The 56,926-nt window shown below is 59.8% G+C and carries 52 protein-coding genes (1 of these 52 cut by a window edge); 23 read left to right on the forward strand and 29 right to left on the reverse strand.

The genetic code is table 11. The annotated features are described in order from the left end of the window. Window positions 1-49 precede the first annotated feature (49 nt). Window positions 50-652, reverse strand: a complete 603-nt coding sequence (locus tag ACM6IT_RS25880; RefSeq protein WP_414918972.1) for a peroxiredoxin — start codon at window positions 650-652, stop codon at window positions 50-52. Between the two features lie 310 nt (window positions 653-962). Here ACM6IT_RS25880 and ACM6IT_RS25885 point away from each other — a divergent pair, with 310 nt between their 5' ends. Together ACM6IT_RS25885 and bfr are read left to right on the forward strand one after the other, a co-directional pair. Continuing rightward, on the forward strand, window positions 963-1,181 hold the full coding sequence (locus ACM6IT_RS25885; protein WP_008053520.1) for a bacterioferritin-associated ferredoxin: 219 nt from the start codon (window positions 963-965) through the stop codon (window positions 1,179-1,181). Window positions 1,182-1,379: 198 nt separating this feature from the next. After that, window positions 1,380-1,853, forward strand: coding sequence for a bacterioferritin (gene bfr, locus ACM6IT_RS25890; RefSeq protein ID WP_056726144.1), 474 nt, complete (start codon window positions 1,380-1,382; stop codon window positions 1,851-1,853). A gap of 161 nt (window positions 1,854-2,014) precedes the next feature. Here bfr and grxD read toward each other — a convergent pair whose 3' ends face one another. Both grxD and ACM6IT_RS25900 read right to left on the reverse strand, forming a co-directional pair. Further along, window positions 2,015-2,356: a Grx4 family monothiol glutaredoxin gene (gene grxD, locus ACM6IT_RS25895; protein ID WP_046042012.1), complete on the reverse strand. Its 342-nt coding sequence runs from the start codon at window positions 2,354-2,356 to the stop codon at window positions 2,015-2,017. Between the two features lie 97 nt (window positions 2,357-2,453). Then, window positions 2,454-4,562 carry a molybdopterin oxidoreductase family protein gene (locus ACM6IT_RS25900; protein ID WP_414918973.1) on the reverse strand — a complete coding sequence of 703 codons (2,109 nt, stop codon included), beginning with the start codon at window positions 4,560-4,562 and terminating at the stop codon, window positions 2,454-2,456. 574 nt (window positions 4,563-5,136) lie between these two features. On the opposite strand from ACM6IT_RS25900, the gene argF reads away from it, so the two are divergent. Both argF and ACM6IT_RS25910 read left to right on the forward strand, forming a co-directional pair. Next, window positions 5,137-6,057, forward strand: a complete 921-nt coding sequence (argF, locus tag ACM6IT_RS25905) for an ornithine carbamoyltransferase (protein WP_032829900.1) — start codon at window positions 5,137-5,139, stop codon at window positions 6,055-6,057. Then, window positions 6,054-7,163, forward strand: coding sequence for an ABC transporter ATP-binding protein (locus ACM6IT_RS25910; RefSeq protein WP_056726146.1), 1,110 nt, complete (start codon window positions 6,054-6,056; stop codon window positions 7,161-7,163). The genes argF and ACM6IT_RS25910 overlap by 4 nt, the downstream gene beginning before the upstream one ends. A 116-nt stretch (window positions 7,164-7,279) precedes the next feature. Here ACM6IT_RS25910 and ACM6IT_RS25915 read toward each other — a convergent pair whose 3' ends face one another. Together ACM6IT_RS25915 and ybaK are read right to left on the reverse strand one after the other, a co-directional pair. Then, a complete protein-coding gene (locus ACM6IT_RS25915) occupies window positions 7,280-8,062 on the reverse strand; it encodes a PhzF family phenazine biosynthesis protein (RefSeq protein ID WP_056726147.1) in 783 nt (260 codons plus the stop codon). Window positions 8,063-8,168: 106 nt separating this feature from the next. Then, window positions 8,169-8,639, reverse strand: a complete 471-nt coding sequence (gene ybaK / locus ACM6IT_RS25920; RefSeq protein ID WP_007971306.1) for a Cys-tRNA(Pro) deacylase — start codon at window positions 8,637-8,639, stop codon at window positions 8,169-8,171. 347 nt (window positions 8,640-8,986) lie between these two features. Here ybaK and ACM6IT_RS25925 point away from each other — a divergent pair, with 347 nt between their 5' ends. From ACM6IT_RS25925 to glpD, 4 genes are all read left to right on the forward strand, one after another. Further along, on the forward strand, window positions 8,987-9,838 hold the full coding sequence (locus ACM6IT_RS25925) for an MIP/aquaporin family protein (RefSeq protein WP_056726148.1): 852 nt from the start codon (window positions 8,987-8,989) through the stop codon (window positions 9,836-9,838). Window positions 9,839-9,912: 74 nt separating this feature from the next. Next, complete coding sequence (glpK, locus tag ACM6IT_RS25930) at window positions 9,913-11,418, forward strand: glycerol kinase GlpK (RefSeq protein WP_414918974.1); 1,506 nt, start codon at window positions 9,913-9,915, stop codon at window positions 11,416-11,418. Between the two features lie 95 nt (window positions 11,419-11,513). Beyond that, entirely contained in the window at window positions 11,514-12,269 is a 756-nt protein-coding gene (locus ACM6IT_RS25935) for a DeoR/GlpR family transcriptional regulator (RefSeq protein ID WP_007971301.1), read from the forward strand. A gap of 204 nt (window positions 12,270-12,473) precedes the next feature. Next, the gene (glpD, locus tag ACM6IT_RS25940) at window positions 12,474-14,012 is read left to right on the forward strand and encodes a glycerol-3-phosphate dehydrogenase (RefSeq protein ID WP_414914604.1); all 1,539 of its coding nucleotides are present in this window, start codon (window positions 12,474-12,476) and stop codon (window positions 14,010-14,012) included. 67 nt (window positions 14,013-14,079) lie between these two features. On the opposite strand, the gene ACM6IT_RS25945 is transcribed toward glpD, so the two are convergent. The 3 genes from ACM6IT_RS25945 to ACM6IT_RS25955 form a co-directional block, all read right to left on the reverse strand. Next, a complete protein-coding gene (locus ACM6IT_RS25945; RefSeq protein WP_056726151.1) occupies window positions 14,080-15,186 on the reverse strand; it encodes an NADH:flavin oxidoreductase/NADH oxidase in 1,107 nt (368 codons plus the stop codon). Window positions 15,187-15,452: 266 nt separating this feature from the next. After that, entirely contained in the window at window positions 15,453-17,162 is a 1,710-nt protein-coding gene (recJ, locus tag ACM6IT_RS25950; protein ID WP_409078398.1) for a single-stranded-DNA-specific exonuclease RecJ, read from the reverse strand. 66 nt (window positions 17,163-17,228) lie between these two features. Further along, on the reverse strand, window positions 17,229-17,771 hold the full coding sequence (locus tag ACM6IT_RS25955) for a YaeQ family protein (RefSeq protein WP_007971297.1): 543 nt from the start codon (window positions 17,769-17,771) through the stop codon (window positions 17,229-17,231). A 147-nt stretch (window positions 17,772-17,918) separates the two neighbouring features. On the opposite strand from ACM6IT_RS25955, the gene ACM6IT_RS25960 reads away from it, so the two are divergent. After that, a complete protein-coding gene (locus tag ACM6IT_RS25960) occupies window positions 17,919-19,118 on the forward strand; it encodes a CaiB/BaiF CoA transferase family protein (protein WP_056726153.1) in 1,200 nt (399 codons plus the stop codon). Then, window positions 19,072-20,040, forward strand: a complete 969-nt coding sequence (locus tag ACM6IT_RS25965) for a TIGR02285 family protein (RefSeq protein WP_414914602.1) — start codon at window positions 19,072-19,074, stop codon at window positions 20,038-20,040. The genes ACM6IT_RS25960 and ACM6IT_RS25965 overlap by 47 nt, the downstream gene beginning before the upstream one ends. Before the next feature lie 169 nt (window positions 20,041-20,209). On the opposite strand, the gene ACM6IT_RS25970 is transcribed toward ACM6IT_RS25965, so the two are convergent. The 6 genes from ACM6IT_RS25970 to xerD form a co-directional block, all read right to left on the reverse strand. Beyond that, complete coding sequence (locus ACM6IT_RS25970) at window positions 20,210-20,497, reverse strand: DUF3509 domain-containing protein (RefSeq protein WP_056726155.1); 288 nt, start codon at window positions 20,495-20,497, stop codon at window positions 20,210-20,212. Between the two features lie 160 nt (window positions 20,498-20,657). Beyond that, the gene (locus ACM6IT_RS25975) at window positions 20,658-22,013 is read right to left on the reverse strand and encodes a transporter substrate-binding domain-containing protein (protein ID WP_056726156.1); all 1,356 of its coding nucleotides are present in this window, start codon (window positions 22,011-22,013) and stop codon (window positions 20,658-20,660) included. A 119-nt stretch (window positions 22,014-22,132) separates the two neighbouring features. Further along, window positions 22,133-23,542, reverse strand: coding sequence for a threonine synthase (thrC, locus tag ACM6IT_RS25980; protein ID WP_056726157.1), 1,410 nt, complete (start codon window positions 23,540-23,542; stop codon window positions 22,133-22,135). Window positions 23,543-23,608: 66 nt separating this feature from the next. Next, a complete protein-coding gene (locus tag ACM6IT_RS25985; protein WP_007998527.1) occupies window positions 23,609-24,913 on the reverse strand; it encodes a homoserine dehydrogenase in 1,305 nt (434 codons plus the stop codon). A 133-nt stretch (window positions 24,914-25,046) separates the two neighbouring features. After that, window positions 25,047-25,778: a bifunctional protein-disulfide isomerase/oxidoreductase DsbC gene (gene dsbC, locus ACM6IT_RS25990; RefSeq protein WP_056726158.1), complete on the reverse strand. Its 732-nt coding sequence runs from the start codon at window positions 25,776-25,778 to the stop codon at window positions 25,047-25,049. Window positions 25,779-25,945: 167 nt separating this feature from the next. Next, window positions 25,946-26,842 carry a site-specific tyrosine recombinase XerD gene (gene xerD / locus ACM6IT_RS25995; protein ID WP_056726159.1) on the reverse strand — a complete coding sequence of 299 codons (897 nt, stop codon included), beginning with the start codon at window positions 26,840-26,842 and terminating at the stop codon, window positions 25,946-25,948. 107 nt (window positions 26,843-26,949) lie between these two features. On the opposite strand from xerD, the gene ACM6IT_RS26000 reads away from it, so the two are divergent. Continuing rightward, the gene (locus tag ACM6IT_RS26000; RefSeq protein WP_414918975.1) at window positions 26,950-28,752 is read left to right on the forward strand and encodes a cation:proton antiporter; all 1,803 of its coding nucleotides are present in this window, start codon (window positions 26,950-26,952) and stop codon (window positions 28,750-28,752) included. Between the two features lie 146 nt (window positions 28,753-28,898). Here the strand turns inward: ACM6IT_RS26000 and rplS are convergent, their stop codons facing one another. The 5 genes from rplS to ffh all read right to left on the reverse strand — a co-directional run bounded on the left by rplS (window position 28,899) and on the right by ffh (window position 32,470). Beyond that, window positions 28,899-29,249: a 50S ribosomal protein L19 gene (gene rplS, locus ACM6IT_RS26005; protein WP_003175895.1), complete on the reverse strand. Its 351-nt coding sequence runs from the start codon at window positions 29,247-29,249 to the stop codon at window positions 28,899-28,901. A 45-nt stretch (window positions 29,250-29,294) separates the two neighbouring features. Beyond that, a complete protein-coding gene (gene trmD, locus ACM6IT_RS26010; protein WP_007897583.1) occupies window positions 29,295-30,047 on the reverse strand; it encodes a tRNA (guanosine(37)-N1)-methyltransferase TrmD in 753 nt (250 codons plus the stop codon). 2 nt (window positions 30,048-30,049) lie between these two features. After that, window positions 30,050-30,586, reverse strand: a complete 537-nt coding sequence (rimM, locus tag ACM6IT_RS26015) for a ribosome maturation factor RimM (RefSeq protein WP_414918976.1) — start codon at window positions 30,584-30,586, stop codon at window positions 30,050-30,052. 5 nt (window positions 30,587-30,591) lie between these two features. Next, window positions 30,592-30,843, reverse strand: a complete 252-nt coding sequence (gene rpsP, locus ACM6IT_RS26020; protein ID WP_007972721.1) for a 30S ribosomal protein S16 — start codon at window positions 30,841-30,843, stop codon at window positions 30,592-30,594. Window positions 30,844-31,093: 250 nt separating this feature from the next. Further along, window positions 31,094-32,470: a signal recognition particle protein gene (gene ffh, locus ACM6IT_RS26025; protein WP_056726162.1), complete on the reverse strand. Its 1,377-nt coding sequence runs from the start codon at window positions 32,468-32,470 to the stop codon at window positions 31,094-31,096. Between the two features lie 210 nt (window positions 32,471-32,680). On the opposite strand from ffh, the gene ACM6IT_RS26030 reads away from it, so the two are divergent. The 5 genes from ACM6IT_RS26030 to rlmF all read left to right on the forward strand — a co-directional run bounded on the left by ACM6IT_RS26030 (window position 32,681) and on the right by rlmF (window position 40,653). Continuing rightward, window positions 32,681-33,493 carry an inner membrane protein YpjD gene (locus ACM6IT_RS26030; protein ID WP_414914600.1) on the forward strand — a complete coding sequence of 271 codons (813 nt, stop codon included), beginning with the start codon at window positions 32,681-32,683 and terminating at the stop codon, window positions 33,491-33,493. Window positions 33,494-33,505: 12 nt separating this feature from the next. Then, complete coding sequence (locus ACM6IT_RS26035) at window positions 33,506-34,738, forward strand: transporter associated domain-containing protein (protein WP_056726164.1); 1,233 nt, start codon at window positions 33,506-33,508, stop codon at window positions 34,736-34,738. A gap of 262 nt (window positions 34,739-35,000) precedes the next feature. After that, window positions 35,001-36,317: an MFS transporter gene (locus ACM6IT_RS26040; RefSeq protein ID WP_056726166.1), complete on the forward strand. Its 1,317-nt coding sequence runs from the start codon at window positions 35,001-35,003 to the stop codon at window positions 36,315-36,317. 236 nt (window positions 36,318-36,553) lie between these two features. Then, window positions 36,554-39,400, forward strand: a complete 2,847-nt coding sequence (locus tag ACM6IT_RS26045) for a valine--tRNA ligase (RefSeq protein WP_409078403.1) — start codon at window positions 36,554-36,556, stop codon at window positions 39,398-39,400. A gap of 224 nt (window positions 39,401-39,624) precedes the next feature. Then, window positions 39,625-40,653 (forward strand): 23S rRNA (adenine(1618)-N(6))-methyltransferase RlmF, encoded by a 1,029-nt coding sequence (gene rlmF / locus ACM6IT_RS26050; RefSeq protein ID WP_414918977.1) that lies wholly within the window; start codon window positions 39,625-39,627, stop codon window positions 40,651-40,653. Window positions 40,654-40,725: 72 nt separating this feature from the next. On the opposite strand, the gene ACM6IT_RS26055 is transcribed toward rlmF, so the two are convergent. Further along, entirely contained in the window at window positions 40,726-41,007 is a 282-nt protein-coding gene (locus tag ACM6IT_RS26055; RefSeq protein WP_007905514.1) for an HU family DNA-binding protein, read from the reverse strand. A 396-nt stretch (window positions 41,008-41,403) separates the two neighbouring features. Between ACM6IT_RS26055 and yejK the strand changes: the two genes are divergently transcribed. Further along, entirely contained in the window at window positions 41,404-42,408 is a 1,005-nt protein-coding gene (gene yejK, locus ACM6IT_RS26060) for a nucleoid-associated protein YejK (RefSeq protein WP_007972706.1), read from the forward strand. Then, the gene (locus tag ACM6IT_RS26065; RefSeq protein WP_414914597.1) at window positions 42,408-42,758 is read left to right on the forward strand and encodes a glutaredoxin family protein; all 351 of its coding nucleotides are present in this window, start codon (window positions 42,408-42,410) and stop codon (window positions 42,756-42,758) included. Before yejK ends, ACM6IT_RS26065 begins: the two co-directional genes overlap by 1 nt. Window positions 42,759-42,888: 130 nt before the next feature. Here the strand turns inward: ACM6IT_RS26065 and ACM6IT_RS26070 are convergent, their stop codons facing one another. The 5 genes from ACM6IT_RS26070 to ACM6IT_RS26090 all read right to left on the reverse strand — a co-directional run bounded on the left by ACM6IT_RS26070 (window position 42,889) and on the right by ACM6IT_RS26090 (window position 46,800). Beyond that, window positions 42,889-43,824 carry a glutathione S-transferase family protein gene (locus ACM6IT_RS26070; RefSeq protein WP_056726170.1) on the reverse strand — a complete coding sequence of 312 codons (936 nt, stop codon included), beginning with the start codon at window positions 43,822-43,824 and terminating at the stop codon, window positions 42,889-42,891. Window positions 43,825-43,912: 88 nt separating this feature from the next. After that, window positions 43,913-44,224, reverse strand: coding sequence for a GIY-YIG nuclease family protein (locus tag ACM6IT_RS26075; protein WP_056726171.1), 312 nt, complete (start codon window positions 44,222-44,224; stop codon window positions 43,913-43,915). A gap of 40 nt (window positions 44,225-44,264) precedes the next feature. Further along, window positions 44,265-44,735: a nuclear transport factor 2 family protein gene (locus ACM6IT_RS26080; RefSeq protein ID WP_414914595.1), complete on the reverse strand. Its 471-nt coding sequence runs from the start codon at window positions 44,733-44,735 to the stop codon at window positions 44,265-44,267. 111 nt (window positions 44,736-44,846) lie between these two features. Next, window positions 44,847-46,151: a CynX/NimT family MFS transporter gene (locus tag ACM6IT_RS26085; RefSeq protein WP_414918978.1), complete on the reverse strand. Its 1,305-nt coding sequence runs from the start codon at window positions 46,149-46,151 to the stop codon at window positions 44,847-44,849. Next, entirely contained in the window at window positions 46,141-46,800 is a 660-nt protein-coding gene (locus tag ACM6IT_RS26090; protein WP_056726174.1) for a FadR/GntR family transcriptional regulator, read from the reverse strand. Before ACM6IT_RS26090 ends, ACM6IT_RS26085 begins: the two co-directional genes overlap by 11 nt. Before the next feature lie 267 nt (window positions 46,801-47,067). Between ACM6IT_RS26090 and ACM6IT_RS26095 the strand changes: the two genes are divergently transcribed. Next, a complete protein-coding gene (locus ACM6IT_RS26095) occupies window positions 47,068-48,693 on the forward strand; it encodes a S8 family peptidase (RefSeq protein WP_414914593.1) in 1,626 nt (541 codons plus the stop codon). A gap of 65 nt (window positions 48,694-48,758) precedes the next feature. On the opposite strand, the gene ACM6IT_RS26100 is transcribed toward ACM6IT_RS26095, so the two are convergent. The 4 genes from ACM6IT_RS26100 to ACM6IT_RS26115 all read right to left on the reverse strand — a co-directional run bounded on the left by ACM6IT_RS26100 (window position 48,759) and on the right by ACM6IT_RS26115 (window position 52,938). Beyond that, window positions 48,759-49,523: an amino acid ABC transporter ATP-binding protein gene (locus ACM6IT_RS26100; protein WP_008053474.1), complete on the reverse strand. Its 765-nt coding sequence runs from the start codon at window positions 49,521-49,523 to the stop codon at window positions 48,759-48,761. Window positions 49,524-49,551: 28 nt separating this feature from the next. Next, the gene (locus tag ACM6IT_RS26105) at window positions 49,552-50,649 is read right to left on the reverse strand and encodes an amino acid ABC transporter permease (RefSeq protein ID WP_056726176.1); all 1,098 of its coding nucleotides are present in this window, start codon (window positions 50,647-50,649) and stop codon (window positions 49,552-49,554) included. Window positions 50,650-50,659: 10 nt separating this feature from the next. Beyond that, on the reverse strand, window positions 50,660-51,841 hold the full coding sequence (locus tag ACM6IT_RS26110) for an amino acid ABC transporter permease (protein ID WP_056726177.1): 1,182 nt from the start codon (window positions 51,839-51,841) through the stop codon (window positions 50,660-50,662). Window positions 51,842-51,906: 65 nt separating this feature from the next. Then, a complete protein-coding gene (locus tag ACM6IT_RS26115; protein WP_007972676.1) occupies window positions 51,907-52,938 on the reverse strand; it encodes an amino acid ABC transporter substrate-binding protein in 1,032 nt (343 codons plus the stop codon). 468 nt (window positions 52,939-53,406) lie between these two features. Here ACM6IT_RS26115 and ACM6IT_RS26120 point away from each other — a divergent pair, with 468 nt between their 5' ends. From ACM6IT_RS26120 to ACM6IT_RS26135, 4 genes are all read left to right on the forward strand, one after another. After that, window positions 53,407-54,063: an alpha/beta hydrolase gene (locus ACM6IT_RS26120; RefSeq protein ID WP_414914592.1), complete on the forward strand. Its 657-nt coding sequence runs from the start codon at window positions 53,407-53,409 to the stop codon at window positions 54,061-54,063. A gap of 98 nt (window positions 54,064-54,161) precedes the next feature. Beyond that, complete coding sequence (gene rhlB / locus ACM6IT_RS26125) at window positions 54,162-55,652, forward strand: ATP-dependent RNA helicase RhlB (RefSeq protein WP_056726179.1); 1,491 nt, start codon at window positions 54,162-54,164, stop codon at window positions 55,650-55,652. A gap of 138 nt (window positions 55,653-55,790) precedes the next feature. Then, entirely contained in the window at window positions 55,791-56,735 is a 945-nt protein-coding gene (locus ACM6IT_RS26130; RefSeq protein WP_414918979.1) for an ornithine cyclodeaminase family protein, read from the forward strand. Between the two features lie 141 nt (window positions 56,736-56,876). After that, window positions 56,877-56,926 carry the 5' end (the start) of an NAD(P)/FAD-dependent oxidoreductase gene (locus tag ACM6IT_RS26135; RefSeq protein WP_409078406.1) on the forward strand. The gene runs 1,084 nt beyond the window's last position, so 50 of the gene's 1,134 nt are visible here — the first part of the coding sequence; the start codon lies at window positions 56,877-56,879; its stop codon lies off the right edge, out of view.

The following is a 56,926-nucleotide window of genomic DNA, read 5'->3' on the forward strand; positions in this document are numbered from 1 at the left end:
TCGATGGCCGGTTTTTTTGTACCTGCTTTTTATAGCTGGAGCGTGCGCCTTACAGAGCGGCAGCGTGCTCGGTCAGGTAAGCGGCAACGCCTTCTGGCGAAGCGTTCATGCCTTTGTCGCCTTTTTTCCAGTTGGCAGGGCAGACTTCGCCGTTCGCTTCGTGGAATTGCAGAGCGTCGACCAGACGGATCAACTCATCCATGTTACGGCCCAGCGGCAAGTCATTGACGATCTGCGAACGGACAACGCCTTTGCCGTCGATCAGGAACGCGCCACGGAAAGCCACGCCGTCGTCGGACTCAACGTCGTAGGCCTTGGCGATTTCGTGCTTCAGATCGGCAGCCATGGTGTAGCGAACTTCGCCGATGCCACCATTGTTGACCGGGGTGTTGCGCCATGCGTTGTGGGTGAAGTGCGAGTCGATCGAAACAGCGATCACTTCAACGTTGCGGGCCTTGAAGTCAGACATGCGGTTGTCCAGAGCGATCAGCTCGGACGGGCAAACGAAGGTGAAGTCCAGTGGGTAGAAGAACACCAGGCCGTATTTGCCTTTGATCGCCGAGGACAGGGTGAAGCTGTCAACGATCTCGCCATTGCCGAGTACGGCCGGTACGGTGAAGTCAGGGGCTTGTTTGCCTACGAGTACGCTCATTGGATATCTCCTGGTGTAATAACGTGAGAAACAGGTTTCGCATCAGCCTGCCACCCTGAGGCGACAGCCCTGTGACACGATCCCCGGTCGCAAAAGACCGGCCATCATACACCGCGTGTTTGAGCTGGCTTAGCTGTTTTTCCCCGTACGATGAAATCGCCGACGGTTTTGTTTCACCGATTTGCCAGGTAGACCGTTCGTCAGCCATACCCTTTTATGACGAAAAGTGCCCTGAAACCACTTTGACAATCATTCTCGTTAACATTAAGATCCATCGCAATTGAGTCACAATCAGCGACGGTCCTTCCCTATGTATGTTTGCCTCTGCACTGGTGTCACCGACGGTCAAATCCGCGATGCGATCTATGAAGGATGCTGCAGCTACAAGGAAGTCCGTGTGGCCACCGGCGTTGCCAGCCAGTGCGGCAAATGTGCCTGCCTCGCCAAGGAAGTGGTCCGCGAGACCCTGACCAAGCTGCAAACGGCCCAGGCTGCGATTCCTTTTCCAGCAGAATTTACAGCCGCTTGAATATCGAATTTCAAAGAACCGGACATATGTCCGGTTTTTTTATGCCTCAAAATCAACTAGTTATGCCCTAGACGCGGAACACAAACATTCTTATTCCGATTAATTTTCATTTAAGTTTCAATAACTTAGGTTTGACACTATTAAATACGCGGCTCAAACTCAGCTCTATTGACAGCTAATACAGGGCAGGACCCCATCATGAAAGGCGACGTTACAGTCATCCAGCATCTCAACAAGATCCTTGCCAATGAGCTGGTCGCGATCAATCAATACTTCCTGCATGCGCGCATGTATGAAGATTGGGGCCTGAACAAGCTCGGCAAGCACGAGTACCACGAATCCATCGACGAGATGAAGCACGCGGACAAGCTGATCAAGCGCATCCTGTTCCTTGAAGGCCTGCCGAACGTCCAGGACCTGGGCAAGCTGCACATCGGCGAGCACACCAAGGAAATGCTGGAGTGCGACCTGCGTATCGAGAAAACCGGCCATGCCGATCTCAAAGCGGCTATCGCTCATTGCGAAAAAGTTGGCGACTTTGGTAGCCGTGAGCTGCTTGAAGATATCCTCGAGTCCGAAGAAGAACATATCGACTGGCTGGAAACCCAATTGGGCCTGATCGATAAAGTGGGTCTTGAGAACTACCTGCAATCGCAGATGGGCGAAGAGTAGGAGTTGCCGCAGGCTGCGATCCTGGCGATTACAGCGGCAACTATGCAGTAACTTTTCGAACTTGATAAAAAGCCCCGCACTCTTTCGAGTAGCGGGGCTTTTTATTGCTGGAGATCAAAAGATCGCAGCCTGCGGCAGCTCCTACAGGGGAGCCAAGGGAATCAGGCTTCGGTCTTTGGAGCAGCAGCCTTGGCGGCGGCGTCCTTGATCAGGCTCTGCAGCGAACCATCAGCAGCCATTTCAGTCATGATGTCGCTGCCGCCGACCAGCTCACCGCCGACCCACAGTTGCGGGAAGGTTGGCCAGTTGGCGTATTTAGGCAGGTTGGCGCGGATTTCCGGGTTCTGCAGGATGTCCACGTACGCAAACTTTTCGCCACATGCCATCACGGCCTGCGCGGCTTTCGCGGAGAAGCCGCACTGCGGGGCATTCGGCGAGCCTTTCATGTAAAGCAGAATGGTGTTGTTGGCAATCTGCTCTTTAATCGTTTCGATGATATCCATGGAGCACCTCGACTGAACTTTCCGACTCATGGGTCGGCACGGTGGCGCATTGTAACGGAAAGCCGAGCGCCCTGCTCGGTCTCTCCGTCTGACTGATTCAAGCCGCCGCCACGGTCACCGGCACACCATTGAGTGCAGCATTTCCCGACAACTCGTCAAGCTGGCAGTCGTCGGTCAGATCGTTGGCGCTCGATCCCGGCTGGCTGCTGGCAATCGTCATTTGCACGCCCGGCCGCGCGTGTCCCCAGCCGTGAGGCAGGCTGACCACACCTTTCATCATGTCCAGACTGCCAAGCACTTCGACTTCGATCACGCCCACCCGCGAGCTGACCCGAACACGCTGTCCGTCGCTGAGCCCGCGACTGGCCAGGTCGTCCGGATGCATCAGCAACTGGTGACGTGGCTTGCCTTTCACCAACCGATGATAGTTATGCATCCATGAGTTGTTGCTGCGTACATGCCGGCGGCCAATCATCAACAACTCGTCGGCAGCCGGCGCCTGTAAGGCCGCGAAGCGCGCAAGGTCAGCGAGAATCGCGGCCGGTGCGGCCTGGATGCGTTGATTGGAAGTCTTCAGGCGGGGCGTCAGGTTAGGCTTGAGCGCGCCCAGATCGACGCCATGGGGATGATCGAACAAGGTCGCCAGAGACAGCTTGTGCTCTGAGTTGTCACCGTACATTCCCATGCGCAGGCCACGATCGATCATTTGCGCCGGGGCAATGGTGGGCTTCAATTCTTTGCCGGTCCTGGCGGCAAATGCCTTGGCCAGGCCGACGAAAATCTCCCAGTCGTGCAAGGCACCTTCGGGCTTGGCGAGGATGGCGCGGTTGAAACGGCTGACGTTGCGCACCGCGAACAGGTTGAACGTGGTGTCGTAATGATCGTTTTCCAGCGCCGATGTGGACGGCAGGATCAGGTCGGCGTAACGCGTGGTTTCATTGATGTACAGGTCGATACTGACCATGAACTCCAGCCCGTCCAGCGCCTGCTCAAGCTTTCGGCCATTGGGTGTGGACAGTACCGGATTGCCTGCCACGGTGATCAACGCGCGGACTTGCCCTTCCCCTTCGGTGAGCATCTCCTCGGCCAGCGCCGAGACAGGTAGTTCTCCGGCGTACTCCGGACGCCCGGAGACCCGGCTCTGCCACAGATTGAAATGCCCGCCCGAAGTCGTCGCCACCAGGTCCACTGCTGGCTCCGTACACAGGGCACCACCCACGCGGTCGAGATTGCCGGTGACCAGGTTGATCAACTGCACCACCCAGTGACACAGCGTACCGAAGGCTTGGGTCGAAACGCCCATGCGGCCATAGCAGACAGCACTGGGCGCCGCGGCAAAGTCCCGCGCCAACTGGCGGATCTGTTCGGCCGGCACGGCGCACAACGGGCTCATGGCCTCGGCGGTGAACGGCGCGACGGCCTCCCGCACGTCCTCAAGGCCGTCCACCGGCAGATGGCTGTCGCGGGTCAGACCTTCAGCGAACAAGGTATTGAGCAGGCCGAACAACAGCGCGGCATCCCCCCCCGGGCGCACGAACAAGTGCTGGTCGGCAATCGCCGCCGTCTCACTACGACGCGGATCGACTACCACCACTTTGCCGCCACGGGCCTGTATCGCCTTCAAGCGTTTTTCCACATCCGGCACGGTCATGATGCTGCCATTCGAAGCCAGCGGGTTGCCGCCCAGGATCAGCATGAAATCGGTGTGATCGATGTCCGGGATCGGCAACAGCAAACCGTGGCCGTACATCAAATGACTGGTCAGGTGATGGGGCAATTGATCGACCGAGGTGGCGGAAAACCGGTTGCGGGTTTTCAGCGGGCCAAGGAAGTAATTGCTGTGGGTCATCAGCCCGTAATTGTGCACGCTCGGGTTGCCCTGATAGACCGCCACGGCGTTTTGCCCGTGATGCTCCTGAATGGCGGCGAGACGATCGGCGACCAGATTGAATGCCGCTTCCCACTCGATGGGCTGCCATTCATTACCCACTCGCCGCATCGGTTGACGCAGGCGATCCGGATCGCTCTGTATGTCTTGCAACGCCACGGCCTTGGGGCAGATGTGCCCACGGCTGAACGTATCCTGGGGGTCGCCCTTGATCGAAGTGATCTGGACGTTACCGCCTTCGACCTCGGTGGTTTCGATGGTCAGGCCACAGATGGCTTCGCACAAATGGCAAGCACGGTGATGGAGAGTCTTGGTCATGGCCAGTCTCTGTCTTGTTTTGGGCGGGCAACGTTGGCCGCGGAAACAAAACTATGGCGCCAGAGCCGCCGCCACGCCAGCGACGTTCATCTTGTGAATCGAGGGTTATCAGGCCAGCCGATGGCCGTCCGGGTTCAGTTCGAAGGCAGCCTGGGCGGCGCTTGCAACTGGATTTCCTGAAGGGTTTGAATCGGCCCGTGAGGGCCATGCACTCCGGTCAGCTCGCCGATCAGGCGCCAGTGCTCGTCGAGCCCGGCGCTGATGAATGACAGGTCAGAAACCGACTGTCAGCGCACCATTGCCGCCCAGCCTGATTGCCAAGCCCCGAGGGGCCGGTGTACAAATGAACCGCTGCTATCAGGAAACAGGCTTCAAAAGCGCTACCTCGGTAAACCCGTAGCACCTCTGAAACTCCCTAAAAACTGTAGCCCTATTGGTAAGACGCGACATTTAATTATAAGATCGCGCCTTCCCCTATTTCGTCGCCCCGTGCGGCTTACGCCGCAGGTCTCGCCCGTTGTTCCGTTAAACAAGGCTTTGAGCATCTGCGGTTTGTAGCAAAAGGTAGTCAATGATGAGCGCAAGGCACTTTCTCTCCCTGATGGATTGCACGCCCGAAGAGCTGGTCAGCGTGATCCGTCGAGGCGTTGAGCTCAAGGACCTGCGTAACCGCGGCGTACTGTTCGAGCCTCTGAAAAACCGCGTGCTCGGGATGATTTTCGAGAAATCCTCGACCCGTACCCGGATCTCCTTCGAAGCCGGCATGATCCAGCTCGGTGGCCAGGCGATCTTTCTGTCGCCCCGTGACACCCAACTGGGCCGTGGCGAGCCGATCGGCGACGCCGCCATTGTCATGTCGAGCATGCTTGATGCGGTGATGATCCGTACGTTTTCCCACAGCACCCTGACCGAATTCGCCGCCAATTCGCGCGTCCCGCTGATCAATGGCCTGTCCGATGACCTGCACCCGTGCCAGTTGCTGGCAGACATGCAGACCTTCCTCGAACACCGCGGCTCCATCCAGGGCAAGACCGTGGCCTGGATCGGCGACGGCAACAACATGTGCAACAGCTATATAGAAGCGGCGATCCAGTTCGACTTCCAGTTGCGCGTTGCCTGTCCGGAAGGCTACGAGCCCAACCCGGTGTTCCTGGCCAAGGCCGGCGATCGGGTCACCATCGTTCGCGATCCGAAGGAAGCCGTGCGTGGTGCGCACCTTGTGAGCACCGACGTCTGGACCTCCATGGGCCAGGAAGAGGAAACCGCCAAGCGCCTGCAACTGTTCGCACCGTATCAGGTCAACCGCGCCCTGCTCGATCTGGCCGCTGAGGACGTGCTGTTCATGCACTGCCTGCCGGCGCACCGTGGCGAGGAAATCAGTGTCGACCTGCTCGACGACCCGCGCTCCGTGGCCTGGGATCAAGCCGAAAACCGTCTACATGCGCAAAAGGCCTTGCTCGAATTCCTCGTTCCGCCTTCGTACCATCACGCATGAGCCAGCCATTACTGCTTAACCTGCGCAACCTCGCCTGCGGCTATCAAGACCAGCGCGTGGTGCAGAACCTCAACCTGCACCTGAACGCAGGCGACATCGGTTGCCTGCTGGGCTCTTCGGGCTGCGGCAAGACCACCACCCTGCGGGCGATTGCCGGTTTCGAACCCGTTCACGAAGGCGAAATCCAGTTGGCTGGCGAGACCATCTCCAGCGCCGGTTTCACCCTCGCGCCGGAGAAACGTCGTATCGGCATGGTGTTCCAGGACTACGCGCTGTTTCCGCATTTGAGCGTGGCCGACAACATCGCCTTCGGCATTCGCAAGCATCCGCAAAAGGATCGCGTGACCGAAGAACTGCTGGAACTGGTCAACCTGAAGAACCTCGGCAAGCGTTTCCCCCACGAGCTTTCCGGTGGTCAGCAGCAACGTGTCGCCCTGGCCCGCGCCCTGGCGCCAGAACCGCAACTGCTGCTGCTCGACGAACCGTTCTCCAACCTTGATGGCGAATTGCGCCGCAAGCTCAGCCATGAAGTACGCGACATCCTCAAGGCCCGTGGCACCAGCGCGATTCTGGTGACTCACGACCAGGAAGAAGCCTTCGCGGTCAGCGACCACGTTGGCGTGTTCAAGGAAGGTCGCCTGGAACAGTGGGATACGCCCTACAACCTGTATCACGAACCCCTGACACCCTTTGTCGCGAGTTTCATCGGCCAGGGCTATTTCATTCGCGGTCAGTTGAGCAGCCCCGAGTCGGTGCAAACCGAGCTGGGTGAGTTGCGCGGCAATCGGGCCTACACCTGGCCGGTAGGCGGCGCCGTGGACGTGCTGCTGCGCCCGGACGATATCGTCTATGCGCCGGACAGCGCACTGAAGGCGCGAATTTCCGGCAAGACGTTTTTGGGTGCATCGACCCTGTATCGCTTGCAACTGCCGACTGGCGCACAGCTGGAATCGATCTTCCCGAGCCATGTCGATCGTCAGGTTGGAGCGCAAGTGGGTATTCGTGTCGCGGCTGAACACCTGGTGCTGTTCCAGGCTTCCGGCAGCACGGCGGCGCAGATTCCGGTGGCTGAATCCGGTGTCCGCCGCTACAGCACCGCCAACTGATACACACGAAACAATTGTGGGAGCGGGCTTGCTCGCGAAGGCGGTGTGTCAGCCAATGATGATGTTGACTGACAGTCCGCATTCGCGAGCAAGCCCGCTCCCACACTGGATTTGCGTTAACCCAGCATCAGCGTTCCGCTTGCTACGAGCGTCGCATGCCCGCCGATCTTCACCCGATCGCCTTCCAGCTGGCAGAACAACGCCCCACCCCGCGCCGAACGCTGAAAAGCCGTCAGGCTCGATTTACCCAAACGCTTTGACCAGTACGGAATCAGAAGGCAATGGGTCGATCCGGTGACCGGATCTTCGTTGATGCCGATTGCCGGCGCGAAATAACGGGACACGAAATCGTGCTGCTCGCCCCGCGCCGTCACGATGGCGCCCAGCCATGGCAGTTTCGCCAGGGCCACCATGTCCGGCTTGCAGTCGAGCACGGCTTGCTCGGACTCCAGCACCACGAATAGCTCATTCGAAGCCAGTACCTCGAGAGCTTTCACGCCCAGTGCACGCTCGATGTCCGGGATTACGTTCACCGGCGACGCAGTGATCGCCGGGAAATCCAGCCACAGGCGCCCACCTTCACGGGTCACGCTCAACGGGCCGGACTTGCAGGTGAAGTCCAGTCGCTCGACGGGCTCTTTATAGATCTCGAACAGCACATGGGCGCTAGCCAGCGTCGCGTGACCGCACAATGGCACCTCGGTGGTCGGCGTAAACCAACGGATGTGCCAGCCCTGCCCTTCACGCACGACAAACGCCGTCTCGGCGAGGTTGTGCTCAGCGGCAATCTTTTGCATCAGCTCATCGGCGAGCCAGGTATCGAGCCGATAGACCATTGCCGGATTGCCGCTGAATGACTGATTGCTGAACGCGTCGACCTGATGAAACTCAAGCTGCATAACCTTCTCCCTTTGTCAGACCGTCGAGCATGCCGCGCTGGCCCAACTGGCACCAGTGACAGAGCAGGCTGATTTTCACCATACAGAGCTGCACCCGCTTAGAGGCTCACGCACGGCCGATATCGGCAAACTTCGCCTGGGTGTGTTCGGCCAGCACTGCCGGTGCCAGCTCGACTTCCAGCCCACGTCGACCCGCACTGACAAAAATGCTGGCGAAGGGCTGGGCCGAATTATCAATGAAGGTACGCAAACGCTTTTTCTGCCCCAGCGGACTGATCCCGCCCAACAGATATCCAGTGGAGCGCTGCGCCGCTGCAGGGTCGGCCATTTCGACCTTTTTCACGCCCGCGGCGTGGGCCAGTCCTTTCAAGTCCAGGCTGCCGACAACCGGCACCACGGCCACCAGCAACTCGCCCTTTTCACTGGCCGCCAGCAAGGTCTTGAACACCTGAGCCGGATCGAGCCCGAGTTTTTCCGCCGCTTCCAATCCGTAGGAGGCGGCCTTCGGGTCATGTTCGTAACTGTGTACGCGATGTTCGGCCCGAACCTTTTTCAACAAATCCAATGCGGGGGTCATGACAGCTCCAGACTGGGCGACAGTAGAAAAATACTGCGCCCGATTCTAGGACATTGATCATTAAAAGGCTCTACGGCGGCGTATCCATAACGCCGTTGCCTGGCCATCCCATTCCTCAACAACCCGTTCATTCATACAGCGAATAGTTTTTTTGTGACCGGCGGTTCACTTTCGACCTTTGACAGCAGCGTTTCTTGTCTATATTTTTTCGTTTATGAAACTGTACGAAACGTCCTACCGCTGCACCCAGCAGTAAACCGCGACCAGGATGGGGATCCTGCCTCGGCGAAAAACGCGCTCCGACCATGATGGAAAAAAGCGCCAGACAACAAAAAAAAGAGGTTTCAATGACAATTGCTTTACAACAACCGTCGCTCTCGAGCCAATGCATGGCCGAGTTCCTGGGTACGGCGCTGCTGATTTTTTTTGGTACAGGTTGTGTTGCCGCGCTCAAGGTCGCGGGTGCCAGTTTTGGCTTGTGGGAAATCAGCATTATCTGGGGCGTCGGCGTCAGCATGGCGATCTACCTTACCGCCGGAGTTTCCGGTGCTCATCTGAACCCCGCCGTCAGCATTGCCCTGAGCATTTTCGCGGACTTCGAAAAACGTAAATTGCCTTTCTACGTACTCGCCCAGGTGGCGGGCGCCTTCTGTGGAGCGTTGTTGGTCTACACCCTCTACAGCAATCTATTTTTCGAATTCGAACAAACACACCATATGGTACGCGGCACTCAAGCCAGCCTTGAGTTGGCCTCCGTGTTCTCCACCTTTCCGAATCCTGTGCTGACCACCGCCCAGGCATTTCTGGTCGAGGTGATCATCACGGCCATCCTGATGGGCGTGATCATGTCCCTGACCGATGACAATAATGGCCTGCCCAAAGGCCCGTTGGCACCGCTGCTGATCGGCCTGCTGATTGCGGTGATCGGCAGTTCGATGGGACCGCTGACCGGTTTTGCCATGAACCCTGCGCGGGACTTCGGTCCGAAACTGATGACTTTCTTCGCTGGCTGGGGTGAAATTTCCTTCACCGGCGGACGCGATATCCCGTATTTCCTGATTCCTGTTTTTGCACCGATTGTCGGTGCCTGCCTCGGTGCCGCCGCCTATCGCGGGTTGATTGCCCGCCATCTGCCCAGCGCCGTACCTGCTACAAAGGATGCAACAGCTGCCATTGACGGCAAACCCAGAACTTCTTGATACCGTTGGCGCGTGCCACTGCCCTTTGATCACGCGCCAGACCTCACTCCCTTATTTCGTCCAAGGCAATCGACATGACCGACACACAGAATAAGAACTACATCATTGCCCTCGATCAGGGTACGACCAGCTCCCGCGCAATCATTTTCGATCGCGACGCGAACGTGGTCTGCACCGCCCAACGGGAGTTCGCGCAGCATTACCCGCAAGCCGGTTGGGTCGAACACGATCCGATGGAAATCTTCGCCACCCAAAGCGCCGTGATGGTCGAGGCCCTGGCGCAAGCCGGCCTGCACCACGACCAGGTGGCAGCCATCGGCATCACCAACCAGCGCGAAACCACCGTGGTCTGGGACAAGAACACCGGGCGCCCGATCTACAACGCGATCGTCTGGCAGTGCCGCCGCAGCACCGAGATCTGCCAGCAACTCAAGCGCGATGGCCACGAGCAATACATCAGCGACACCACCGGCCTGGTCACCGACCCATACTTCTCCGGCACCAAGCTCAAGTGGATCCTCGACAACGTCGAAGGCAGCCGCGAACGCGCGCGCAACGGTGAGCTGCTATTCGGCACGATCGACAGCTGGCTGATCTGGAAATTTACCGGCGGCAAGGTGCATGTCACCGACTACACCAACGCTTCGCGCACCATGCTCTTCAACATCCACACCCTGGAGTGGGACGCGAAGATGCTGGAAGTGCTGGATATTCCGCGCGAAATGCTTCCGGAAGTTAAATCGTCCTCGGAAATTTATGGCCGCACCAAAAGCGGAATCGCCATCGGCGGCATCGCTGGCGACCAGCAAGCCGCCCTGTTCGGCCAGATGTGCGTCGAGCCAGGCCAGGCGAAAAACACCTACGGCACTGGCTGCTTCCTGTTGATGAACACCGGCGACAAAGCGGTGAAATCCCGACACGGCATGCTCACCACCATCGCTTGCGGCCCACGTGGCGAAGTCGCTTACGCGCTGGAAGGCGCAGTGTTCAACGGCGGTTCTACCGTGCAGTGGCTGCGTGACGAACTGAAAATCATCAACGACGCCCACGACACCGAATACTTCGCCAACAAGGTCAAGGACAGCAACGGCGTGTACCTGGTGCCGGCCTTTACCGGTCTTGGCGCTCCCTATTGGGACCCGTACGCCCGTGGCGCACTGTTCGGCCTGACCCGCGGCGTACGCGTGGATCACATCATTCGTGCCGCGCTGGAGTCGATTGCCTACCAGACCCGCGACGTGCTCGACGCCATGCAGCAGGACTCCGGCGAACGCCTCAAGGCCCTGCGCGTGGATGGCGGCGCTGTGGCCAACAACTTCCTCATGCAGTTCCAGGCCGACATCCTCGGCACGCAGGTCGAGCGTCCGCAAATGCGCGAAACCACGGCACTGGGCGCGGCTTACCTGGCAGGCCTGGCCTGTGGCTTCTGGGGCAGCCTGGAAGAGTTGCGCGGCAAGGCCGTGATCGAGCGCCAGTTCGAGCCGACGCTGGATGAAGCGGCGAAGGAAAAACTCTACGCTGGGTGGAAAAAAGCGGTCAGCCGTACTCGCAATTGGGCGGCTGAAGACGAGGCTGAATAAGCTAACTCCAGCCCCCGTATCTGTATGTAACTGGTAGGGAGGGGATTCCTGCGGCATCATGGGCAAATTTTGCACGGCAGCCCAAAGGACGCCCCATGAATCTGCCTCCCCGTCAGCAGCAAATCCTCGAACTGGTCCGCGAACGCGGCTATGTCAGCATCGAGGAAATGGCCACCCTGTTCGTAGTAACCCCGCAGACCATTCGCCGCGACATCAATCAGCTCGCGGAAGCCAATTTGTTGCGTCGCTACCACGGCGGCGCGGCTTACGACTCCAGCGTTGAAAACACCGCCTACGCCATGCGCGCCGATCAGATGCGCGATGAAAAACAGCGTATCGGCGAAGCCATTGCCGCGCAGATTCCCGACCATGCCTCGTTGTTCATCAATATCGGCACGACCACCGAATCCATTGCCCGGGCACTGCTCAACCACAGCCACCTGAAGATCATCACCAACAACCTGCACGTCGCCTCCATGCTCAGCGCCAAGGACGATTTCGATGTCCTGCTGACCGGCGGCAACGTGCGGCGCGATGGTGGCGTGGTGGGTCAGGCCAGTGTCGACTTCATCAATCAGTTCAAGGTCGACTTCGCCCTGGTCGGCATCAGCGGCATCGATGAAGACGGCAGCCTGCTGGACTTCGACTATCAGGAAGTGCGGGTATCCCAGGCGATCATCGCCAATGCCCGGCAAGTGATCCTCGCGGCCGACTCCAGCAAGTTCGGGCGCAACGCCATGATTCGCTTGGGGCCGATCAGCCTGGTCGATTGCCTGGTCACCGATCAGCAGCCTTCCCCGGCGCTGGCGCAGTTGTTGAACCAGCACAAGGTTCGGCTGGAAGTCGTTTAACCCCTTCCCAGTCTTAAAAGATCGCCCCGCGCTCGGGCGATCTTTTGCTTTTATGTTCGTAAATTTTCCTTTAACCGCCCTTCGATGAGTATTTTCAATCGAAGCTGACTGGCTGTGCGCGTCTTTATGGGCTAGTATTTTCGAAAATGAACATTAATGTTCGAATTCAAATACAGAACATCAAAGAATTCCGAGGCCGTGCCGATGCCCACTTCCACCTTGCCTACGCCCCCTCTCGCCGAGGTCTACGATATCGCCGTCATCGGTGGCGGGATCAATGGCGTGGGGATCGCAGCGGATGCCGCCGGTCGCGGTCTTTCGGTGTTCCTTTGTGAAAAGGATGACCTGGCCAGCCATACCTCGTCGGCCAGCAGCAAGCTGATCCACGGCGGCCTGCGCTACCTCGAACATTACGAATTCCGCCTGGTGCGCGAAGCCCTGGCCGAACGTGAAGTGCTGTTGGCGAAGGCTCCGCACATCGTCAAGCAAATGCGTTTCGTGTTGCCGCACCGCCCGCACCTGCGCCCTGCCTGGATGATTCGTGCCGGTCTGTTCCTCTATGACAACCTGGGCAAGCGCGAGCAACTGCAAGGTTCGAAAAGCCTGAAGTTCGGCCCCGACAGCGCGCTCAAAAGCGAGATCACCAAGGGCTTCGAATACTCAGATTGCTGGGTCGATGACGCGCGCCTGGTGGTGTTGAACGCCATGGCCGCCAGGGAAAAAGGCGCCCACGTTCATACCCAGACCCGCTGCGTCAGCGCACGCCGCACCAAGGGTCTGTGGCACCTGCACCTGGAACGCGCCGACGGCAGCCTGTTTTCGATCCGCGCCAAGGCACTGGTGAACGCGGCCGGGCCATGGGTCGCCAGGTTCATTCGTGATGACTTGAAGATGGAGTCGCCATACGGCATCCGCCTGATCCAGGGCAGCCACCTGATCGTGCCGAAACTGTACGAAGGCGAACACGCGCACATCCTGCAAAACGAAGATCAGCGCATCGTGTTCACCATTCCGTACCTGAATCACTTCACCCTGATCGGCACCACCGACCGCGAATACACCGGCGATCCGGCGAAAGTGGCAATTACCGACGGCGAAACCGATTACCTGTTGAACGTGGTCAACGCCCATTTCAAAAAGCAAATTAGCCGCGACGACATTCTGCACAGCTATTCAGGTGTGCGTCCGCTGTGCAACGACGAGTCCGACAACCCGTCGGCCGTGACCCGCGATTACACCCTGGCGCTGTCTGGCACTGGCGAAGAGGCTCCGTTGCTGTCGGTGTTCGGCGGCAAGCTCACCACCTATCGCAAACTGGCCGAGTCGGCACTGGCGCAACTGGCACCCTACTTCAAGCACATCAAGCCAAGCTGGACCGCCAGCGCCACGCTGCCGGGCGGTGAAGACATGACCACCCCGCAAGCCTTGAGCTCGCGTATCCGCGACAAATTCGACTGGGTACCGAGCGAGATCGCGCGCCGCTGGGCCACCACCTACGGCAGCCGTACCTGGCGCATGCTCGAAGGCGTACAGGACCTCGGCGATATGGGCGAGCACATCGGCGGCGGTCTCTACACCCGCGAAGTCGACTATCTGTGCAGCGAAGAATGGGCCACCAGCGCCCACGACATCCTCTGGCGTCGCAGCAAGCTCGGCTTGTTCACGACGACGGCCGAACAGGAAAAGCTCAAGGGCTACCTGAGCCAGGTCGAACAGAACCGCAGCAAGATCGAAGCGGCCTGATCGGTCACCGGCATAAACAAAAGCCCCTGAATCTCGCGATTCAGGGGCTTTTTCGTATCGATGGATTTCAGTCGCGCAAATCCGATTCATGAATCGGCTGCTCACGGTGAGTCGCCCGCTGATACTGCGCCGGCCATACAGCCTTGTGCCCGCCCAGATCGTCATCCGCGTGCAGCGCCCAGTACGGATCGCGCAACAACTCACGAGCGAGGAAGATGATGTCCGCCTGACAGGTGCGCAGGATGTGCTCGGCCTGGGCCGGCTCGGTGATCATGCCGACCGTACCGGTGGCCATGCCCGACTCCTTGCGCACCCGCTCGGCGAAGCGGGTCTGGTAACCCGGCCCTGTGGGAATCTCCGCATTCACCGCCGTCCCGCCCGACGAGACGTCGATCAGGTCGACCCCCAGGGCCTTGAGGCGTCGTGCCAGCTCCACGGTTTCATCGGGGTTCCAGCCGTCTTCCACCCAGTCGGTGGCCGATACCCGGACAAACACCGGCAACTCTTCAGGCCACACCGCACGCACCGCTTCGGTGACTTGCAGCACCAGCCGAATGCGATTTTCGAACGAACCGCCATATTGATCGCGACGCTGATTGCTCAACGGCGACAGGAACTGATGCAGCAGGTAGCCATGGGCCGCATGCACTTCGACCACCTTGAAACCGGCCGTCAGTGAGCGCTTTGCCGCATCGACAAAGGCCTGGATGACCTTGGCGATCTCGCCGTCATCGAGTTGTCTGGGTTGGGTGTGCTGTGGATCGAATGCAATCGGTGAAGGGCCGACCGGCACCCAGCCGCCTTCATCGGGCTTGACGCTGCCATGCTTGCCGAGCCACGGCCGGTAGGTGCTTGCCTTACGCCCGGCATGAGCCAGCTGAATGCCGGCAACGGCGCCCTGGGCGGTGATAAAGCGGGTGATACGTTGCAGGGGTTCGATCTGTTCGTCATTCCAAAGACCGAGGTCCTCGGCCGTGATACGCCCGTCGGCGGTGACCGCCGTGGCTTCGGTAAACACCAGCCCGGCCCCGCCGACAGCGCGGCTGCCGAGGTGGACAAGGTGCCAGTCATTGGCCAGGCCATCGGCACTGGAGTACTGGCACATCGGCGATACCGCGATGCGGTTGGGCAGGGTCAATTGGCGAAGGGTAAAGGGTTCAAGCAGCAGACTCATGGGGCACCTCTCGAATCAGTGGGCAGGCTCCAGGTTCTGTTTGAATAGTCGACGAGTGACAGGAAAAAGGTACAACACCCGCCCCCGCGGGCAAAAAATTCGACAAGACGTCACAAGGCCAAAATCAAGCAGTGCTTAGAGCCTAGTCGACATCGGAGATCAGTGGAGGGTTCAAGAAAAGATCGCAGCCTTCGGCAGCTCCTACAGGTGTACGTCATGCCTTTGTAGGAGCTGCCGAAGGCTGCGATCTTTTGATCTTTAACGCACTATCGCGGTTCGATGTGGGCAATCATCAATTGAACCGTCTCGTTGCCACGAAACTCGTTGAGGTCGAGCTTGTAGGCCAGTTCCACCCACTTGATGGTCGGATTCGGCCAGATGTCGCGGTCGATCCCGAAGGCAATGCCGTCGAGTTTCACCGAACCACACTCACTTTTGAGCACGACTTTAAGGTGCCGCTCGCCAACGACACGCTGCTCGACCAACTGGAATACCCCATGAAACAACGGCTCCGGGAAGTGCTGACCCCAAGGGCCGGCATGCCGCAGGGCACGTGCCAGTTCCAGGTGGAACTCTTCCACCGCCAGGGTGCCGTCCGACAACAGACGGCCCGTCAGGTCTTCTTCGCGCAGTTGCCGGCGCACTTCAGCGTCGAAGGCTTCGGCGAACAAGGGGAAATTCGCTTCCGGCAGCGTCAGGCCGGCCGCCATCGCGTGCCCACCGTATTTGGTGATCAGATTCGGATGCTGCGCCGCCACCACGCTCAAGGCGTCGCGGATGTGAAAGCCCTGGACCGAACGCCCCGAGCCCTTGAGCAAACCATCCCCGGCATCGGCAAAGGCGATGGTCGGGCGGAAATAGCGCTCTTTCATCCGTGACGCGAGGATACCGATGACCCCCTGGTGCCACTCGGGATCGAACAGGCACAAGCCGAACGGCATCGACTCCACCGGCAGATCCTTGAGCTGTGCCAGCGCTTCGCGCTGCATGCCTTGTTCGATGGATTTGCGATCCTGGTTCATGCCGTCCAGTTGCGCCGCCATCTCACGGGCCAGACCGGCGTCTTCGGTCAGCAGGCACTCGATGCCCAGGCTCATATCGTCAAGGCGCCCTGCAGCGTTCAGGCGTGGCCCGACAATGAAACCCAGGTCAGTGGAGGTGATGCGCGCATGATCGCGCTTGGCCACTTCCAGGATCGCCTTGATCCCCGGCCGGGCACGTCCGGCGCGAATCCGTTCCAGGCCCTGATGCACCAGAATCCGGTTGTTGGCATCCAGCGGCACCACATCGGCCACGCTGCCCAGAGCCACCAGGTCGAGCAGTTCGCCGATATTCGGCTGCGGCGTGCTTGTGTACCAGCCCAGCTCGCGCAGCCGCGCGCGCAGGGCCATCAGCACGTAGAAAATCACCCCGACGCCGGCCAGCGCCTTGCTCGGAAACTCGCAACCGGGCTGGTTCGGATTGACGATGGCATCGGCCAGCGGCAGTTCGTCACCGGGCAAGTGGTGATCGGTGACGAGCACCTTGAGCCCGGCCTTTTTCGCCGCTGCCACGCCTTCGACGCTGGAGATGCCGTTGTCGACGGTAATCAGTAAATGCGGCTGACGCTCGAGCGCCACCGCGACGATTTCCGGCGTCAGGCCGTAGCCGTAGTCGAATCGGTTGGGCACCAGGTAATCGACATGTGCCGCACCCAGCAAACGCAGGCCCAGCGTGCCCACGGTACTGGCCGTCGCGCCGTCGGCATCGAAGTCGCCGACGATCAGGATGCGCTGACGCTGCTCAAGTGCCGTGACCAGCAAATCCACCGCCGCATCGATGCCCTTGAGTTGCTGGAACGGAATCAACCGCGCCAGGCTCTTGTCCAGTTCCGCCTCGGACAGCACGCCCCGAGCCGCGTACAGGCGGGTCAACAGCGGCGGAATATCACCGAGGAATGGCAGGGTGTCGGGCAGCTGGCGAGGTTCGATGCGCATGGGGTGAAAGATGCTTCTCTTCAATACGTAGGATAAGACCGGGTGACGCGGTGCAGCAGCGAAAAATCAGCCGCGCTCACCGGCCAGCCACTGCAGCTGGACTTCGTGCTGACCACGGTCGTCGGTGACGAAAATCGTTCCTTCGCTGATCATCACGTCCCACTTGATGACGCGGGGCATGTCTTTGGCCAGGGTTTCCAGGACTTCCTGAGGCACGGCAGCGATGTTGACGTTCTTCAGGTTTTTCACCGCCGGCACCACTTTGCCCTCCCACACACGCAGGCTGCCATAGGCCAGCAGGCTGGTACGCTCAGTGCGGCGCGAGCACCAGGTCAGGCGCTCGGCATCCGGCTGGCCGACTTCGATCCAGTGCAGGACGCGGTCATCCAGGCTTTTTTCCCACAAGGCCGGTTCATCCACTTCTGACAGACCACGGCCAAAAGACAGCTGCTCGTTGTACCAGAGGGCGTAGGCCAGCAGGCGCACGGTCATGCGCTCTTCGGTTTCCGAAGGGTGACGGGCGATGGTCTGCTTCACGCTCTCATAGACGCTGCGGTCGAGGTCGGTGAGGTTCAGTTCAAACTTGTAGGTCGTGGACGGCTGGGCCATGAACGGGCTTCTTGATACGAGGAAAGGCGGCAAGTCTAACCGATGCAACGGGCAATCCACGAATTGAACACCATCAAGCTGGAGCGTCGGACAGTCGGCTATGCTAAAACGCTCTATTCGCCCAACCTTTGCCCCACAGGATCCAGCATGCCGTTCACCGCCAAACCGCTTTCCGGTCTGAAAGTCATCGAATTGGGCACATTGATTGCCGGCCCGTTTGCCTCGCGCATTTGCGCTGAATTCGGTGCCGACGTGATCAAGATCGAATCCCCGGACGGCGGTGATCCATTGCGCAAATGGCGCAAGTTGTATGAAGGTACTTCGTTGTGGTGGTTCGTCCAGGCTCGCAACAAAAAGTCCCTGACCCTCAATCTCAAGCATCCCGATGGTCAGGCGATCCTGAAACAGCTGCTGGGTGAGGCAGACATCCTGATCGAAAACTTTCGCCCCGGCGTCCTGGAAAAACTCGGCCTGGGCTGGGACGTCCTGCACGCCCTGAACCCGAAGCTGGTCATGGTGCGGCTGTCGGGTTTCGGCCAGACCGGCCCGATGAAGGATCAGCCCGGCTTTGGCGCTGTCGGTGAATCCATGGGGGGGCTGCGCTACATCACCGGCTTCGAAGACCGCCCACCGGTGCGCACCGGCATTTCCATCGGCGACTCGATTGCCGCGCTCTGGGGCGTGATCGGCGCGTTGATGGCCCTGCGTCATCGCGAAGTCAACGGCGGCCAGGGGCAAGTGGTGGACGTGGCGCTGTACGAAGCCATCTTCGCGATGATGGAAAGCATGGTCCCGGAGTTCGACGTGTTCGGCTTCATCCGCGAACGCACGGGCAATATCATGCCCGGCATCACTCCGTCCTCGATCCACACCAGTGCCGATGGCAAGCACGTGCAGATAGGCGCCAATGGCGACGCGATTTTCAAACGCTTCATGCTGATCATTGGCCGCGAAGACCTGGCCAACGACACCCAGCTTGCCAGCAACGATGGCCGCGATGCCCGACGCGACGAGATTTATGGCGTCATCGATCGCTGGGTCAATTCGCTGCCGCTCGACACGGTGCTGGCGCAGCTCAATCAGGCCGAAGTGCCGGCCAGCCGGATCTTCAGCGCCGAAGACATGTTCAATGACCCTCAGTACCTGGCACGGGAAATGTTCCTGCAAGCCAAGCTGCCGGACGGCAAAGACTTCAAGATGCCGGGCATTGTGCCGAAACTCTCAGAGACACCCGGGGAATGTGAATGGGTCGGGCCACAACTGGGTGAGCACAACGCACAGGTACTCCAGGAACTTGGCTATGACGCGACGCAGATCGCACAATTGCGCAAAGACGGAGCCATCTGAACTGAGGCGCCTGCCTGCATGGGACATTGGACCCTGCCCGTCACGCGGCGGGTGGCTGCTGTGCGTGCTGGCGATTTCGCTTCTGCTCCTTGAACCGGTCCCCTCAGCCCTGGCGCAAACCAGGGAAACCCTGATCTGGCTCAAGCGCGACCTGCCGCCACTGACGATCTTCGACGGGCCGAAAAAAGGCCAGGGCGTAATCGATCAACTGCTTCCACTGTTGATTGCCAGCATGCCGCAATACCAGCACAGCGTGATGAGGGTCAATCGCGCACGCGGATTGCAAATGCTCCACGAGCCGTCCCTCGTCTGCGATGCGGCGCTGAACTGGAGCAAGGAACGGGAACAGTGGATCGCCTTTTCCATCCCGGTCTTCCGTGCCATGAGTAATGGCCTGGCCGTGCGGCGCGTCGACCAGAAAGCGCTGGCCCCTTTTATCAAGGACGGCGAAGTGGACCTGGCAGCACTGCTCGCCAGCGGCAGCGAAAAACTGGGGATCATTGCCGAGCGCAATTACGGCGAATACCTCGACGCACTGCTCAAGCAAGCGCCGGCCGACGCGCTGACCGCTCATTACGGTAACGACGCCTTGGGCAGCCTGCTGCAAATGCAGCGCCTGGGACGCTTGCGCCTGCTGTTGGGTTATCGCCCGGAAATTCGCTACCAGGCCTCTCTGCAAGGCATTGCCGAGGATGAATTGCAGTTCTATCCGATCCGTGGCGCGGGCAAATACCTGTCCGGTTACATCGGTTGCACCGACACGCCAAAGGGCCGGCAGGCCATTGTCGAGATCAACCAGGTGCTGCGCGCCCTTCCCCGTGAACGCCTTGACGAGGCCTACGCCGCCTGGCTGGATCCGGAGAGTCGCAACGATTACCTGAAAGATACCAAGGCGTTTTTCGACGACCTGGCATCCCCCTGACAAATCCCGGGCAAAAGAAACCCCGAGAAGTGGGGAGACGACTCGGGGTTAAACGTGGTCTGTTTGGAGACCAGTAGCAGCAAGCTACAAGCACCGGAGCACAATGCTTGATCCTGCTGTTACAAAGTCTGACTGACCTGGGCGCGGGAAGGTTCCCGCAAATAACCTTTCAGTTGCGACTGGCCAGCAGCTTGTCCTGCGCCGCATTACGCAATGCCGCAATGACACAAGGCTCAAGACGTCCTTCAGCAATCAGCACGTCGCGATGCAAACCGTCGACCACATCCGTCAGCAAGCGTTTGTCATTCAACTGGGCCTGATTGAACTCGCGCTCGACAACGGTGGCGCCCATAGCATTCTTCAGGGTCACCCGGCATTCGCCACGAATGCCTGACGGGGTCAACGTAACCTGATACGGGCTCAGCGCCTCACCGAGCAACAGACTGATACTTTCCATCCCGATCACCACTCAATAGTCCGAAAACAACGTGCCTGGGGCATGCCTACAACAAATGACCGCTGGCCCGAGAAGAAAGTTCTGGATACTGACCGCAGGCGAACCTGCAACCCAGTCAGTGAGCATGCACGGCGAACATGACAGAGAAAAAACGCCGTCATCACGCCTGTCGGGTGCGCCGGGCGATGTCGGCCCATCCCCCCAGCAATCCCCGTAGCTGGCCATCGGCCGTGTAAAACGGCACCGTCCACTGGTAGATATCCCTGACTCCGTCCTTGAACATCAATTGACGCTCGAAAAAGCGCGTCCTGCGTGAACTCAATTGCGCCATGTACTCGGCATGCAGCAGTTCCGCGGTTTGCCTGGGCATGGCGTCGACCTCAATCAACTGCCGCCCCTGCATCCGGTCAAAACGCGTCGACAAGGCGTCCTCATAACTTTTGTTGCACATGATCAAGCACCCTTGCAGATCACGGACAAACATCGGGTCAGGCATGGCATCCATCAGGGCATGCTGGAAAGCGAGTTGATCGCGCAGATTGCTTTGGGCCTCGACCCGTTGCCTGACCACCACCGCCAACCGTCGGTTCCAGAGCAGGGACAACAGACCGAACAGGCCGACCACCAACACGCCCCAGCAAACCCACTGGTCAATCCGCTGCCAGAGGTCAGGCGCCTGTGGCACGGTAGCGCCGCCGAACCACTTCAGGCGAAGGCCGCGCAACTCCTGTTCAGAAAACGCCTCAAGCGCCTTATTGAGGATACTCAACAGCTGCGGCTGGCCTTTGCGCAACGTCAGATAATCCGCATCCCATTTACCCGGTACCACAGCCCCGACCTGCAACCGCCCCGACGGAAAAAGCCGGGCGCCGATTTCGTTTTCGATGGTGACGTAGGCTTCATCGCTTTCAACCCATGCACGGGCTTCGGCGTGGGTTTTAACCGAACGCAATTCGATGGCTGGATAATCGCGACGGATCACCGCTTCCAGTGCATGCCGGGTCGGCAGCACCAGTACCCGCTTCGCCATATCCTCCAGCGTTTGCACCGGCGGTGCCCCGGCCCGCCCGACAAAGACCCATCCTGCACCGCCGAATGCATGGCTGAAATCGAGAAACGCATTGCGTTCGTCATTCATCGCCAGCGTCGTACTCAAATCCGCAGCGCCGTTTTCCAGATGGGCCAGCATCTGGTCGGTGGAGAAAGACTCCTGGTAAACGAACTGCAACCCCGTCATCTCACTGATGCGCTTGAGCAGGTCACTGTTCAAGCCCGTCCATTGGCCTTGTTCATCCTTGAACAGATACAACGGGTATTCCAGTGCCGTGACCACGACCCGTGGATGGCTCGCCATCCACTGCAACTCCTGGTCATCCAGCACGACCATTGAGCGTGCGACAGGCTTTCCACGCTCCTGAATCGACGCAGGGTTCGCCCCGCCCCATTCGGCGATTCCCAGCATGCCGAATAAAATCAGCCAGCGCGCGACTGGCTTGAACACACTTGTAAACAGCATTCCCACGTCCTTGGTGATCCATTCGCCTATCCCTTCGCGGCGATAACACGACAAGTGTGCATGCAGAAATGAAAAAGCCCGTCAGGAGACGGGCTTCAAAATGTAACAGCGCTGACCGGTTACAGGGGCTTGCCACGGTTGCCATGCTTGCTGACAAAGGCCTGCACGGCCTTCAGGTCATTTGGCAATACGGTGCAACGTTCGTCTCGCTCAAACAAATCAGAAAGATGTACTGGCAGTTCAAGAGCTTTTCCTACACCGGCTTTTTCCACCGCGTCCGGGAATTTGACCGGGTGGGCGGTGCCCAGGATCACCATTGGAATGTCCAGGCTGCGACGGCATTCCCGGGCAGCTTTCACGCCAATGGCAGTGTGCGGATCCAGCACTTCGCCAGTCTGCTCGTAGACTTCGGCGATGGTTTCGCAGGTTTGCGCGTCATCCACGGCCAGCGAGTCGAACAACTTGCGGGCTTCGGTCCAGCGTTCTTGCTCGACGCTGAAACCGCCGCCCTGCTTGAACGAATCCATCAGCCCGGCGATGGCCGCGCCGTTGCGACCGTGCAGGTCGAACAGCAGGCGTTCGAAGTTCGACGACACCATGATATCCATGGACGGCGACAGCGTGGCGTGCAGGGTTTCCTTGACGTACTGGTTGCCGCTCATGAAGCGGTGCAGGATGTCATTGCGGTTGGTGGCGACGATCAACTGGTTGATCGGCAGGCCCATGTTGCGCGCCAGGTAACCGGCGAAGATGTCGCCGAAGTTGCCGGTCGGCACCGAGAACGACACCGAACGCGCCGGGCCGCCCAGTTGCAGCGCTGCGTGGAAGTAGTAAACGATCTGGGCCATGATCCGCGCCCAGTTGATCGAGTTCACCGCGACCAGGCGAGTGCCCTTGAGGAAGCCCTGGTCGGCGAAGCTCGCCTTGACCATTTCCTGGCAATCATCGAAGTTACCTTCGATGGCGATGTTGTGGATGTTCTCACCGAAGATGGTGGTCATCTGCCGACGCTGCACTTCGGACACCCGGTTGTGCGGGTGCAGGATGAAGATGTCGACGTTTTCGCAGTGCTTGCAGCCTTCGATGGCGGCCGAACCGGTGTCACCGGAGGTTGCACCGACGATCACCACGCGCTCGCCGCGCTTTTCCAGCACGTAGTCGAGCAGGCGACCCAGCAGTTGCAGGGCGAAGTCCTTGAACGCCAGGGTCGGGCCGTGGAACAGCTCCAGCACCCATTCGTTGCCGTTCAGCTGACGCAGCGGCGCAACAGCGCTGTGGGCGAACACGCCGTAGGTTTCTTCAAGAATCTTTTTGAAATCGGCGTCCGGAATGCTGCCGGTGACGAACGGGCGCATGACGCGAAAAGCCAGCTCGTGATATGGCAGGCCGGCCCAGGAGGCGATTTCTTCCTGGGTGAAACGTGGCAGGTTTTCCGGGACGTACAGACCGCCGTCGGTGGCAAGGCCTGCCAGCAGGACGTCTTCGAAATTCAGGGCCGGTGCCTGGCCGCGGGTACTGATGTAACGCATGACTGACTCCAATGGACAGTGTTCGTAGTGCCGGGCCCGCAAGCGAGCCCGGTCAACGATATCGGCTTAGTTCAGGTGCTCGACACGGATCCGTACAACCGGACCGACCACACCCGCCAAGGCTTCCAAAGCAGCGATGGCATCGTTGATGTGCTGTTCCAGCACGCGGTGGGTCAGCAGGATCATCGGCACCAGGCCGTCGTGCTCCTCGGCTTCCTTCTGCATGATCGACTCGATGTTGATGCCGCGCTCCGAGAGGATGCTCGCGACCTGAGCCAATACGCCCGGATGGTCCTTGGCCTGGATACGCAGGTAGTAGGCGCTTTCGCAGGCTTCGATCGGCAGGATCGGGTGAGCCGACAGCGAGTCCGGCTGGAACGCCAGGTGCGGCACGCGGTTCTCCGGGTCGGAGGTCATGGCGCGGACCACGTCCACCAGGTCGGCGATCACCGACGAAGCAGTCGGCTCCATGCCGGCGCCAGCGCCGTAGAACAGGGTCGAACCGGCAGCATCGCCGTTGACCATCACCGCGTTCATCACGCCGTTGACGTTGGCGATCAGGCGATCGGCCGGGATCAGCGTCGGGTGCACGCGCAGTTCGATACCGGCCGCGGTGCTGCGCGCCACGCCCAGGTGCTTGATGCGGTAACCCAGCGCTTCGGCGTAGTTCACGTCGGCGGTGGTCAGCTTGGTGATGCCTTCGGTGTAGGCCTTGTCGAATTGCAGCGGAATACCGAACGCAATCGAAGCCAGGATCGTCAACTTGTGAGCCGCGTCGATACCCTCGACGTCGAAGGTCGGATCGGCTTCGGCGTAACCCAGGGCCTGGGCTTCGGCCAATACGTCTTCGAAGGTGCGACCCTTCTCGCGCATTTCCGTGAGGATGAAGTTGCCCGTGCCGTTGATGATGCCGGCCACCCAGTTGATGCGGTTGGCGGACAGGCCTTCGCGGATCGCCTTGATCACCGGGATGCCACCGGCCACCGCCGCTTCGAACGCAACGATCACACCCTTCTCGCGGGCCTTGGCGAAAATTTCATTACCGTGAACGGCGATAAGCGCCTTGTTCGCGGTGACCACATGCTTGCCATTCTCGATGGCCTTGAGTACCAGCTCGCGGGCAACGGTGTAGCCGCCCATCAGCTCTATAACGATGTCGATCTCAGGGTTCGTGGCCACTTCGAAGACATCGTTGGTAATCGCAATACCGGTCGTTTGGAACTGAGGCTTTGGCGTGCGCATGGCAATTTGTGCCACTTCGATCCCACGCCCGGCACGACGAGCAATTTCCTCGGCGTTGCGCTGAAGTACGTTGAAGGTACCGCCACCGACGGTTCCTAACCCACAGATGCCTACTTTGACCGGTTTCACTGTGAACTCCCCATAAAACGGCCGACTCGAGGCCGGCCGTGAAAACAACCGCATGCTCGCGGCTCTCTATTGATGGCCCGGCGAATGTCGCTGCCGGACCATGATCGTCAAGGCTCGCCGTGACGATGCGAATTTACTTCGCGCCCAGCGCCAGTTTGGCGACTTGTGGCGCAGGCTGGTAGCCCGGAATGACCTGACCGTCGGCCAAAACGATGGCCGGTGTGCCATTCACGCCGATCGACTGGCCGAGTGCGAACTGTTTGGAAACCGGGTTATCGCACTTGGCGGCCTTGATTTCCTTTCCGTCGACCATTTTGTCCATGGCCGCTTTCTTGTCTTTCGAGCACCACACCGCTTGCAGTTGCTCGTCACCCGGCGAGCCCAGGCCCTGGCGCGGGAACGCGACGTAACGCACTTCGATGCCGCGCTTGTTCAGCTCAGGCACTTCGGCGTGCAGCTTGTGGCAGTACGGGCAGGTGGTGTCGGTGAATACGGTGATGTGCGACTTGGTTTCGCCAATGGCCGGGTAGACAACGGTTTCGGCAACCGGAATGTTGTTGATCAGTTTGGAGATGCCCAGGCGCTCGGTCTTCTCGGTCAGGTTGACCGGCTTGCCGTCCTTGAGATCGAACAGGTAGCCCTGGACCACGTACTGGCCGTCGGCGCTGGCGTACAGCACACGGCTGCCCTTGAGCTTGACTTCGTACAGGCCTGGCAACGGGCTGGCGGTGATGGTCTCTACCGGCACTTCGAGCTGGAGGTTTTCCAGGCTTTTACGAATGGCTTTGTCGGCCGCGTCATCGGCGACGGCAAAGGTGCTGACCAACGCAATGGCTGCGGCGGCGAAAATCTGGGTCAGACGCATGAGAACTCCTGAAGGCGAACATATGGGACGATCAGAACGCCCGTGCCGAAACACCGGGTCATAACCGCCCATCGTGCAAACCGGCCCAGCCTATCACATAAGGTCCGCAGGGCCGAATGCACCTGATGCAAGACATTTGTGGCTGCACAATCCCACAGGTTTTTCGGTCAACCCCGGGGGTGATGCCTGGCATGCAGATCCTGCAAACGCGCTCGGGCAACATGGGTGTAGATCTGCGTCGTCGATAAATCGCTGTGCCCCAGCAGCATCTGCACCACCCGCAGGTCTGCGCCGTGGTTGAGCAGGTGCGTGGCGAAGGCATGGCGCAAGGTGTGTGGCGACAGCGACTTGCCGATCCCCGCCACCTTGGCCTGGTGCTTGATCCGGTGCCAGAAGGTCTGGCGGGTCATCTGCTCGCCACGCTGGCTCGGGAACAACACATCGCTGGGACGCCCGCCAAGCAGTTCGCTGCGGGCATCACGCATATAGCGCTCGACCCAGACAATCGCCTCCTCGCCCATCGGCACCAGCCGCTCCTTGCTGCCCTTGCCCATCACTCGCAACACGCCTTGACGCAAATTGACTTGCTCCAGGGTGAGGCTGATCAGCTCGGTCACCCGCAAACCACAGGCATACAGCACTTCAAGCATGGCCCGGTCGCGCTGGCCGATGGCCTCGCTCAAATCGGGCGCCTTCAGCAAGGCTTCCACATCCGCCTCGGACAAGGACTTTGGCAGCGGCCTGCCGAGTTGCGGCATATCAACGCGCAATGTCGGATCGACCGAGATCATCTTTTCCCGCAGCAGGTAACGATAAAAGCCACGCACCCCCGAGAGAAAGCGCGCAGTGGAACGAGGCTTGTAGTTTTGCTCCAGACGCCAGGCCAGGTGGTCGAGTATCAACTCGCGCCCGGCATTGACCAGCTCCAGCCCTTTGTCCTGCAGCCAGCCGTTGAACAGCGCCAGGTCACTGCGATAGGCATCGCGGGTGTTATCGGAAAGGCCTTTCTCCAGCCACAGGGCATCGAGGAATTGGTCTATCAGCGGGTGATCGATGGCAGGCATGGGCACTCGAATCACGCAACCTTGAGGCCGCGCGCAAAATTAAAATTGGACATGGAAACGGCCGCTAGTCTTTCATAGGCCGCCATTTCAAGGAACAGGGAGCAGCAATGAGCGAGCAGCAGATTTTATTGGCATTTGGCGGGATAGGCGCGGCGGCGCTGCTTTGCCAATGGCTGGCCTGGCGCTTGAAACTGCCGGCGATTCTTTTTCTGCTGTTGACCGGCATCCTGGCCGGCCCCGTGCTGCACTTGCTCGACCCGCAGGAAATGTTCGGCCCACTGTTGATGCCGCTGGTGTCCCTGGCCGTGGCGCTGATCCTGTTCGAGGGCAGCCTGACCCTGCATCTGTCCGAATGGCGCGAAATCGGCAGCGTTGTCCATCGGCTGGTCACCATTGGCGCCCTCTCTACCTGGGTGGTCATTGCTGTCGCCACTCACTGGCTGCTGGATTTCGACTGGATGCTGGCCATCCTGTTCGGCAGCCTGACCCTGGTGACCGGGCCGACCGTGATCGTACCGATGCTGCGCGTCGTGCGCCCGAAAGCGTCGATTGCCAACATCCTGCGCTGGGAAGGCATTGCCATCGACCCCATCGGTGCCCTGCTGGCGGTGGTCGTCTATAGCTTCATCATCGCCAGCTCCAAAGGTAACGGTCTCGAGGAAAGCCTGCTGACCTTCGGCGGCGTGATTTTGTGCGGCAGCCTGTTCGGTGTTTTGGGTGGCTGGTTGCTCGGTACACTGATTCGCCGCCAGTGGCTGCCGGAATACCTGCACAACCTGGCAGCGCTCGCGGCAGTCCTGGGTATTTTCATTGGCTCCAATGAAGTCACCAACGAATCCGGGTTGCTGGCCGTGACCTTGATGGGCATGTGGCTGGCCAACATGAAAGGCGTGGACGTGCGGCACATCCTGCACTTCAAGGAGAACCTCAGCGTACTGCTGATCTCCGGCCTGTTCATTCTGCTGGCGGCCCGGCTGGACCTGAACGCCATGATCGGCCTCGGGCCTCTGGTGCTGATTTTGCTGCTGGTCATTCAGTTCATCGCCCGACCATTGAATGTGCTACTGAGCACGGCGGGCTCCAGCCTGGGTTGGCGCGAGCGAGCGTTGCTGGCGTGGATTGCCCCAAGGGGCATCGTGGCAGCGGCAGTGTCGGCGATCTTCGCCATTCGCCTGCATGAGGCCGGTCACCAGGGAGCATTGCTGCTGGTGCCGCTCACCTTTGCGGTGATCATCGGCACGGTGGTGTTGCAAAGCGCGACGGCACGACCGCTGGCTCGCCTGCTGAAGGTGGCGGAACCGGCACCGAGCGGCTTCCTGATCATCGGCGCCAACGGACCTGCGCGCACGCTGGGCAAGGCCCTGCAACAAATGGGCAGTCGTGTACTGCTGACGGATTCGAGCTGGGAAAACATTCGCTCAGCGCGAATGGAAGGCTTGCCTACCTATTTTGGCAACCCGGCCTCGCAACATGCCGATGCGCACCTGGACCTGGTCGGCCTCGGGCATTTGCTGGCGTTGTCCCCCTCCGGCGAAATGAACACCCTGGCGCTGATGCGCTTTCGTCATGAACTGGGCCATCAGCGTATGTTCGGCCTGGCCAGCGGCCAGGAAAACCGCCGCACCGACAAACACCGTACCAGCCTGGAACATCGCGGCAATCAACTGGGCAGCGAAACGCTGACCTACGCCAAGCTCGCCAGTCAGTTGAGCCAGGGCGCCGAGTTGTACAGCACAACGCTGACGGACGGGTTCAGTTGGGACGATTACCACGCGCTGCATGGTGAGCGTGCGACCCTGCTGTTCGTGCGCGACGACAGCGGTTGGGTGCACGTGGTAACACCGGACAGTGTATTGAAGCCCGCCGCAGGGTGGACGCTACTGGCATTGATCCAGCCCGAAAACCACTAGGGCCAAAAAGATCGCAGCCTTCGGCAGCTCCTAGAGGGTGAATATCGTAGGAGCTGCCGAAAGCTGCGATCCTTTCAAACGGGCACCAAATCGCAGGCAACAAAAAAGCAGCCCGCAGGCTGCTTTTTTTGCATCGGAAGCTGGACTTAAGCCAGTTTTTCCTTGATGCGAGCTGCTTTACCCGACAGGTCACGCAGGTAGTACAGCTTGGCTTTACGTACGTCACCGCGACGCTTGACAGCCATGCTGTCGATTTGCGGGGAGTAGGTCTGGAAAGTACGCTCTACGCCAACACCGTTGGAGATTTTACGAACGGTGAATGCACTGTTTACGCCGCGGTTACGCTTGGCGATAACAACACCTTCGAACGCTTGCAGACGCGAACGGTCGCCTTCCTTCACTTTCACCTGAACGACAATGGTGTCGCCCGGGGCAAAGGTAGGGATCTCTTTGGTCATCTGCTCTGCTTCGAGTGCAAGGATGATTTTGTTAGTCATGCTGTGCTCCTAAGGTAAATCGTCGGATCTACCATCGATACGTTGTTAACTATCGTCCCGCTCGCGGATGTATTCCTCGAGCAGCTTCTTCTCTTCTCCAGAAAGCGAGCGGCTTTCCAGAAGATCGGCGCGTCGTTCAAAGGTCCGACCAAGGGACTGCTGTAAACGCCAACGCCGGATGTGCGCGTGATTGCCACTTAGCAATACGTCGGGAACACGCTGATCCGCATACACCTCCGGTCGGGTGTAGTGCGGGCAATCCAGCAAACCATCCGTAAAGGAATCTTCCTCGGCGGAGTCCGCATGCCCTAAAGCTCCAGGCAGCAGTCGTGTAACCGCATCGATCAGGACCATCGCCGGCAGCTCGCCGCCAGACAGTACATAGTCGCCAATCGACCACTCTTCATCGACATGAGCATCAATAAAACGCTCGTCAATGCCTTCATAGCGGCCGGCAATCAGGATCAATGCATCCAGATTCGCCAACTCGCGTACCGCCGACTGAGTCAGTTGACGGCCTTGGGGGGACAGGTAAATTACCTTCGCCGCCTCCCCGGCTGCTGCCTTGGCCTGAACCAGAGCATCTTCCAGGGGCTTGATCTTCATCACCATGCCCGGACCACCGCCAAACGGGCGATCGTCCACAGTGTGATGTCGATCCGTCGTGTAGTCTCGCGGATTCCAACAGGTGAGCTGCAAGAGCCCCTGTTTCACCGCCCGACTGGTGATGCCGTACTCGCTGATGGCGGAAAACATCTCGGGAAACAGACTGATCACTTCTACGCGCAAGTTAGCCACGCTTAGAAATCCGCGTCCCAATCCACCTTCATCTCGCCCGCTGCCAGGTCGACGGCCAACACGCATTGCTCCGTATAGGGCAACAGGCGTTCGCGATCATCCAGGCTGCCAGCGCAAGGCTTGACCACCATGACATCGTTCGAGCCGGTCTCCAGCAGGTGATCGATTTTCCCGAACAGTTGTCCGAGGGTGTCGATGACCTTGAGACCTTCCAGCTGGTACCAGTAGTACTCGCCGTCGGTGAGTTCAGGGAACAGGTTGCGCGGCACGCAGATCTCATAACCGGCCAGAAGACGAGCTTCTTCGCGATCATCAAGACCCTTGAGCTTTGCGACCAGGAACTTGTCGTTCCCGCGTCCGCTGACCAGCTCTACCTGCTTTACACTACCGTCACGCTTGAGCGTCCAGGTCTTGTATTCCAGCAGGTTTTTGATCGGATCAGTAAAGGAGTACACCTTTACTTCGCCGCGAACGCCGTGAACAGAATAAATCTTGCCGATAACGATCAAATCATCAGCAATGGCTGGCGTCGCGTTCATATTGCTCAGGCCGCAGCCTTAGCAGATTCCTTCAACAACTGAGCAACGCGCTCAGAAGGTTGTGCACCAACGCTCAGCCAGTAGGCTACGCGCTCTTGGTTCACGGACAGACGAACTTCCTGACCACGGGCAACAGGGTTGAAGTAGCCAACCTGTTCCTTGTGCGAACCGTCGCGCGGGTTGCGGCTGTCGGTTACGGTCAAGTGGTAAAACGGGCGCTTTTTGGAGCCGCCAAGGGCAAGACGGATTGTTAGCATGTGAACATCGTTCCTGTAGTCGGTGCTGCAAATCTAAAGGCACAGCGGGCATAGGTGCCCGAAAGGCCGCATATTCTAAGGAATATCCGGACTTTTGCAAATGACTTTTTCCGGCGGTCTATCGGCCGCCATGCAGATTTGCTATAGAGCCGTCGTTGAAAACGGCCGGTCAGCTCCCGCCAAGTGCGGGTTTGCTGGAGATCCCGCTTCCTTGCGGGTCTGCGCCGGTGCGATGACCGGCGCGGATTCTTTACATCTTTGGCATGCCGCCGCCGGGCAACATTCCGCCCATGCCGCGCATCATCTTGGCCATTCCGCCTTTTGCAGAGAACTTCTTCATCATCTTCTGCATCTGCTTGTGCTGCTTGATCAAGCGGCCGATGTCCTGCACTTGGGTGCCGGACCCCATGGCGATCCGGCGCTTGCGCGAACCGCTGATCATCTCAGGGTCGCGGCGCTCGGCCGGGGTCATGGAGTTGATGATGGCTTCCATCTGTTTGAATTGTTTCTCTGCCGCGCCCTGGGCATTGCCCATTTGAGCCAGGTTCACGCCACCCATGTTCGGCAGCTTGTCCATGAGCCCGCCGAGGCCGCCCATGTTCTTCATCTGTTGCAGCTGATCGCGGAAGTCTTCGAGGTCGAAGCCTTTGCCCTTCTTTAATTTCTTTGCAAGCTTGTCGGCCTTGTCCTTGTCGAGGGTCGCTTCCGCCTGCTCGATGAGGCTGAGCACGTCGCCCATGCCGAGGATGCGCGAGGCGATACGCTCAGGGTGGAACGGATCGAGCGCTTCGCTCTTCTCGCCCATACCGATGAACTTGATCGGCTTGCCGGTGATGGCGCGCACCGACAGGGCGGCACCGCCACGGGCGTCGCCGTCGACCTTGGTCAGGATCACACCGGTCAGCGGCAATGCATCGCCGAAGGCCTTGGCCGTGTTGGCGGCGTCCTGGCCGGTCATGGCATCGACCACGAACAGGGTTTCGACCGGGTTGATCGCGGCGTGCAGGGCCTTGATCTCGCCCATCATCTCTTCATCGATGTGCAGGCGACCGGCGGTATCGACGATGACCACGTCGATGAATTTGAGTTTCGCTTCTTTAATAGCCGCTTGCGCGATCTCGACCGGCTTCTGGCTCAGGTCGGACGGGAAGAAGGTAACGCCGACTTCGCCGGCGAGCATTTCCAGCTGCTTGATCGCCGCTGGACGATAAACGTCCGCGGACACAACCATGACCGACTTCTTCTTGCGCTCTTTAAGGAAGCGCGCGAGCTTGCCGGCGGTGGTGGTCTTACCCGCGCCCTGCAAACCGGCCATGAGGATGACGGCGGGCGGAACGGCGCTCAGGTTCAAATCTTCGTTGGCCGCGCCCATCAGGCTTTCGAGTTCGGCCTGGACGATCTTCACGAAGGCCTGGCCCGGCGTCAGGCTGCGCGACACCTCGGTACCAACGGCACGTTCCTTGACCGAATTGACGAAGTCCTTGACCACCGGCAGGGCGACGTCGGCTTCGAGCAACGCCATGCGCACTTCACGCAGGGTGTCTTTGATGTTGTCTTCGGTCAGCTTGGCCTTGCCGGTGACATGGCGCAGCGTCTGCGAGAGACGGTCGGTTAAGTTTTCAAACATTGCGCGATCCTTTCAGGCCCTGTGTAGACCGGGATAATGGCGGCCCGGACCGGACTAAACGTGTGCTCGGCGAGCCTGCGGCGTGGGCAGGTCGCGGATTATAGCGAAGACTGTGGCCGGCGGACACCTCGCTGTCGGGTTGCGCGGTCTTTCGTGCGGCGGGGGTTCTATGCCAAACTCAGCGACTTTCGGGCTTGCCTAACAGGATTTATGCTCCCCTTGTCACCCAGCTTGCTAACTACCCTCGCCGCCGCCTGCTTGTATGCCGCTGCGACCATTTACCAGGGCACTCGCCTGGCGTCCGGCGCCAAGGTCAACAAACGCCTGCTGGTCATGCTCGGCATGCTCGCCGTATTGGCCCACAGCGTCAGCCTGCTCGCCCACCTGCTGACCCCGACCGGCCTGGCCCTGGACTTCTTCAGTGCCGCCAGCCTGATTGCCGTGGCGGTCATCGCACTGACCCTGCTGGCCTGTTCGCGGATTCCGGTGGAGAACCTGCTGGTCCTGCTGTTCCCGCTTGGAGCCCTGACCGTGATGCTGGCGCATTTTGCCCCTGCCGGCACGGTACAGGTCATCGATGAGGAGCCGGGCATCCTCGCCCATATCCTGCTTTCGATCCTGGCCTACGGCATGTTCACCATCGCGGTGTTCCAGTCCTTGCTGCTGCTGATCCAGGACCACCAGCTCAAGCACAAGCACCCCTCCGGGCTGATCAAGAACTTCCCGCCGCTGCAAACCATGGAAAGCCTGCTGTTCGGCTTCCTCTGGGCCGGCTGGACGCTGTTGTCGCTGTCGCTGATTTCCGGATGGTTGTTCGTCGAGAATCTGTTCGCCCAGCATCTGGTGCACAAAACCCTGCTGGCCTGCCTGGCCTGGATCGTTTTCAGCGTACTGCTGTGGGGACGCAATCGCCTCGGCTGGCGCGGGCACAAAGCCATTCGCTGGACCCTGGCCGGTTTTTGCCTGCTGATGCTGGCGTATTTCGGCAGCAAGCTGGTTCGTGAATACATCCTGCATATCTGACGGGCGGCATTAATGGACGACTTGCCCATAGGGCCGATGCTCGCGGTAGTGACCCTGCTGGTTTTATGGTCGGGGCTGTTTACCGCCATCGAAGCGGCGCATCAGCATTTGCTGGCCCAGCGCACCGCAACGCGCTCCAGCGACAAACCGGTGGCGAAACTCAACTTCCCCCTGGCCAGCCTGATTTTTTGCAACACCCTGTGCCGCGCACTCGTGGTGGTCATCAGCACCTTGCTGGCCATTTTCACTTGGGCGGAGAACGGTCCGTGGGTCGCCTGCCTCGGGGCGGGCACCATGTTGCTGGTGTTTTCCGACTACTTGCCACGCGCCCTGGCCGCTCGCTATCCGGATGCGATCCTGGCCCAGGGCAACAACCTGCTGCGGCTACCGCTGAAAATCATCTATCCCGCGGCATGGCTGCTCAATAGCATCAGCCATTTGCTGACGCGGCCATTCGCCCGTAAAGCCAAAGTGGTGCAACAGAGTGAGGACGAAACGCTGACGGAACGGCATGCGCCCTCCGAAACCGTCAGCCGCCCTCACCCGCTGCCAGGCATCCACGCGCTGGACAACATCACTGTCAATGACATCCTGGTACCGCGCAGTGACGTGGACGGCATCAATCTCGATGACTCCATCGAAGAAATCATCGAACAGTTGCGCCACAACAGGCGTACTCGCCTGCCGGTGTTCCACAGTGATATCAACCAGGTCGAAGCCGTCCTCAACACCCGGCACATCCTTCACTTGCTGCCCGATGCCAGCCTGACCAGGGAAGCGTTGCTGGCGGCCAGCCACGAACCGTACTTCGTGCCGGAAAGCACCCCGTTGCAGCTGCAACTGCTCAACTTCCACAAGCAGCAGCGGCGCCTGGGCATGGTGGTCGACGAATACGGCGAAGTGCTGGGCATCGTCACCCTGGAAGACATTCTCGAAGAAATCGTCGGCGAGTTCGAAAGCCAGCAGAGCCTGGACAATCCGCACATTCATCCGCAAGCCGACGGACGCCTGGTGATCGACGGTGCCGCGTCCATTCGCGAACTGAACAAGAGCCTCGGCTGGCACCTGCCCAGCGATGGCCCGAAAACCCTGAATGGCCTGGTTACCGAGGCCCTGGAAACCATTCCCGAAAGCGCGGTGTGCCTGAAGATCGGCCGGTATCGCCTGGAAATTCTCGAGACCGAAGACAACCGGGTCACGCGGGTGCTGATCTGGCAGACCAGCTCGATGCCGGTTGTTATCTAACTGCCAGGCAAATCTTTCGTGGCCACTCAAGCCACTTGTTCGATCGTTAGCCACCTTTCTATAATCGAAGCGCTTACCCAAGCCTCGCCGGCCCCCGTGCTTACCCCGCACTTCGCAGCTTCCGGCCCGTCCATCAGCAAAGCCCGCAACAGACCGCCGACTGTTCCTACCTTGAACAGCGACCGTGCCTCCACCCACATCCCTGGGTTCTCGACCATAATAATTCGCTCCACTGGAGCACATGACAGTCAGGGATAACCGCATGACGACCAGCACGACTTACAGCGACTCCACACCTGCACAACCGACGAACTCCGCCACCCGCGTGGCCACCGCGAGCTTCATCGGTACCGCCATCGAGTTCTACGACTTCTACGTCTATGCCACCGCCGCCGCGCTGGTGATCGGCCCGGTGTTCTTTCCGCAGACATCCGGCACCGCCCAGATGCTTTCGGCGTTTCTCACGTTCGGCATCGCCTTCCTTGCGCGCCCCTTGGGTTCTGCCCTGTTCGGCCACTTCGGCGACCGTATCGGCCGCAAGTCAACCCTGGTCGCCTCGCTGCTGCTGATGGGCGTGTGCACCACGTTGATCGGCGTGCTGCCGGGATACGACAGCATTGGCGCCTGGGCACCGATCCTGCTTTGCGTCCTGCGCTTCGGCCAAGGCCTTGGGTTGGGCGGTGAATGGGGTGGCGCGGCATTGCTGGCTACGGAGAATGCGCCGAAAGGCAAGCGCGCGTGGTTCGGCATGTTCCCGCAACTGGGTCCATCCATCGGCTTTCTGGCGGCCAACGGCCTGTTCCTGACCTTGGCCGTGGTGCTGGACGATGAACAGTTCCGCTCATGGGGCTGGCGTATTCCCTTCCTGCTCAGCGCCGCACTGGTGATGGTCGGCCTGTATGTGCGCCTCAAGCTGCATGAGACCCCGGTATTCGCCAACGCCGTGGCACGCCAGGAACGAGTGAAGATCCCGCTGTTCGAGCTGTTCGGCCAATACTGGATGCCCGTATTGCTGGGTGCCGGCGCGATGGTGGTGTGCTATGCGCTATTTTACATCTCCACCGTGTTTTCCCTGAGTTACGGCGTGGCAACGCTCGGCTACAGCCGCGAAACCTTCCTCGGCCTGCTGTGCTTCGCGGTGCTGTTCATGGCTGCCGCCACCCCGCTGTCGGCCTGGGCCAGCGACCGTTACGGGCGCAAACCGGTGCTGATCATCGGCGGAGTGCTGGCGATCCTGTCCGGCTTCCTCATGGAGCCGCTGCTGACCCAAGGCTCGACCTGGGGTGTGGCGCTGTTCCTGTGCATCGAACTGTTTCTGATGGGCGTGACGTTTGCACCGATGGGTGCGCTGCTGCCGGAGCTGTTCCCCACCCACGTGCGCTACACCGGCGCCTCGGCGGCCTACAACCTGGGCGGTATCGTCGGCGCGTCCGCGGCACCGTTCTTCGCCCAGAAACTGGTGGCGATGGGCGGGTTGAGTTACGTCGGCGGTTACGTGTCCGGGGCGGCGGTGCTGAGTTTGATTGCAGTGCTGTGCCTGAAGGAAACGCGGCATAACGATTTGAATCGCATCGACTGATAGACCGCCATCGCGGGCAAGCCACGCTCCCACAGGGTTACTGTCGTACTACATTTTTGTGATCGACACCGACACTGTGGGAGCGTGGCTTGCGCGCGATGGCGTCATTGCAGACACCCCGCCCGAAAAACCACAACTTTCCCCCACCCATTGTCACCTCGCTCTACGCGCATTGGCTCATCCCCGCTATACTTCCCGGCTTTTCCTGAATAAATGCCAATAGGGTCCCGCCGCGCATGGATAAGACCTACCAGCCGCACGCCATTGAAACTTCCTGGTACAACACCTGGGAGTCAGAGAATTACTTCGCCCCGCAAGGCGCGGGCGAGTCCTACACCATCATGATCCCGCCGCCGAACGTCACCGGCAGCCTGCACATGGGTCACGGCTTCAACAACGCGATCATGGACGCCCTGATCCGTTTCCGCCGCATGCAGGGTCGCAACACCCTGTGGCAGCCGGGTACCGACCACGCCGGTATCGCCACGCAGATGCTGGTAGAGCGTCAGCTCGAAGCCAAGGGCCAGAGCCGCCACGACCTGGGCCGCGAGAAATTCCTCGAGAAAGTCTGGGAGTGGAAGGATGAGTCCGGTGGCAACATCAGCCGTCAGATCCGTCGCCTCGGTTCGTCCGTAGATTGGAGCCGCGAGCGCTTCACCATGGACGACGGCCTCTCGGAAGCCGTTAAAGAAGCTTTCGTACGCCTGCACGAAGACGGCCTGATCTACCGCGGCAAGCGCCTGGTCAACTGGGACACCAAGCTGCACACGGCGATTTCCGACCTCGAAGTGGAGAACCACGACGAGAAAGGTTTCCTGTGGAACCTGAAATACCCACTGGCTGACGGCGCCAAGACCGCTGAAGGCAACGATTTCCTGATCGTCGCGACCACTCGCCCGGAAACCATGCTCGGCGACTCCGCCGTGGCTGTTAACCCGAACGATGAACGCTACAAAGCCCTGATCGGTAAATTTGTCGAGCTGCCACTGGTTGGCCGCCGCATCCCGATCATCGCCGACGATTACTGCGACCCTGAATTCGGCACCGGTTGCGTGAAAATCACCCCGGCCCACGACTTCAACGACTACGAAGTCGGCAAGCGTCACAACCTGCCGCTGCTGAACATCTTCGACAAGAACGCCGCCGTTCTTCCAGCGTGCCAGGTGTTCAACCTCGACGGCACGCTGAACGAAACCATCGACGGCAAGATCCCGGCCGAATACGCCGGTCTCGATCGCTTCGAAGCGCGCAAGCAGATCGTGGCCGCGTTCGACGCTGCCGGCCTGCTGGTCAGCGTTGACGATCACGCCCTGAAAGTACCGAAAGGCGACCGCTCCGGCACCGTCATCGAGCCTTGGCTGACCGACCAGTGGTACGTGTCCACCAAGCCTTTGGCCGAGCCTGCGATTGCCGCCGTTGAAGACGGCCGTATCCAGTTCGTGCCGAAACAGTACGAAAACATGTACTTCTCGTGGATGCGCGACATCCAGGACTGGTGCATCAGCCGTCAGCTGTGGTGGGGCCACCGGATTCCGGCCTGGTACGACGAGTCGGGCAAGGTCTACGTCGGTCGCGACGAAGCCGAAGTGCGGGCCAGGCACAACCTCGGCCCGGACGTTGCGCTGCAACAGGACAACGACGTTCTCGACACCTGGTTCAGCTCGGGCCTGTGGACGTTCTCCACCCTCGGCTGGCCGGAAAAAACCGAGTTCCTGAAGAAATTCCACTCCACCGACGTCCTGGTGACTGGCTTCGACATCATTTTCTTCTGGGTTGCCCGGATGATCATGCTCACCATGCATTTGGTGAAAAACGAAGACGGCACGCCGCAGGTTCCGTTCAAGACCGTGTACGTGCACGGCCTTGTGCGTGACGGCCAGGGCCAGAAGATGTCCAAGTCCAAGGGCAACGTCCTGGACCCGCTGGACATCATCGACGGCATCGAGCTCGAAGCCCTGGTGCAGAAACGCACCTCCGGCATGATGCAGCCGAAACTGGCGAAGAAGATCGAGAAGCAGACCCGCGACGAGTTCGCCGAAGGCATCGCCAGCTACGGCACCGACGCCCTGCGCTTCACCTTCTGCTCGCTGGCGTCCACCGGTCGCGACATCAAGTTCGACATGGGCCGCGTCGAAGGCTATCGCAACTTCTGCAACAAGATCTGGAACGCGGCGCGCTACGTGCTGGACAAGGGCGAAGACTGCGGCCAGAACGGCGAAGCCTATGAACTGTCCCTGGCTGACCGCTGGATCATTTCGCAGCTGCAACGCACCGAAGCCGAAGTGACCCGTCAACTCGACCAGTTCCGTTTCGACCTGGCCGCACAAGCCTTGTACGAGTTCATCTGGAACCAGTATTGCGACTGGTACCTGGAACTGTCCAAGCCTGTGCTGTGGGACGAAAACGCCCCCGTCGAACGCCAGCGCGGCACCCGTCGCACCCTGGTTCGCGTACTGGAAGTGGCGTTGCGCCTGGCGCACCCGTTCATGCCGTTCATCACCGAAGAAATCTGGCAGCGCATCGCGCCGCTGGCTGGCATCGATGGCAAGACGATCATGCTGCAACCTTGGCCAGTGGCCAATGAAACCCGCATCGATCAAGCCGCCGAAGACGACATCGAATGGCTCAAAGGCCTGATGCTCGGCACCCGCAACATCCGTGGCGAAATGAACATCGGCCCAGGCAAGCCGCTGCCGCTGTTCCTGAAGAACGTCAGCGCCGAAGACCAGCGTCGCCTGACCGAGAACGAAGCCCTGCTGAAGAAGCTGGCGCGCCTCGAATCGATCACCGTGCTGGCTGCTGGCGAAGAAGCACCGCTGTCCGCCACCGCGCTGGTCGGCGAAATGGAAGTGCTGGTGCCAATGGCCGGCCTGATCGACAAAGGTGCGGAACTGGCGCGTCTGGACAAGGAAATCCAGCGTCTGCAAGGTGAAGTGCAACGAGTCGGCGGCAAGCTGTCCAACGCCGGTTTCGTTGACAAGGCGCCAGCCGAAGTCATCGAGAAAGAACGCGCCAAACTGGCCGAGGCCGAACAGGCCCTGGGCAAGCTGGCCGAGCAGCATGCGCGGATTGCCAGTTTGTAACGGCAAGTCGCAATGAAGAAGGGAGACCCAAGTGGTCTCCCTTTTTTATCCAAAAACACAACAAATCCCCTGTAGGAGCTGCCGCAGGCTGCGATCTTTTGACTTTGCTTAAAAAACAGGATCAAAAGATCGCAGCCTGCGGCAGCTCCTACGGGTTCGGCGCATTCGCCATCAATGTGGGACAATGCCCGCCACTTTTAGCCATACCCGAATCGACCACCGCCATGACCGCCCCCCGCTCCCCCAAGCCTGCGCGCAAAAAGCCTGCCCCGAAGACCCCGGCCACGGCCGTCGCCCCGAAGGAAAAGGCCAGTCTGCACCCGCGCAATCGCCATCAGGGTCGCTACGACTTTCCGACGCTGATCAAAAGCGCGCCGGAACTGAAGAAGTTCGTGATCATCAATCCGTACGGCAAGGAAAGCATCGACTTCGCCAGCCCGGAAGCCGTGCGGGTGTTCAACCGGGCGCTGCTCAAGTCGTTCTACGGCATCGCTCACTGGGACATTCCGGCCGACTACCTGTGCCCACCGGTGCCAGGCCGTGCCGACTACGTGCACTTCCTCGCCGACCTGCTGGCCAGTGGCAATGACGGTGTGATCCCCCGTGGCGCCGCTGTGAAGGTGCTGGATATCGGCATGGGCGCAAACTGCGTGTATCCGCTGATCGGTTACAGCGACTATCGCTGGCAGTTCCTCGGTTCCGATATCGATGCGACCGCCATCGCCGCGGCAAAGGCCATCGTTCAATCCAATGGCCTGAACAAAGCCATTCAGGTACGCCAGCAGAGCAATCCCAAGCAGATCCTCACAGGCCTGCTGGAGAGCACGGAGCGCTTCGATCTGACCATGTGCAACCCGCCATTCCACGCCTCGCTGGACGAGGCCACGCGGGGCAGCACGCGCAAATGGCGCGCCCTGGGCAAAGCCGATCCGAAACGCAAGCTGCCGGTGTTGAACTTTGGCGGCCAGTCGGCCGAGTTGTGGTGCGAAGGCGGAGAAGTACGCTTCGTGACCCAACTGGTCAGCGAAAGCGTGCAGGTAGCCCAGCAGGTGTTGTGGTTCAGTACATTGGTGTCAAAGGCGTCCAACCTGCCGGCGATCCAGACCGCCCTGAAAAAGGCCGGTGCCCTGGAAAGCCTGGTAGTGGAAATGTCCCAGGGGCAGAAGCAGAGCCGCTTCGTCGCCTGGACCTTCCAGACCAAAGCGCAGCAACAGGCCTGGCGCCAGGCACGATGGAGCAACGTTCAAGCGTAGTGAGCGCTTTATCGCGCCCACAAAAAAACCGTGCCCGGATCGCTCCGGTGCACGGTTTTTTCTTAACAAGTCTTACTTGTTAACAGCGTCGGTCAGGCCTTTGGCCACAACCAGCTTGATCACTTTCTTGGCAGCGATTTCGATGGCAGCGCCAGTCGAAGGGTTACGGCCAGTACGGGCAGGGCGCTCAGTCACTTTCAGTTTGCCGATACCTGGCAGAGTGATTTCGCCGCCGTTTTCCAGCTGATCGGCAACGATTTGGCCCAGTTGGTCCAGAGCGTTACGCGCGGTGGTTTTCGGCGCGTCGATAGCTTCAGCGATGTCGGCGATCAGTTGGTCTTTAGTAAGAGCCATTTAGTGTTCCTTCCCTATCAAATTCATATGGATTGCACAGTGCAATGTCAGCCATCGAGCCCGATCTTTTGGATCTGGCACCCTCGGCCAAATAACCTCGGGATCGGGGTTATAGATACCGAAATCAGGGTTTGGTTCGACCTGACAAATGCTGACTGCACGCTTAACGCAGTGACTTCGCGCAAGACCGGGCAAAGCTAGCACACAGACGTGGAAATATCCGCCTCTAGCTACCCATTTGGTCAGCTTTATTGCGCTAAAACAGGAAAAAACTGCATAAGCGCCGTCGGTCACCCGTCAATTGCCCTTCGCACCGCGCCAAAACCAGTGGTTGCGGTACACTGAGCGCTTTTTCGGGGGAGCACGCCCTCCTCTCTTCACTCAGCCGAGAAGCCCATGCCGATCCGTCATTGCATCGTCCACCTGATCGACAAAAAACCCGACGGCACACCTGCAGTTCTCCACGCCCGTGACTCTGAACTGGCTGAGTCCGCGGCCATCGAGAACATGCTCGCCGACCTCAACGAAAGCTATAACGCCAAACAGGGTAAAGCCTGGGGCCTGTTCCATCCGGAATCCGGTGCGTTCCCGTTCAGCGGCTGGCTGAAGGAGTACCTCGAGGGCAGCCAGGATTTCACTGCGTTCAGCCGCGTGGCGGTCGAACATCTGCAAAAGCTGATGGAAGAATCGAACCTGTCGGTCGGCGGCCACGTGCTGTTCGCCCACTATCAGCAAGGCATGACCGACTACCTGGCCATCGCCCTGCTGCACCACAGCGAAGGCGTGGCCGTGACCGACGAACTGGACGTCACGCCGTCCCGTCACCTGGACCTTGGCCAGTTGCACCTGGCGGCGCGGATCAACGTTTCCGAGTGGCAGAACAACAAACAATCCAAGCAATACATTTCGTTCATCAAAGGCAAGAACGGGAAAAAGGTTTCGGAGTATTTCCGCGATTTCATTGGCTGCCAGGAAGGCGTCGACGGTCCGGGTGAAACCCGTACCCTGCTCAAGGCCTTCAGTGATTTCGTTGAAAGCGAAGACCTGCCGGAAGACGACGCCCGCGAGAAGACCAAGACCCTGGTGGATTACGCCAGCAGCCAGGCCAAGCTCGGTGAGCCAATGGGTCTGGAAGAATTGTCCGGACTGATCGACGAAGAACGCCCGAAGGCCTTCTACGATCACATCCGCAACAAGGATTACGGCCTCTCGCCGGAAATCCCGGCCGATAAGCGCACCCTGAACCAGTTCCGCCGATTCACCGGCCGCGCCGAAGGCCTGTCGATCAGTTTCGAAGCGCACCTGCTGGGCTCGAAGATCGAGTACGACGAAGAAGCCGGCACGCTGATCATCAAGGGCCTGCCCACTTCACTCACCGATCAGCTGAAGCGTCGCAACTGATGCTCGGCGGCGTACTGAAGAAATTCCTGCTGATCCTGCTGGTGGTCGTGGCCTATCAGAACTGGGGCAAGATCGAGCGGGTGTTCAATCCATCGCAAGTGGTGCCGGCGCAGACTCAGGCCAAGGCCAACGTCGTGCTCTACGCCACCGAGTGGTGTGGCTACTGCAAGCTGACCCGGCGCTTCCTCGATCAGAAAGGCATTGCGTACAAGGAGTTCGATATCGAGAAGGATACAGTCGCGCGCGCGGACTATCAGGCACTGGGCGGTGGCGGCATTCCGATCATCGATGTGAACGGGACGCTGATTCGCGGGTATGACCCGGATGCGATTCTGGCGGCGTTGAAGTAATCCCAGCAGATTTGCACGACAGCTGTGGCGAGGGAGCTTGCTCCCGCTGGACTGCGCAGCAGTCCCTCTTCAAGGGGCCGCTTCGCGACCCGACGGGAGCAAGCTCCCTCACCACAGTTATATGTCGGTTTCAGCAGGCTTCGATCCGGAAGCCAAACCGCGGGAAGTGCACATGCACCACACCGCCACGCTCGTCCTCTCGCCGTACAATCAGCTCCTCGCGGCCGGCAAACAACAACTCCCCCGCCACCGGATCAACGCCGTAGTCCGTGGCTGCGATCACTACCTGCTGCCCCGCCGTGAATCCATTGGGATCGACAAACTGCTGATCTGGCAAAGCCGCTGGCGTGGACGTGCGCGCCACTGCCAGAGCCTCTTCGGAACTCATCTCGCTGGATGCACCATGACCGAAGCCCAATACCCGCGCATGCCATGCATTGACTGCCGGATAAGCTTCGACCAACGGAGCCGTCACCGGCGTGGCCTTGAGAAACCAGAGGCAATGAGCCAGGGCAAAGTCGGCAATCGACGGCTCGCCAAACAGGTAGTCACCCTCCTCGCGCTGCAACTGTTGCTCCAGGCGCGACATGATCGTTGGCCACTGATGCTTCGCCTGTTCGGTAGACAATTTTGTAGCGCTGCCACCACTGAACAAACCGGCACGGTCGGCCAAAAACGCCTTGATCGCTTCCTGCGGTAAATTGCCGAAACGCACGGCAATCGATTCCGGCTGGAACACCAGGCTGACCGCATGCTGGAACACCACCGAATCAACCCAGGCGGCAAACGACGCGGTGATCATTTCCTGACCTTCCGGGAACAACGCCGGCAAGGCCTTTTCCTGATCAAGTCGCCGGGCAATCAATGCCGTGTCGCAATAGATATCGGCACCGACCTGCAGCACTGGTGTCTTGCGGTAGCCACCGGTCAATGCCGTGAGATCCGGCTTGGGCATCACTGGCGAGATCTTCACCGAGCGCCAGGACAAGCCCTTGAAGCCCAGCAGCAGGCGGGCCTTCTCGGCAAAGGGGGACGTCGGATAATGATGCAGAATCAACTCGGACATGCTCGGCTCCGCCGCAAGAATCAGGAGTCCGCAGCTTAGCGCGCAATCACCTGGCAGCCTACAGATCTGCCTGATGGGAACTGATCAGTCAGAGTGATAAGCCAGGGGCGGCGTTCGCCACCAGGCATTCCTTGGCGCTCTTCTTGAGTTTTTTGATCAGCCGCTCCTGACGCAACGCATCGCTTTTGTCGCGACAGCGTTCGGTGTAGACCAGGGCCATGGCCGGGCTGGAAAGAAAGAATCGCGCGCCCTTGCCGCTTTGATGCTTGGCAAAGCGACGCACGGGATCATCGCTGATCCCACAATAGAGCGAACCGTTGGCAGCGCGAACGAGATAGACGAACCAGGATTTGCTCGCGGGGGTGTCGGCGTCGACAGGGCTTTCGCTAAGGGTGGTCACGTAACGATCAGGGCTTGAAAGGAAACAAGCCGCGATCTTATCAGCGACTGGCCTGGAATGCCTTCAACCCCTTCAGGGCCTGTGATCGAACGGCGTTGCGAACAAGTGGCGTCCAGCCCAGCAGCAGGCCTTTGAAACCCAGGGCCTGACGCGACCATGTCCACAGGTCGAAACTGTCGTGATGCTCGCAGATCTTGCCATCGCGAAAGACAAAGCGTGCCTGGATGTCATTGACCACGGTATTGCCGGTCTGGCTGAACAGATAGGTCGCGACCCAATGGGCGCTACCGGTACGATCATCGGCACGGACATGATCGAAGGTCAGGGAGAAATCCTTGGCGCGGGTGGTGAGCATGCACCACATATCGCCGGCATCACGACCATGAAGCTCGCCGAACGCCGGGTCACTGAACACCACGTCATCGGTGTAGCAGGCAGCCATGGCTTCGCCATCGAGACGCTGGAAGGCCTGGTAGAAGCGGGTGATCAAGGCGCTGTGGACTTCACTCATGGGCAGACTCCCTGTTGTGCAATGGGTATCGAACGATTGCCTGCACGATAGTCTGCAAACGGGTCGAACACTATCGGCATTCGCAAGACGAATACCGACAGTGTGCGGGGATCAGACCTTTTCGCTTTCGACCTGCACATACAACGCACGCCCGGCCCCCAGGCCGGCGAGAATCGCACCAAGGCCGATGACACCGAAGATCCAGCCCACGGCCGTCCAGCCGCCGGTCCAGTCATGCACGATGCCGACCGCGAACGGCCCCATGGACGCCAGGGTGTAACCGAAGCCCTGGGCCATGCTCGACAGGTTCGCCGCGACATGGGAGTCCCGCGAGCGCAACACGATAAGGGTCAATGCCAGGCTGAACGTAGCGCCCTGCCCCAACCCCAGCACAATCGCCCAACCCCACAGACCTTCAATCGGAGCGTACAGGCAACCGAACAGTCCACCGAGGGTCAGGGCCATCACGATCACAATCGCCAGGCGCTGATCCTTGCCCCGTGTCGCCAGCCATGGCGCGGCGAGGGAACTGACCAGTTGAACGATCACCGAACCCGAGAGCACCAGTCCGGCCTGGGTCGGGGTCAGGCCACGGCCGATCAGGATCGACGGCAACCAGCCGAACACGATGTAGGCCAGGGACGATTGCAAGCCCATGTACAGGGTCACCTGCCAGGCCAGCGGATCGCGCAGTAATCCCCGAACCCGGTAGGCCACGTTATGTGCGCCGTGTTTCTGGCCGACTTGCGGCAACCAGAACAGCGCGGCCGCCAATGCCGGAATGACCCAGAAGCCGAGGCCCATCGCCCAACGCTTGTCAAAGTGTTCACTCAACGGCACGGTCGCACCCGCCGCCATTGCCGCCCCCAGACACAGGGCCATGGTGTAGACACCGGTCATGGTCCCGGCCTGCTTCGGGAAATCGCGCTTGACGATGCCCGGCAGCAACACGCCGATCACGCCGATGCTGGCACCGGCCAGCACACTGCCGGCAAACAGGCCGATTTCACCGAACGAACTGCGCAGGATGATCCCGCCCGCCAGGGCCAGGAGAATACCCAGCACCACTCGCTCCGCACCAAATCGCCGCGCCAGCACAGGTGCCAACGGCGCAAACAGGCCCAGGCAAAGCACCGGCAACGTGGTCAGCAATCCAGCCTGAGAAGCTGTCAGACCGAGGGACTTCGACACCTCGCTGAGCATCGGCGCCATGCTCGACAGCGCCGGGCGCAGGTTCAGCGCCACCAGTATCAGGCCCAACAGCAACAGCCAGGGCCGACGCAGAACCGGGTGGGTGTGCTGGACCTGTTCGTCATCGGCCTCGGCATCGATCAGCAGTTCTTCCAGCTCGGCCGAACGTTTGGGGGCTGTGGATAACTCACTGCGGTGCATGGACTTCTCGGTTTCAAGGTTCATTGATCAACTGCCTCGACAGGGCCTTGGCCCGTTCCGGGTCGCGTTGTTCGACGGCATCGAGCAAGGCGATGTGCAGGTCGAACACTTCCTGACGGCGCGGGACGATGCTCAGGGTCTGGCGCAATTGGGCGCCGACGATGCTGGAGAAATAGCGATACAACTCGCTGAGGGTCGGGTTGTGCGCGGCGTCCACCAGACGGCGGTGGAACACCAGGTCGCAGGCGATGTAGGTGTCGAGATCGCCGTGATAGTGGCTACCGCTGACACCCAGGGCCTCGTGCAATGCCACCAGATCTTCGTCGGTACGGCGCATCGCTGCCAGGCCAATGGCCTCGACTTCTAGGATGTGCCGGGTTTCCCGTGCCTGTTCAAGGGAACAACGGGACAGCGCCTTCAAGGTATCGAGCGGATCGACCACCGCCCGCAGGTAACTGCCGTCACCCTGACGGACTTCGATCAACCCGGAAAATGCCAACACGCGCATGGCTTCGCGCACGGTGTTGCGGCTGATGCCCAGCTCAGCGGACAACTCAGGCTCGGTGGGCAAGCGCTGGCCCACGACCCAGGTGCCCTGGTTGATACGCAGGCGCAACTGATCCAAGGCCTGATCGACCAGGGATCGTTTTACCAATGGAGAGATTTCTGACATGGAATTCGCCCTCTCATCCAATCATAGGATGAATTTTCTGACATGATAGTCAGCTTCGCCCAATCAGGCAAGGCACCCTCCTTCGCGTATCACCCTGTTACCTGAAGACTCCTTAAGACAGAAGGTGAAATTCCTGACGCCTGAAAGTGATTTCCCACCCAGGCCACATGAAAGAGCTGACATCCGAAATTGAGACAGGCCATCAGACTTTCGGACTTTTAATGCGGGCACTTTCGCTCGAATGTCTGAAGGGAATGGGAACAACCGATGGAAGAAGTCATTTTCGGCAAGAAGCACAGCCGACGTTTTTTACTGGAAAAGGATCGGCAACTGCTCGTTGTACGCAGCCAGGCCGGGAGCAGGCTTGACGAAACGTTACACTGCGAAAAAGCTCGACAGGCATTGGCCGACAGTGAGTTGGTACTACACATCGAGGACGCCGACGTTCAGCTATTCAAACTGCCGGACAATGCCGATGTTCGCCAATGCAAGGCGTTGCTGCGCGAGTTGCCAGACGTACGTTTCGCCGGCAGCGCTCTGGTCGATCCTCATACCCGGGAACCTGTTTTCTACACCGAAAACATTTTCCTGAAATTCGTCGATCGACTCACTGCGACAGAGTGCCTGGTTATCCTCGATGAATTGGGTCTGACCATCAAACAGCAGGTTCCCTACGCGGCCAATGCCTTTTTCGTATATCACGCACATTGTCGCGGCACTGAAGTCTGCTCATTCACACTTCAATTGCTCGAACGTCAGGACGTCGACTACTGCCACCCGGAAATACTGCGTCCGGGCCAACGCCGGACGATCCATGACAACCAATGGCACCTGAAAAAAACCACCGTCACCTATCAGGTTCAGGTCGATGCCAGCGCCAATGTCGAGGCAGCCCATGCCTTGACCCAGGGTGAAGGCATCGTGATCGCGATCATCGACGATGCCTTTGATATCGATCACCCCGAGTTCGCCGGAACCGGCAAAATCATCGGAGCAAAAAACTTTGACCGCCTGAACGCCCCTCAAGGCCCACGGCCTAAAACCCCCCTTGAGCGCCACGGTACGGCAGTCGCCGGTGTTGCATGCGCCAATGGTGAAGCCGGCGCCAGCGGCGTGGCACCTCGAGCCAGTCTCATGCCGTTGAAACTGACCAAGCCACTAGGCGCCCGAGCCGAAGCAGACGCGTTTTTCTGGGCTGCGGACCAAGGGGCCGATGTCATTTCCTGCAGTTGGGGGCCATCGGAAGGACATTGGGCTGACCCTACCGACGCCAGGCACACTCAGGAGTTTGCGCTGGCCGCGAGCACCCGCCTGGCCATAGAGTACGCCGCGACCAAAGGCCGCCAGGGCAAAGGCTGCGTCATTTTTTTTGGTGCCGGCAACGGCAACGAGAGCGTGGACAACGATGGCTATGCCAGCCATCCCATGGTCATTGCCGTGGGTGCCTGCAATGATCAAAATCGTCGCAGCGCCTACAGTGACTACGGCAAAGCATTGTGGTGTTGCTTCCCCAGCGGGGACCAGCAACACCCCGATCCAAAGTTCAAACCCGCCACTTCAGTCCCGCAGACCCGAGGCATTCGAACCACGGATCTGAGCGGCCGGTTTGCCGACCCGATCAATGCGGCCTACACCGAACTGTTCAGCGGCACTTCCAGCGCCTGCCCTGGAGCCGCAGGCGTGGCAGCACTGGTACTGGGGGTCAACCCGGCACTGGACCGCGAACAGGTTCGGCAGCTGCTCGCCGATTGCTGCAACAAAATCAGCCACGCCGACGACGGCCCCCTTGGTCAATACGATCAAAACGGCCACAGTCATTACTACGGTCATGGTCGCCTCAATGCCCTGCGGGCAGTGCAGCTGGCACTGGAACGCGGCAAAACCGCAGACTGACCCGCACTCATAAAAAAAGCCCCACCGAACAATCGGCGGGGCTCATTGAGACAGTCACTGACCGATCAATGCAGGATCTGGCTCAGGAACAGCTTGGTGCGTTCATTCTGCGGGTTATCGAAGAAGTCGTTCGGCGCAGCCTGTTCGACGATTTCGCCCTTGTCCATGAAGATCACGCGGTTGGCCACGGTGCGGGCGAAGCCCATTTCGTGGGTCACGCAGAGCATGGTCATGCCGTCTTCGGCCAGGCCGATCATGGTGTCCAGTACCTCTTTCACCATCTCCGGGTCGAGTGCCGAGGTCGGTTCGTCGAACAGCATGATCTTCGGCTTCATGCACAGCGCACGGGCAATCGCCACACGCTGTTGCTGACCGCCAGACAGCTGCCCCGGGTACTTGTGCGCCTGCTCCGGAATGCGTACGCGTTCCAGGTAGTGCATGGCGATTTCCTCGGCCTTGCGCTTGGGCATCTTGCGCACCCACATCGGCGCCAGGGTGCAGTTCTGCAGGATGGTCAGGTGCGGGAACAGGTTGAAGTGCTGGAACACCATGCCGACTTCACGACGGATCGCTTCGATCTGCTTGAGGTCGTTGGTCAGCTCCACGCCATCGACCACGATGCGGCCCTGCTGATGCTCTTCCAGACGGTTGAGGCAGCGGATGGTGGTGGATTTGCCGGAACCTGACGGGCCGCACAGGACGATACGCTCGCCCTGCTTGACGTTGAGGTTGATGTCCTTGAGTACGTGAAACTGACCGTACCACTTGTTCACGCCCTGCATCTGAATAATGCCTTCAGGGCTCACAGGCTGTTTGATTGCTTCGCTCATCACAAAACTTCCTAAATTAGGTAGCGACTTAGCGCTTGTGGCCAGTGTCGAGCTTGCGTTCCAGATGCATGGAATAGCGCGACATACCAAAACAGAAAATCCAGAACACCAGGGCGGCGAACACATAGCCTTCGGTGGCCATGCCCAGCCATTTCGGGTCGGCGGCGGCTTGCTTGACGCTATTGAGCAGGTCGAACAGGCCGATGATGATCACCAGGCTCGTGTCCTTGAACAGCGCAATGAAGGTGTTGACGATGCCGGGGATCACCAGCTTCAGGGCTTGCGGCAGAATCACCAGGCCCATGCTGCGCCAGTAACCCAGGCCCATCGCCGCCGCCGCTTCGTACTGACCTTTTGGAATCGCTTGCAGGCCACCGCGCACCACCTCGGCCACGTAGGCCGACTGGAACAGGATCACGCCGATCAGCGCCCGCAGCAGCTTGTCAAAGTTCATGCCTTCAGGCAGGAACAACGGCAGCATCACCGAGGACATGAACAGCACCGTGATCAACGGCACGCCGCGCCAGAATTCGATGAAGGTCACGCAGACCACGCGAATCGCCGGCATGTTCGAACGACGGCCCAGCGCCAGGACGATGCCCAGTGGCAACGCACCGGCGATGCCGACGGTGGCGATCACCAGGGTCAGCATCAGGCCGCCCCACTGGCTGGTCGCCACGGCATCCAGTCCCAATACGCCGCCATGCAGCAGGCACCAGGCAATGATCGGGTACAGCACCAGGAAGCTCAGCCCGTACACCGCCTTATGGTGAAAGCGCGAGATGAACAACGGCGCCACGCCGACAATCGCCAGCCACACCGTCAGGTCCACGCGCCAACGCAATACCGGCGGGTAGTAGCCGTACATGAACTGGCCGAAACGCTGCTGGATGAACACCCAGCAGGCGCCCTCCTTGGTGCAGTCGGCCTGGCTGGTGCCGACCCAGTTGGCGTCAAGGATCGCCCACTGCAGGATCGGCGGTACCACCAGGTAGATGAGGTAGAACGCGAACAGGGTCAGCAGGGTGTTGAGCCAGCTGGAGAACATGTTCTCGCGCATCCACGCCACCGCACCGATGCTGCGGTTCGGTGGCGGCATGTCAGGTTTGAAAGTATGAGTACTCATGCGCTTTTCCTTACCGCTCGATCAGCGCAATGCGCTTGTTGTACCAGTTCATCAGCAGGGAAATGCTGATACTGATCGCCAGGTACACGCTCATGGTGATGGCAATCACCTCGATCGCCTGGCCGGTCTGGTTGAGCACGGTCCCGGCAAACAGCGAGACCATTTCCGGATAACCGATACCGGCCGCCAGCGAGGAGTTCTTCGCCAGGTTCAGGTATTGGCTGGTCAGCGGCGGGATGATCACGCGCAGGGCCTGCGGAATGATCACCTTGCGCAGGGTCGGACCGTTGCGCAGGCCGAGGGAATGCGCCGCTTCGGTCTGGCCATGGCTGACCGACTTGATGCCCGAACGCACGATCTCGGCGATGAACGCTGCGGTGTACACCGTCAGGGCCAGGGTCAGCGCCAGCAGTTCCGGGATCAACACCCAGCCACCGACGAAGTTGAAGCCTTGCAGTTTCGGCATTTCCCAGTGCACCGGTGCGCCGAAAATCAGCGCGCACAGCGCAGGAATGACCAGGAACATCGCCAGACCGACCCAGAACTTGTGGAACGGCACCCCGGTGGCTTCGAAGCGCTTGGTCGCCCAGCGGCTCATCAGCACGATGGCGACGATGGCGACTACAACGCTGATCACAAACGGCCAGAAACCATCCGCCATCAACGCCGCCGGCATGTTCAGGCCGCGGCTGCTGACAAAGAAGGTGTCGCCGAAGTTATGACTGTTGCGCGGCCCCGGCATGGTCAGGAACACCGCGAAGTACCAGAACAGGATCTGCAGCAGCGGCGGAATGTTGCGGAAAACTTCCACGTACACCGTCGCCACCTTGGCGATGATCCAGTTCTTCGACAGTCGCGCCACACCCACGATGAAACCCAGGATCGTCGCCAGGATCACACCGATGAAGGTCACCAGCAAGGTGTTGAGCAGGCCGATGACAAACACCCGGGCGTATGTGTCCGCTTCGGTGTAGTCGATCAGGTGTTGAGCGATGCCGAAACCGGCACTGCGCTCCAGAAAGTCGAACCCGGAGGTAATGCCCCGGTGTTGCAGGTTGGTTTGCGTGTTATCGAACAGAAACCAGCCCAGCGAGACCACCGCGATAATCGTGATGATCTGGAATACCCAAGCACGCACGCGTGGATCGCTGAGGCTGAGCCTCTGCTTTGGCGCGCCGATTGAATTTTGCATGAAGTGCCCCGCAAATAATGGAACAGAACATCACCCGGTGGTTGGCCCACCGGGTGATAGAACCATCAGCGCACTGGTGGTGCGTATTGAATGCCGCCAGCGTTCCACAGAGCGTTCAGCCCGCGGTCGATTTCCAGCGGAGTACTCTTGCCGAGGTTTTTCTCGAACACTTCGCCGTAGTTGCCGACTTGCTTGACGATCTGCACGACCCAGTCTTTCTTCACTTTCAGGTCTTTGCCGTATTCACCGTCGGTACCCAGCAGACGGGCAACGTCAGGGTTCTTGGTGCCCTTGGCTTCGGCTTCGACGTTCTTCGAAGTGATGCCGGCTTCTTCAGCGTTGAGCATGGCGTAGCCAGTCCAGCGCACGATCGCCAGCCACTCGTCGTCGCCATTACGCACGACCGGGCCCAGAGGTTCCTTGGAAATGGTTTCCGGCAGAACCACGTAGTCTTTCGGCGAAGCCAGCTTGCTGCGCTGGGCGAACAGCTGGGATTTGTCGGAGGTCAGTACGTCGCAACGACCGGATTCCAGCGACTTGGCGCTTTCATCGGAGGTGTCGAAGGTGATCGGGGTGTATTTCAGGCCGTTGCCGCGGAAGTAGTCGGAAACGTTCAGTTCGGTGGTGGTACCGGCCTGGATGCAGATGGTTGCACCGTCCAGTTCCTTGGCGCTCTTGACGCCCAGCTTGTTGTTTACCAGGAAGCCGATGCCGTCGTAGTAGGTAATGAAGCCCGGGAATTTCAGGCCCATGCCCGCGTCGCGGGAGCTGGTCATGGTGGTGTTGCGCGACAGAATGTCGATTTCGCCGGACTGCAACGCGGTGAAGCGCTCCTTGGCGTTCAACTGGCTGAACTTGACCTTGGTCGCGTCGCCGAAGACAGCCGCCGCTACTGCACGGCAGTAGTCAGCATCGATACCGACGATCTTGCCGGTGGAATCCGGAACCGAGAAGCCTGGCAAGCCATCGCTGACGCCACACTGCACGAAACCTTTCTTCATCACTGCATCCAGGGTTGCGCCCGCCTGGGCAAACCCGCTGACACCGAGTACTGCGGCTGCAGTCACGATAGCCAGGGTGGATTTCAACATCTTCATTCAAACCTCCAGTTTTGCTCTTGTTGTGTCGGAGCGTGAGTCCTGTCGCACCCTTTTGAGGCGTAGTCGACCCGTGTTGGCTTGTTTTGGGGTCAACCGACGTAAGACGTTAGCTATGAGTCTAGTAGGAGAAAATCCACGTCATGGAAAACTCACTCTCACCAGTCGGCCGAACGGGCTGTAGCCCTTTCACGTTCGCGAAGCCCCGTAGCGGCCATTGGCGAACATCCATCACCGGATTCATTGCTATCCCACAGTCGGCAGTACACTGATAGTGTTACCGCCGGGCGCGAGATGGGTTGCACCGTTTCCCCATAGCAAAGCCCGTACCACACCGCTCGCCGAAGCGGTTCAGCTGCAGGTCAATAGCAAAACTTGTACGCTTGCGACACTTTATTAACGGATCAACCTGACGCGCACTTTGATCACGCACTTATATGTACGCGCACGCACAACATTGGAGCAGATATGACCGAGCCCTTGATTCTTCAGCCCGTAAAGCCCGCAGACGCCTGCGTTATATGGCTGCACGGCCTGGGCGCCGATCGATACGACTTCCTGCCGGTGGCCGAAGCGCTGCAGGAAACCTTGCTGAGTACCCGCTTCGTTCTCCCGCAGGCACCGCATCGCCCTGTCACTATCAACGGCGGCTACGAGATGCCGAGCTGGTACGACATCCTGGCCATGAGCCCGGCGCGCGCGATCAACCGCGAGCAGCTGAAAGAGTCGGCGAACCGTGTCATTGAATTGATAGAAGTGCAGCGAGCCAGCGGAATAGACGCCTCGCGGATCTTCCTGGCAGGTTTTTCCCAGGGCGGCGCCGTGGTTTTACACACCGCATTTCTGAAATGGCAGGGCCCGTTGGGTGGCGTCGTTGCCCTTTCTACTTATGCACCGACCTTCAGCGACGAACTGCAACTGTCCGCCAGCCAGCAGCGGATTCCGGTGCTGTCGATGCACGGCCAGTACGACGATGTGGTGCAAAACTCGATGGGGCGTAGCGCCTACGAGCATTTGAAGCTGCGTGGTGTCACCGTGACATGGCAGGAATACCCAATGGGTCACGAAGTGTTACCCGAAGAAATTCGCGACATCGGCGTCTGGCTCGCCGAGCGCTTGCGTTAAGCATTTGTGTTTAAAAACACCCTTTGATCCATCCCACTACGCCGCGCCCGATTCTTGCATTACACTGCCCGGCGTACATTCCTTAATCAATTGATGAGATGACCGTGCTCAAAGCACTCAAGAAAATGTTCGGTAAAAGCGAGACTGAGCAACTCGCGCCAGTTCCCAGCCCTGCGTCTCACGCTCCCGGCCACCGCACCGACGGTAATCAGTCTGAACGAGCCACCGCCACGGCGGCACCCAAGCATGAGCCGAAGACCGCAATGGCTGACCTGCCTGCGGCGATAACAGCCCCGGAACAGCCGCTCAGCGAAACGCCAAAACCCGCCAGACCGCGCCGCGAACCCAAGCCAAAGGCACCGGTCATCCCATGGAAACTCGAAGACTTCGTCGTCGAGCCCCAGGAAGGCAAGACCCGCTTCCACGATTTCAAACTCGCCCCGGAACTGATGCACGCCATCCAGGACCTGGGCTTCCCGTATTGCACGCCGATCCAGGCACAGGTACTGGGCTTCACCCTCGCGGGCAAAGACGCCATCGGCCGCGCCCAGACCGGTACCGGCAAGACCGCTGCGTTCCTGGTCTCGATCATCACCCAGTTGCTGCAAACCCCGCCGCCGAAAGAGCGCTACATGGGTGAGCCACGGGCACTGATCATCGCACCGACCCGCGAACTGGTAGTGCAGATCGCCAAGGACGCCGCCGACCTGACCAAGTACACCGGCCTCAACGTCATGACGTTCGTCGGTGGCATGGACTTCGACAAACAGCTCAAGCACCTCGAGGCCCGCCACTGCGACATCCTCGTGGCCACGCCGGGCCGCCTGCTGGACTTCAACCAGCGCGGCGACGTACACCTGGACATGGTCGAAGTGATGGTGCTGGACGAAGCCGACCGCATGCTCGACATGGGCTTCATCCCGCAAGTGCGCCAGATCATTCGCCAGACGCCGCCGAAGTCCGAGCGTCAGACGCTGCTGTTCTCCGCGACCTTCACCGAAGACGTGATGAACCTGGCCAAGCAATGGACCACCGACCCGTCGATCGTCGAGATCGAGTCGCAGAACGTGGCCAACGAAAACGTCGAGCAGCACATCTACGCGGTGGCCGGTGCCGACAAATACAAACTGCTCTACAACCTGGTCAACGACAACGGTTGGGAGCGGGTGATCGTCTTCGCCAACCGCAAGGATGAAGTACGACGCATCGAAGAACGCCTGGTGCGTGACGGTATCAACGCCGCGCAACTGTCCGGCGACGTGCCGCAGCACAAGCGCATCAAGACCCTCGAAGGCTTCCGCGAAGGCAAGATTCGCGTACTGGTCGCCACCGACGTGGCCGGTCGCGGCATCCACATCGACGGCATCAGCCACGTGATCAACTTCACCCTGCCGGAAGTGCCGGACGACTACGTGCACCGCATCGGTCGTACCGGCCGCGCCGGTGCCGACGGTGTGTCCATCAGCTTTGCCGGTGAAGACGACTCCTACCAGCTACCGTCCATCGAGGAAAAGCTGGGGCGCAAGATCAGCTGTGAAACGCCACCGACGCATCTGTTGCGGGCCGTTGAACGCAAGCGCCCGCATTAAGGGACGCTGAAAAGACAAGCGCAGCCGGAAACGGACTGCGCTTTTTTTTCGTCCGGCTTTTTTTCAACAGGAGCTTGCTGTAGATATCTAAAAGTCCATAATAGACAAATTAGTTTACTCTCAGCTCCGGAGCCGACCATGTCCAGCACGCCCCAAGTGATCCCCCAAGCCCAGGCTCGCGAGCTACTGGCGCAGGTCGATGTGCCACAGATCCTGCGCAAACTGTTCCGCGACCTGGCCGCCGGGCAAGCCGTACAACCGGCGCAGCAACTGGTGGAATTTCCACAGGGCGCCGGCGACTTCATTAACTACTTGGGTGTGCTTGCCGGAGAAGGCGTATACGGAATCAAGACGTCGCCGTACATCGTCCGTGAGCAGGGGCCGCTGGTGACGGCGTGGACGTTGTTGATGTCGATGCAGACCGGCCAGCCGCTGCTGCTGTGCGATGCCGGCGAACTGACCACCGCGCGCACCGCGGCGACCACCGCCGTCGCGGTCGATGCCCTCGCACCACTCACAGCCAATCGCCTTGCCATTATTGGCAGCGGCAAAGTGGCCCAGGCGCACCTGCATTACGTGAAAGGCCTGCGCGACTGGCAGAGCATCAGCCTGTACTCGCCGAGCGTGAGCGAAGACGCCGAAACCGTGCGCCTGCTGAAAAACATCGAGCCACGCCTGAACATCGTCGACAGTCGCGAAGCTGCCGTTCAGGACGCCGACGTGATCATGCTCTGCACCTCGTCCGCCGGTCCGGTGATCGATCCTTCGAGCTTGCGCAAACCGGCGTTGATCACCTCCATCAGCACCAATGCGCCGCGCGCCCATGAAGTGCCGCCGCAAAGCCTCAACGACATGCAGGTGTTCTGCGACTATCGCCTGACCACCCCGGGCTCGGCCGGCGAAATGCTGATCGCCGCCGAACGGCACGACTGGGACAAGGGCGCGATTGTCGGCGACCTGCCCGACCTGCTCAGCGGAAAAGTCCTGCGCCCTGATTACGATCGCCATGTGTTTTTCCGCTCCATCGGCCTGGGCCTGGAAGACATTGCGCTGGCCAACGCGATCTATCGCCTCACGCACTGACACCAAATTCATCCTGTAGGAGCTGCCGAAGGCTGCGATCTTTTGACTTTGCTTTTGAAAAGATCGCAGCCTCGTTTCACTCGTCAGCTCCTACAAGAGATCACCATAAATCCGGCATTTACGCCCCAACAGGAGACGTTCATGAGCCAGGCAGATTTCATCATCATCGGCGGCGGGATTGCCGGTGCTTC

The sequence above is a fragment of the Pseudomonas sp. IT-P4 genome, from assembly GCF_949767755.1.
GTDB lineage: Bacteria > Pseudomonadota > Gammaproteobacteria > Pseudomonadales > Pseudomonadaceae > Aquipseudomonas > Aquipseudomonas monachiensis.

Excerpts from the sequence above, each read along its gene's own strand:
- ACM6IT_RS25880 (WP_414918972.1), bottom strand. The coding sequence starts at position 652 with ATGAGCGTACTCGTAGGCAAACAAGCCCCTGACTTCACCGTACCGGCC.
- ACM6IT_RS25885 (WP_008053520.1), top strand. The coding sequence starts at position 963 with ATGTATGTTTGCCTCTGCACTGGTGTCACCGACGGTCAAATCCGCGAT.
- bfr (WP_056726144.1), top strand. The coding sequence starts at position 1,380 with ATGAAAGGCGACGTTACAGTCATCCAGCATCTCAACAAGATCCTTGCC.
- grxD (WP_046042012.1), bottom strand. The coding sequence starts at position 2,356 with ATGGATATCATCGAAACGATTAAAGAGCAGATTGCCAACAACACCATT.
- ACM6IT_RS25900 (WP_414918973.1), bottom strand. The coding sequence starts at position 4,562 with ATGACCAAGACTCTCCATCACCGTGCTTGCCATTTGTGCGAAGCCATC.
- argF (WP_032829900.1), top strand. The coding sequence starts at position 5,137 with ATGAGCGCAAGGCACTTTCTCTCCCTGATGGATTGCACGCCCGAAGAG.
- ACM6IT_RS25910 (WP_056726146.1), top strand. The coding sequence starts at position 6,054 with ATGAGCCAGCCATTACTGCTTAACCTGCGCAACCTCGCCTGCGGCTAT.
- ACM6IT_RS25915 (WP_056726147.1), bottom strand. The coding sequence starts at position 8,062 with ATGCAGCTTGAGTTTCATCAGGTCGACGCGTTCAGCAATCAGTCATTC.
- ybaK (WP_007971306.1), bottom strand. The coding sequence starts at position 8,639 with ATGACCCCCGCATTGGATTTGTTGAAAAAGGTTCGGGCCGAACATCGC.
- ACM6IT_RS25925 (WP_056726148.1), top strand. The coding sequence starts at position 8,987 with ATGACAATTGCTTTACAACAACCGTCGCTCTCGAGCCAATGCATGGCC.
- glpK (WP_414918974.1), top strand. The coding sequence starts at position 9,913 with ATGACCGACACACAGAATAAGAACTACATCATTGCCCTCGATCAGGGT.
- ACM6IT_RS25935 (WP_007971301.1), top strand. The coding sequence starts at position 11,514 with ATGAATCTGCCTCCCCGTCAGCAGCAAATCCTCGAACTGGTCCGCGAA.
- glpD (WP_414914604.1), top strand. The coding sequence starts at position 12,474 with ATGCCCACTTCCACCTTGCCTACGCCCCCTCTCGCCGAGGTCTACGAT.
- ACM6IT_RS25945 (WP_056726151.1), bottom strand. The coding sequence starts at position 15,186 with ATGAGTCTGCTGCTTGAACCCTTTACCCTTCGCCAATTGACCCTGCCC.
- recJ (WP_409078398.1), bottom strand. The coding sequence starts at position 17,162 with ATGCGCATCGAACCTCGCCAGCTGCCCGACACCCTGCCATTCCTCGGT.
- ACM6IT_RS25955 (WP_007971297.1), bottom strand. The coding sequence starts at position 17,771 with ATGGCCCAGCCGTCCACGACCTACAAGTTTGAACTGAACCTCACCGAC.
- ACM6IT_RS25960 (WP_056726153.1), top strand. The coding sequence starts at position 17,919 with ATGCCGTTCACCGCCAAACCGCTTTCCGGTCTGAAAGTCATCGAATTG.
- ACM6IT_RS25965 (WP_414914602.1), top strand. The coding sequence starts at position 19,072 with ATGACGCGACGCAGATCGCACAATTGCGCAAAGACGGAGCCATCTGAA.
- ACM6IT_RS25970 (WP_056726155.1), bottom strand. The coding sequence starts at position 20,497 with ATGGAAAGTATCAGTCTGTTGCTCGGTGAGGCGCTGAGCCCGTATCAG.
- ACM6IT_RS25975 (WP_056726156.1), bottom strand. The coding sequence starts at position 22,013 with ATGCTGTTTACAAGTGTGTTCAAGCCAGTCGCGCGCTGGCTGATTTTA.
- thrC (WP_056726157.1), bottom strand. The coding sequence starts at position 23,542 with ATGCGTTACATCAGTACCCGCGGCCAGGCACCGGCCCTGAATTTCGAA.
- dsbC (WP_056726158.1), bottom strand. The coding sequence starts at position 25,778 with ATGCGTCTGACCCAGATTTTCGCCGCCGCAGCCATTGCGTTGGTCAGC.
- xerD (WP_056726159.1), bottom strand. The coding sequence starts at position 26,842 with ATGCCTGCCATCGATCACCCGCTGATAGACCAATTCCTCGATGCCCTG.
- ACM6IT_RS26000 (WP_414918975.1), top strand. The coding sequence starts at position 26,950 with ATGAGCGAGCAGCAGATTTTATTGGCATTTGGCGGGATAGGCGCGGCG.
- rplS (WP_003175895.1), bottom strand. The coding sequence starts at position 29,249 with ATGACTAACAAAATCATCCTTGCACTCGAAGCAGAGCAGATGACCAAA.
- rimM (WP_414918976.1), bottom strand. The coding sequence starts at position 30,586 with ATGAACGCGACGCCAGCCATTGCTGATGATTTGATCGTTATCGGCAAG.
- rpsP (WP_007972721.1), bottom strand. The coding sequence starts at position 30,843 with ATGCTAACAATCCGTCTTGCCCTTGGCGGCTCCAAAAAGCGCCCGTTT.
- ffh (WP_056726162.1), bottom strand. The coding sequence starts at position 32,470 with ATGTTTGAAAACTTAACCGACCGTCTCTCGCAGACGCTGCGCCATGTC.
- ACM6IT_RS26030 (WP_414914600.1), top strand. The coding sequence starts at position 32,681 with ATGCTCCCCTTGTCACCCAGCTTGCTAACTACCCTCGCCGCCGCCTGC.
- ACM6IT_RS26035 (WP_056726164.1), top strand. The coding sequence starts at position 33,506 with ATGGACGACTTGCCCATAGGGCCGATGCTCGCGGTAGTGACCCTGCTG.
- ACM6IT_RS26040 (WP_056726166.1), top strand. The coding sequence starts at position 35,001 with ATGACGACCAGCACGACTTACAGCGACTCCACACCTGCACAACCGACG.
- ACM6IT_RS26045 (WP_409078403.1), top strand. The coding sequence starts at position 36,554 with ATGGATAAGACCTACCAGCCGCACGCCATTGAAACTTCCTGGTACAAC.
- rlmF (WP_414918977.1), top strand. The coding sequence starts at position 39,625 with ATGACCGCCCCCCGCTCCCCCAAGCCTGCGCGCAAAAAGCCTGCCCCG.
- ACM6IT_RS26055 (WP_007905514.1), bottom strand. The coding sequence starts at position 41,007 with ATGGCTCTTACTAAAGACCAACTGATCGCCGACATCGCTGAAGCTATC.
- yejK (WP_007972706.1), top strand. The coding sequence starts at position 41,404 with ATGCCGATCCGTCATTGCATCGTCCACCTGATCGACAAAAAACCCGAC.
- ACM6IT_RS26065 (WP_414914597.1), top strand. The coding sequence starts at position 42,408 with ATGCTCGGCGGCGTACTGAAGAAATTCCTGCTGATCCTGCTGGTGGTC.
- ACM6IT_RS26070 (WP_056726170.1), bottom strand. The coding sequence starts at position 43,824 with ATGTCCGAGTTGATTCTGCATCATTATCCGACGTCCCCCTTTGCCGAG.
- ACM6IT_RS26080 (WP_414914595.1), bottom strand. The coding sequence starts at position 44,735 with ATGAGTGAAGTCCACAGCGCCTTGATCACCCGCTTCTACCAGGCCTTC.
- ACM6IT_RS26085 (WP_414918978.1), bottom strand. The coding sequence starts at position 46,151 with ATGAACCTTGAAACCGAGAAGTCCATGCACCGCAGTGAGTTATCCACA.
- ACM6IT_RS26090 (WP_056726174.1), bottom strand. The coding sequence starts at position 46,800 with ATGTCAGAAATCTCTCCATTGGTAAAACGATCCCTGGTCGATCAGGCC.
- ACM6IT_RS26095 (WP_414914593.1), top strand. The coding sequence starts at position 47,068 with ATGGAAGAAGTCATTTTCGGCAAGAAGCACAGCCGACGTTTTTTACTG.
- ACM6IT_RS26100 (WP_008053474.1), bottom strand. The coding sequence starts at position 49,523 with ATGAGCGAAGCAATCAAACAGCCTGTGAGCCCTGAAGGCATTATTCAG.
- ACM6IT_RS26105 (WP_056726176.1), bottom strand. The coding sequence starts at position 50,649 with ATGAGTACTCATACTTTCAAACCTGACATGCCGCCACCGAACCGCAGC.
- ACM6IT_RS26110 (WP_056726177.1), bottom strand. The coding sequence starts at position 51,841 with ATGCAAAATTCAATCGGCGCGCCAAAGCAGAGGCTCAGCCTCAGCGAT.
- ACM6IT_RS26115 (WP_007972676.1), bottom strand. The coding sequence starts at position 52,938 with ATGAAGATGTTGAAATCCACCCTGGCTATCGTGACTGCAGCCGCAGTA.
- ACM6IT_RS26120 (WP_414914592.1), top strand. The coding sequence starts at position 53,407 with ATGACCGAGCCCTTGATTCTTCAGCCCGTAAAGCCCGCAGACGCCTGC.
- rhlB (WP_056726179.1), top strand. The coding sequence starts at position 54,162 with ATGACCGTGCTCAAAGCACTCAAGAAAATGTTCGGTAAAAGCGAGACT.
- ACM6IT_RS26130 (WP_414918979.1), top strand. The coding sequence starts at position 55,791 with ATGTCCAGCACGCCCCAAGTGATCCCCCAAGCCCAGGCTCGCGAGCTA.